Genomic DNA, 56,998 nt, shown 5'->3' with positions numbered 1-56,998 from the left:
CCCGCATCGACTGCTGCACGCGCTGTACCGGTTGACAGCGTGGCGCGCTACTTGCCGTCGTTGCATCCCTCGGTCGCGCGTGCCACGCGGGTGGGTTTTGATCGCCGTTGGCCGCGCTGGCTCGCGCAGAGCGCGGGCCTGGAGGGGACCCAGGTGTACCCCGGACGCGCAGGCAGCGACCTGTTGGCGCTGGAGCTGGCGTGTGCCCACGGCGAGGCGCAGCTGGCGATGGACCCCGCGCCCTGGCCCGCGTTGCAGTTGGCCGCCGGCTTGAACGACCGCACCCTGGCTTGCGACGTGACCCACGCGCTGCTGGCCCCGCTGCTGCATCGCCTGTCGGCGTTGTGGCCCGGGGCCCAGGTGCGCTCGCTGACGCGGTGTGCGGCACAGCACACGTCGGGCATCCACCTGCCCTGCATGGGACACCCCGACGCCGACGTGCACCTGCTCAGGCTGGACCACTCGCTGGCGAGCCACATGGGCTCCGTGTTGAGCCGCGGCGTGGAGCCCGACCTGGAGCCTCTGCGCACGCTGCGCGTGCCCATGCGCATCACGCTGTTTGAGAGGGCCTTGCCCCGCCGCCGACTGCACGCACTCTCGGTGGGTGACGTGGTGTTGAGCGGCGTGGCACACCGCTCGGACACCCACTGGCAGGCGCCATTGAAGTTTGGACTGGGAATCATCATGCAAGCCACCGCAGACATCGACCTCCACCAACCCCGCGCCAGCGTGGTCGCAGAACCCCAGATCGTCGAAGACGACATGGCACCTGCCGCCGAGCTGTCCCGCCCCGCCACGGACCTGGACCGCCTGCAGGTGCCGGTGGCGTTCGAGATCGACAGCGCCCGCGTCAGCCTGGGTGAGCTGGCCAGCCTGGGGGTGGGCTCGGTGATCGAGCTCGATGTGGGACTGCTCGACGCCTCGGTGCGGCTGGTGTGCCACGGGCAGACCCTGGGCGTCGGCCAGCTGGTGGCCGTGGGGGATCAACTCGGCGTGCGCATCGTTCAGATGGGGGTGACATCATGACGCCGCTGCCCAGCGCCGATCCGATTTCCTTGTTCCTGGTGCTGGCCGCGATGGCGGTGCTGCCTTTTGCGGCCATGGTCGTCACGTCGTACACCAAGATCGCCGTGGTGCTGGGCCTACTGCGCAACGCCATCGGCGTGCAGCAGGTGCCGCCCAACATGGTGCTCAACGGCGTGGCCATGATCGTGTCGTGTTACGTCATGGCCCCCGTGCTGATGGAAGCGTCGGAGCAGATGCGCACCGTCTCTCCCGGCACCATGCAGTCCAACGCGCAGCAGATCATCGGCGCGGCAGATGCCGCACGCGAGCCCTTGCGCCGCTTCCTCGACAAGCATGCCGACGCCGCCGAGAAGGCGTTCTTCCTGAAGTCGGCCGCCGCCATCTGGCCTCCCGAGCGTGCGGCCCAACTCAAGAAGGACGACCTGCTGGTGCTCGCCCCCGCGTTCCTGTTGACCGAGTTGACGGCGGCCTTTCGCATCGGTTTCCTGCTGTACCTGGCGTTCATCGTGATCGACCTGGTCATCGCCAACGTGCTGCTGGCCATGGGCTTGTCCCAGGTCACACCGACCAACGTGGCCATTCCGTTCAAGTTGTTGCTGTTTGTGGTGCTGGACGGTTGGTCCAAGCTCATTCACGGCCTTGTGCTCACCTACCGCTGACCGCCATGCACTACGAAAATGTGATCCGGCTCACCTCTGAGGCGCTCATGATGTGCCTCCTGCTGTCGCTGCCCGCGGTGGCGGTGTCGGCCATCGTGGGCCTGCTGATCTCGTTCGTGCAGGCGGTCACGTCCTTGCAGGACTCCAGCATTTCCCAGGGCATCAAGCTGCTGTCCGTCACGGTGGTGGTGGCTATCTGTGCGCCGTGGGCCGGTTCCACCCTGTTGCGTTTCGCCGAGAACCTGTTGGCGGCCATGTTCCTGTGAGCACCCGGATCAGTCCTACCCAGTTGGCCCAGGCCGCCGCCGAAGTTCGGCGGCACGAGGCCCACTTGCACGGTCATTCGTCCAGCGCTTCCGGCGGGACGCATCGTGGGCAGTTTCGCGGGTACGTGTTTCGCCTGGGACGCGCGCCCGCCGCCCCGCGCCTGCGGCGTCCGGTCGCGCTGCGTCGGCGGCCCCCACGCCCTCCGGCGTCCCAGCTGGCCGGCATGGATCACGATGCGGAACATGGTTCGGTGGCCAGCACGACGCAGCTTCGTGGGACGTTGGCCCTGGAGGAAGAAGAGCTTTCGGCCAGCATGGAGATCGACGCCAAAGGGGGAGATGAGAACCTGAAAGACGGCATGCACGATGGCGACCCCCACCAGAAGTACCGGGTGCTGCAGTGGCGAGTGGGGGCGTCTTCTGGTCCCGAAGCGGTCCATGCAACGGGGTTTGCGGGGGCCCAAGGTGGTGGGGGCATCGACGTGCACCCGCACTGGGCCGAGGCGGTGGCCAACGACGCCGTGCGCCCCGAAACCCTTGCCCGTGCGTTGGTCGCCGTGATGCTGGATGCGCACAAACCTGCCGCCATGCCAGCGCCCGAGACCCGCGTCACGCGTTTGCAGCTGGCCGCCGTCCACGTCTACCTGATGAAGATGCTCCAAAACAGCCTGGAGCGCGGACCGCTCTCCTCGCTGGCGCACGTCAAACAGTTGTTGCTCGACAGCGACTGGGGAAGCGTTCCGCGCCCTGGCCGCACCTTGCCCGATGAGGCGCAGCAGAACCTCCACCTGTTGTTGCCATTGAAGTTGCTCAATGCCGATCGGCCACGCACCCCGCTGCAAGTTCAGCAGGCCTGTGATCGCATCGAGCTGTCGTGCCAGTTGGCCTTGGCAAACCTTCCCAAGCCCGCCACATGAGCTTTGAGCGGTACCAGTCGCTCGTGCGGGAGCTGTGCCAGGTCATCGACCTGCCCGATGCCGACAGCGTGCTGCAGCGTGGAAACATCGAGGTCGAGGGCTTCGAGGTGCACTTGGCCAACTTCCAGAACGACCCCGGGGCGATGTACCTCAACTTCCACTACGGCATCGTGACGGCGGGGCGCACCATGCGCGTCTTTCGCCTGCTGCTGGAGGCCAACCTGAGCGTGTATGCCCAAGACCAGGCCCAACTCGGCCTGCATGCGGACACGGGCGGCATCGTCCTCATCGTGCGCGTTCCCATGGGTGATTCCATCACCGGTGCATGGCTGGCCGAGACCATGACCCACTACGTCGAACACGGCCGCTATTGGCGCGACAACATTTCCAACGCCACTGACGAGATGTTTGCGGGCATTTGCGCGGGTGACTACTTCTGGATCCGGGCCTGAGCACTCTGGCGGTGGCTTGACGTTCCTCCGCCCAATCCATCACACGCTGTAGTCCGGGAAAATCGACGTTGCTCCCGCGTATCGGGCGTCCGCCAACTCTCCGGCTTGGGTTGGGGCGAATGCGTCGTGAGAGGCGCAGGGATCCACGCCGAAGTCCGGGATGGGCCAGTCGGGCCTGCTTTCCCGGCGCAGATCGAGCCGGTAGCCGACGCTGTAGACCGCCTGGATGCGAATCTGGGAATCCAACGAGTTGATCGATAGCTTGCGGCGCAGGCGATAGATGTGTTGTTCCAGCGTGCGTTTGCACACCTCGGTCGATCGGCCCCACACCCTGGCGGCCAGGCTGGACATGCCGACCACGCGTCCCACGTTGGAAAACAAGACCCAGGCCAGCGCGAACTCGCGTGCGGTGAGGTTGATCTCCATGCCCTGGTGAAACACCGCGGATGAAGCCGGGTGCAGTTCGAACGGCCCCACCGCCATGAGCTGGTTGGCTTGTGCAGGCGGGGTCAGCCCCACGCGGGCACGCAACCGGGCCAGCAATGGGCTCACGCAGCCGCTGTGCTCGGCATAGTCGGTCGCTCCATGTGCCAGCGCCTCGACCATGCCGACGCCTTGGCCTTCGCTTTGGCCGTCACCCACCACGATCACGGGCACACGGTCTCCCGCCCGCATCTGCAGCATGGCCAGCCAGTCCAGCAGGTGCAGCGCATCGTCTTCCAGTACGACGGCCTGAGCGTCCTCGTGCTTGAGTGCTTGCAAGAGGGCGCCGATGGAAGGCATGGCGACGACGTCGATGCCTCGCGCCGTCAGGTCTCTGCAAATGGCTGCCCCTTTGGCTTGTTTTGCAAATAAAGCAATGACTTTCAACTTGGACCTCCAGATTCGCAAAAGCTGTGGGGCAAAACGCTTATTTTTTCTTGCGAATATCCCGTTTGATGTTGATGTTGCGCACCCGGTAACACCCAGTCAAGGGGAAAACCCCTATCTTTAATATATTTTTAATAATTAAACAGTCAAGAGAAAAATTCTTATGTTTGATAATGATTTTTCGGGGGTGGAAACGGGGCCTTGTGGTGCCGAGCCAGGAGCCCTGCACGGGTGATGTTGGCGCCAGAAGACACTGCGGGTGTGGCCGCCCTGCCGAGCCCGCATCGGCGCACTGGACTGCCTGGTGGACAGCGTCGGCATCAAGTTCCTGGGCGGAGGGAAGTGGAAAAGCAAGCACGGGCCGAGGACCGCCGACAGTGGCGCAAGGTGCCCTTGGGGAGGGATGCGAGCACGCCGGGGCTTCGTCCATCGCAGTGACCGGCGCAGCGTGGGCGAAGCGCACATGCTGCCCGGGCGGCTCTGGAAGATGCTGCGAAGAAATTGAATCATGGAATCAGGATGCGTCAAACTCTGATTTGCGTGATGCCTAATTCCATGAATTAAAAAATGGTTGTAATGAAGCTGTAATCTTTTGGTGGTTGGATCGAAGATTTGCCCGATTTTCATCAATGCATTGAATTCTGGATGCGCTGCAGAAATATCAAGTGCATTGAAGTTCTCGACGACGGCGACACCCCACCCACCGAACCGTGGCCGCCCGCTGGCAAGCCTCCCGTGGCAGCTTGGTGCCGCCACCTCCCTGCCACGCCTCCCGGACTCAAGCGGGGTGTGCCGATGGTTCGGCGATCTCCTGAATGACCACGCCAGAGGTTCGCGGCTGCGCCCGCTCGCCCGCTTGTCGGCCAGCGTCGGCCAGTGTGTGGCGCAGGCTTTCCTCCACCAGCCTGTCCAGTGCCGCCTGCTGGTCGCCGGGCCGCTCCTGTGCGTGAAAGGACTGAAGCTCCACCATGCGTTGCTGCAATTCCTGGAGCGAACGGGACTCCATGGTGCCCAGCTGCTGCCCATCGGGGCCGTTGAGCAAACTGCGGAGTTGCTGCATGCCCTGGCCTATCTGGCGGCCGCCCCAGTTGAGCGCCAACTCCGCGCCGCGTGCAATGGGACCGGGCATGGTCATGGCCATCATCGTCATCACCAGCGCGGCGTAGTAGGGGGCCGTGGAATCCGCTTCGATCAGGCCGCGCGGGGTCATCGTCTTGGACACCTTGTCCATCGATAGCGCCAAGGCCATGACCATGCTGGTGGCCGCCATGCCCTTGAACCGCTCCATCGCGTCCTGACGGGTGGCCTGCTTGTTGAACGCGCCCTGCAACATCACCGCGGTGACCACAGCGCTGTCGGCGGCCAGGTCCACGGTGCCGATCGGGTCGGGTTGGATCAGGTAGATGGTGGAGCCGGTGATGGCCGTGGCAAAAATCGACAGCGCCAACTTCGATGCGAAATCGGGGTTGGAACTCGGATCACGTGGCACCAGGGCGCCCGTCGCTTCCTGGGCTGCGCTGATGCCGAAGGCCTTGTCCAGCCGTTCGGTGCACAACGCAATCGACTCCAGCAGATGGGTGCACTGGGAGTTGAGCGTGCGCGTGAGTTCCCGGCCCGAGGCGGGGTCGGAAAAGTCCAGGCGGGCTTGTTGAAGGGCCAGGCGGCCCGTTTCCAGCTGTTGCCACAGGCCCGAGAGTTCGGCTTTCACCGCCTCTCCCACCTCCCCGGGCGTGATTGCGCGTCGCATGCCATCGGCACGGTCGGCAAACCCCACCCGTTCCAGCCCGTGCGCAGCAGCGCGGACACCCGCTTCCACCACCTTGTTGGCACCGCTCTTGATGTTGTTCCACACAAACGGTGCGATCAAGGCCGTCCCGGCCGCCACGGCAAAACCGGCATGGGCCAGCTTGTTGTGTTCGACCGCCAGGGCTTGATGCTGCACACCGGGCGAGCCGTACTTTTTCGACATCTCGATGGACAGGAAGATGGCATTGAGCAGGGCGGGGTAGAAGTGCACCTCGTCGGCCTGGCGGCCCAGTTCACCGCCGCCCAAGGGGAAGGGCATGCCATCGGCGGTGGGCCGCAGTGTGGCCCCGCCCACGCTCACCACGGCCTTGCTGGCCGCCGCCACCGTGTAGGCGAAGGTCTTGGCCTGGTTGGCCAGCAGCTTGCTGGGCACGAGCACCGGCCACAGGTTGACCATGTTGGCCAACGCCTTGGCCGCGCGTCCGGCGCTGGAGGTGCCGTTCTCCAGCGGATTGAGCGCCTTCTCAATGGTCTGGATGTCCTGGAGCACGGTTTTCTGGAACCGTGGTTCCATGCCGTGCCCGGCCTGCACCAGCGCACGCAGGTCTTGCAACTGCTGGCGGCACTGCGCGAAGGTGTAGTCGGCCGGGGCCTCAGGGTCGCGGCCCCGCAGTTGCAACAAAAACGCCGGGTCGTCGGCGTGGGGCTGCAGCATGGTGCGCAGGTCACTCAGCGACCACAGGTTCTGGAGCGCTGAGCTCGTCGCCGCCTGGGCCGTCTGAAGCCCGCCGGTCACCGTGGCCGTCACGCCGCTGGCTGCCCGCCAAAGGCTACCAGTGATGCCGGTGACGCCCGTTGATGGTGCAGACACCGCGGGCATGGCGCTGCGGGGCGGCAGGGAGTCTGAAACGGGCGAACCGCCCGCCGCGTCAGCACGGCGTCCGTGCAGCGGGTGCGTGTTCACCGCCGCAGGGGGGCTGGAGGGTTCACTGGTGCCGGAAGAAGCCGCCCCGCCTTCGGGATGGGGGTGCGTGGACACGGCGGGCAATGGCGTGGATGAAATCATGGGTCCCCTTGGGGTCAAGGCAGTCTGTGCTGGGTGTGACGAACCCCTCCATGGTTCACGGTTCCTTGATTTGCCACCGCAGGGGAGCGAAATGGCGTACGGCGGGCCGAACCGTGGACGCTTCGCGCCGATGGCAAGGGCTTCGTGTGGGCCTGAGCGGCTGGAGCCCCGCCGGCGCAAGATGCCCGGCCATGTCCCCCTTGCGTTCCCCGTCTTCACCGAGCCCGACAGACGCGGCGTGGGCCACCCCGTGGCGCAGCGACGCAGACGATGTGCAGCCCCCGGCGCAGCGTCGGCGGCTCACCGCAGACCCGGCGCCGGAGGGTTTGGCGCAGCGGGCTTCGCCCGCAACGGCCTTGGCCCCGCGCGCCACCTTGCCGGGTCCCGGCAGGTCGCAGGTTACGCCCTCCTTCAGGCCTGAGGTCGGTACGGGGCACCACCCGGAGTTGTTGGCCTACCTTGAAGACATGGAGCAAGCCCTGGAGGAAGGCCGAACCCCCGATACCGCCGACGCCCAGTTCCTGCCCGAGTTGCTGGCGGGCGTCAATGCGGCCCACCCGGGCCTTCAACTGGAACGCCACTTGTTTGAGCTGGGGGCGCCCAAGGACGAGCTGTTGGCCTCTTCATTGGCGCAACGTCTGCAAAACAGCCTGGGCAGTGGGCAGGCTTGGCAAGGGGTGCTCACCGACGGCGACCATGGCACGGCCATCAGCCTGCGGTTCAGCGCCCACACGAACGACGTGTCCCTGCTGCTGGTGGACAGCGTGGGTTGGGGGCCATTTGACGTGCAACGCAAGCGCCAGGCGTGGCAAGCCACACTCCACACCCTGACCGACGCGCTGCAAGCCCGCCTGCCGGATGGCGGCAAGCCCGTGCGGCTGCACCTGGGCATGACCGACACTGGCGTGCAAAAAAGTGCGGAGGGTTGCCACATCTTTGCGATCACCGCAGCAAAAAAAATGGCCACCGATCCGGCCATCCAGTCCTTGCAAGAGCGGGTGCTGTTCGGGCTGCTCACGGGGCGTGTGGACGCGGGGGTCAACCACTTGGACGCGTCACGGAACTTGCCGCCCTCGCTGTTCAAACACGCCACATCCAAAGACGAGCTGGAGCACTACATCCAGGTCAGCGGTAGTCGCCGACGTGCGGCACAGGCGAAAAAACGCGATGGCTTCACCGGTTGGCAGCGCCCACGCCCCGATGCGCTGGCCCCGGTCAACAAGAAGGGCCAATCGCTGCTGGAATGCCACGCCGCCCACCTCGTCACCCGGCCAGACCGCACGCAACCGGAGCGGCAACGAACCTACAGCAACTCGTATGAACTCAAGCGCATCGACATGCTGCGCCAGGCCCTGCTGCACCTGACGGCGGGTTTGGACTGACGCCCCCCCCAAGGCCATGTGGGGGGGCTACATCGGTCACGCAAAGCGCCTGGAGGGATCCCGCGACGGCAAATCGGCCACCTGTGACAGTCTGGCAGACCGCGTGCTGCGGCCCAGCTCGCCGGATTGCCCCGTGGGGGCCGGGTTTTCCACGTCGGGGGTGGTCGCAGTGCTGGGTCGGAAGCTGTCTCGGACGGCGGATTGTGCCTGGAAAATGCCCGTGACAGGCGAGTCCGTGAGCGCCGCCATGGCCGCGAGTCCGGCGTTGCTAATGAAAGACTGCACGGCGGGAGGCAACTCCAGCTGCGTCATGGCACGCCCGGTGGCTGCCAGGGCGGAGTTGATGCCATTGACCAAGGCGGCACGCGCAACACCTTGGTCGGCCACACGCCCCAGGTCGTCCCCCATGATGCGCGGCTCCCACTGCTGCTGCGGCGGGACGGCGTTCTGGTTCAAATGGAATTGGGTGCGTTGGAACCAGTCCGTTGCTTCGGACAGCACATTGGCGGCGGCCGTCACCGTCGCCGCTTGTGCCACGGTGCCCCAGGCCTGCGCGGTGCTCATGGGCGCGGCCCCGGCCTGAGCGGGGAGGCCCAGCAGCGTGTCGGTGGCTTGTGAGCGCCCGGGCACCAGTGAGGGCATCACGGCGTCCGAGAGCATCGACGAGCCTACGAGCACCCCTGTGTAGGTCGCGGCGGCAGCGGCGTGTGCCGCGCCGGCGATGCCATGCGTCTGGTCGCCTTCATACCCCACCATGAGGAAGCTGGCCTGGGCCGCATCGCGCATGGCGGTGTACACGCCCGTCTTGATCTCGGTGGCCAGCGGCCGCAGCGCGTCGGCCCGCGCGCCAGGCCGGTGCCCCTCTTCCTGAAAGGCCGAGGCCATCAGCGCAAAGTTGGTGATGGAGGACGCCACCTGGCTCACCGTGAACGCCCGCGACACCTTGGCGGTGTGGTCACGCATGCGGGCCTGCTGTTCGGGCGGTTGGGCCGCCCATTGCTCGGGACTCAGGGAGTGGTAAGCGCGAGCCGCTTCATCGGGGTTGCGCCGTTCCCGTTTTTCGCGGATCACTTGCAGACCCAGGTTGGCGACACCCACCGAGGCTTGCAGCCCCATCGCCACCGCGGGTGGGGCGGCATGCAGGGCTTGCATCACACCGGCGGCCAGCATCTCGCGTACCACGGTGGGAATGCCCACCGCCACCGCTTGGTGGACGGTGTGTCCGGCGATGGCCCCGAGTGTGCGCTTGGCCGATTGCATGTCCACTTGCGGCAACACCGAACGGAGCGTCAACGCAGCCTCGTTGGCCACACTGGCCCACGGCAAGTTTTTGGCGCTTTGTGCAATGGCACTGGCCACCGAGCGCCAGCTGCGCTGAGGGGCCACGGGGGGCACCACGGGAAGCTGCGCCGTTCCCGAGGTCTGCGCCCCGGTCCTGGGGAGGTCCGGAATCCAAGCGGTGATGGCTGCACTCTGCGCAGAGGACTGTGCCGCCATGTCCGTCAGCGTCAACTCGCGGGTCAACTGCGGCCTGGATGTGCTCGGGGGTTGGCGCGACAGCGACGCCAGGATGGACTCTGTTCGTCCCATGGCAATCGAGGTTTGAGAAAAGTGGTCGCTGTCCGATCGCTCGCCTGTCAGCAATGATCTTCGGTCGTCTTCTCTCAAGCCAGCGCTGGGCGCATGCGACAGCAGCACCCGTGCGCGCTGATTGGCCGAGTCGTCCACCTGCGAAAGCGACGAGGGCGTACGTGACGGCAAGCCGTCGGAACGGTCCAGGCTGGGCCTGGGGGGCGTGGCCTCGCCGTGGGTGGCTGGCGCATTGTCAATGGCCACCCGCTGGGAAGGGATGCGCTGGGAAGACACGTTGGAGATGGTCATGATTCAACGCTCCTGTTTCAGTGATGGGCCGTCGCATGGCGATGCGAAACGGTGGATTGCGCCAGACGCGCGAAATGCCCCAGCCAGGTGGCAAACACCTCGGCGCTGTGTGCCGCCAGGTCGCATCGCGCCATCAAACGGGCGCGGCCCTGCTCACGCGCCACGGCCACACCGGCGCAGGCCATCAACCCGACATTGGCCAGCAGCGCCTGCTTGCGCTCGTCCGGGGTGCTCAAGGTGTCCTCGCCCAGGTCGGCGGCGACAACCAGCGTGGGTGTGTCGCCGTCGCAGGCCAATCCGAGCGTCATGCCCTCCAGCTGCAATTCGCCCGTGCGCACGGCGGTCTGTGCCTGTGGCACCGAGAAGCCCAGATGCAGCAGGGCCGCGTGAATCAGCCCCAACACATCGTCCGGTGCCTCGAATTCCTGGGCGTCGCTGCTGGGCTCGGGGGGGCGAACCGCCTGCCCGGGTGCCCTGCCCGCGGGTGCGGTGGCCGGTGCCACCTTCGCCGATGCCCGCACCCCGTCCAGCAGGGCTTGACGCAAGCTCAGCAGGCCCGCCATCTCCGCTGCGAGCAAGTCGGCATGGTCGTACCCGGCGGGTGTGCGCAAGGTCACCACGGCATCGCCATGGTCGGTCAGGCCATAGGCGGCATGGGTGACCGTCAAACCGTGGTGGGTGGCGCGCAACAGCGCATCGCACCACGTGTCTTCGGCGACCTCGGCAGGCCGTGCCGCCTGTGTGAAGGCCATCCAGGGTCCTGCCGGATCGTCTTGGAGCGGTTGCAGCGACAGCGGTGTGTCACCGATCAAGACCATGCCGCTGGAGCCGAATTGCCGGGCCACCGAATCGTCGGCCCCCAGCAGCAGCGCGGCATCGCGTCGGTACGCCTGCACCGCGGCGGTTTGGTCGGCTCCCGATGAGCCGATGGAAGAAGTGGTCATGTGCGTTCCTTTAGGGGGTGGGGTGGGGGCCGCCGCATACGGTGTGTCGGTGCAGCCAGTTTTGAGGCGCACGCAACCCAGCGCAAAAAGAATGCGAAGCCATCTTCAGTCACCCGAAAAAACGGGGGCGCGAGGGGCTTTGGAGCGAGCGCCCGACCGCCAGCGGCGGCAACCCCCTCGGGCCAGGGGGGCGCAGGAACTTCGCATGCCCGTCGACCATTGCGCCTTCCCGCCACACCAAGGGCTTGGCGTCCCCGACGATGCCGTGCATCAGGCAAGACCATCCCGAACCAACATGATGATGTCCACTTCTCTGTCCGCTGCCCCGCATGCGTGCCGTCCATCGGTAACCAGTGCCCTGCCGGACTCTCTGACCCATGCGCAAACCGATTTCATGTCGCGGCTGGCCTTGCAGCTGGGACTCCCTGTCGAGGACGGAGACGCACTGATCGCGCCGCATCTGTTCACGGGCCCAGCGGGATTGGCGTGCCGTGTGCACCTGCAGGAAGGCGACCCGCCAGCGGTTCGGCCCGAGGCCCTGCTGCCCATGTCGGCCCAGGAGCTGGCGGGGTCGGATGTGCAACGGCTGCTGGCGGTGCAGTCGATCGTGCTGGGTGAACTGGGGTGGTTTCTCACCACCTCGCCCGAGGGCTTGTTGCAGCTGACATCGCTCGCCTGGATCAACGACCCGGTGGATGCCGCCACGGCCCTTGACCTGGTGAATGGAGTGGGCATGGCCATCCTCCACGCGCTGATGCTGGACGACCCGCGCCTTGGGCAAACGCAAGGCCTGAGCAACTGACCCCGACAGGACGCGTCATGATGCCGGTCTCTCGCACCCAATCGCTCCCGAACGCTCCGCTGACGTCCTCGGTCGGTCCGCCGCCCGCCGAGCCCCATTTGCGTTCCAGCGCCTTGGCCCACCACGTGCTGGGGCGGCTGGACCCCGGGTCTCTGTCGCTTTCCGCGTTGGACATGGCGCCGCGGGCCGGGATGGCGCTGCTCTCTCGAGATGAACGCAGCATGCCCTCGGAGCGTTTCGTCACGGCCGCCTCGTCTTTCGCGACACACGAGGTGGTGATCGATGTCGACCGACTCGCCAACGCCGCTGGGCTGCCCCCGGTCGACACGCCGCCAACCACGCCCAGGCAGCGCATGGAGGCTGTGTTGCAAGCCATGGAGTTCCAGGCCCCGGCAGGACCGCAGCGGCAAGCGCAGCTGGCGCTGGAAAACCAGTACATCGACTGGGCCGCGGGCGTGCTGGCGGCGCGTGAAAAGGTCTTTGGCAATGGGCGCTATGCCGTGGGCGACCATCGGCAAGTGCAACTGGGTGAGGCCGTGTTGCCCGCGCTGTATGACGGTGTGCGCCAGTTCTTGTCGTCCTCGTCGAGGTCGCCGGTGGCAGGGGCCATATCCACCGCCCTGGGCCCGCGACTGAGTGGCCACGACTCTCAGGGCAACCGCGTCAACCTGGGGGAACTCAACAACGCCTACGACCCCGCTGTGATCGGGGGGGCCGTGGGCGGGGCCACGGCCCTGGCCATGGATTCCACCCTGCTGACCGCCATGGACCGACGGGCGAAGCTGTCCAACGTGGCGCAATTCAAACCGGTGGATCTGAAGGCACTGGTGCCCGATCCTGCGCCCGTTCAGTTGCGCGTGGTGGATGGCAAGAAGGAATACTGGGAGCCTTTGACCGACAGTTCCCCGCCTTCCGTCAGCGCCCAACAACCCACGCTGCTGGAGCTGAAGCAAGGTGTGGAACAAAAGCGCCGCACCTTGGCCGCCGTGCAGGACATCTTGCAGGCCCGCAGCTGGGGCCTGCTGGCCCAACCCGCGGTCACCGGCGTGGCCAACGTGCTGCGTCGCTACCTGATGCCCGCACAAGCCATGCTGCAAGGAACTCCCGTGGGAGCGGCCACCGTGCTGGCCTCAGGTGCCGCCGGCGGGCTGACCAAGGTGGGGCTGGGCCTGCTCAAGGCCCCGGCCTTCGCCGATGTGGACAACCTGCTGGGCGGTCAGCAGCGGCTGAACCTGTTCACCGCCAAACTGCCACAACCGGATCTGCCCGCCGCCTCGTTGGCCGACATGGGCCAATTGCCGCGGCGAGCCGGAGAAACGCTGATGGAAGCCGGGGCGTTGGCCAAGCACTATGTGGCGGGCCCCTGGCGCGGCCAGAGCCTCATCCCCTCCGGTCGGGAACTGCGTGACCGGGTGGGCGACATCGCCCATGCGGTGATGTCCAACACGCTGGCGGCGGTGTTTTCCACGGCCACCGGTCCCCTGGTGGCGCAGTTGCTGCGCAACGGTGCGGCATCGGCCCGCCCCGGAGAACCCCACAACTCACCCGCCTACCTGCTCCATCAGTTTGCGCAAAGTGCCACCAACGACTTTGTGTGGCAGGCCTCCAAAGCGGCATTCAAGAGCACCTCCTTTGACCTGGCGGCTTCCCTCGACAACTGGCGAGCCAACCGGCAGCTGCGCCTGCTGCACACCGCCAAACAGGCCCAGGGTGCGCTGCCCGACCTGGCACGCCAAGCCGAACAGGCATTGGGCGCACCCGTGGGCGCGGACCAGCGGGCCCTTCAGGGCGCTTTGCAGACCCTGCAAGCCCTGCCTTCGGGCAACGCCATCCAGGTCCAGACCCTGACCGGGGTGCTGGCCGATTTGAAACGTCACGCCACGCACGGTGACGGGCCGGTGTCCGAGTCCATCAAACCGGTGCTGGCTTCGCTGGAAAGCGCACTGAGTGCCACACGGCAACGCGACGCCATGCTCAACTGGAGCAAACCCGTCAAGAACGATTGAGGGGGGCAGGGGCCCGTGGCCCCATGGGGTGGCGCTGAATGGCCTGAGGTCCAAACCATCGGAACCTCAGGCCATGGCCATCACTTGAACAGGCCCTTGAAGAAGTTGCCCACTTTCTTGGCACCTTCCTTGATGCCATCGCCCACCTTGTCGGCGACCTCCTTGGCCTTGTCCACCACGGTGGTGGCGACTTCCTTGGCCTTTTCGGCCACGGTCACCGCAGTGTCCTTGACCTTGTCCACCACCTTTTGAGCCACCTCCTTGGTGGTGGCCACGGCCGTTTGAACGCCATGCTTCACCGTGTCGACGGCCGTGTTGAAGGCTTGCTTGGTGCTGTTGATGGCCGTGTTCACACCCTGCTTGACGGCATGGATGGCGGTTTGCGCGCCGTGGCTCACCTTGTTCACGAACGCTCGATTGGCCTTGGCCAGGTTCGACGCGAAACGGATGAGTCCGTCCACGTTGATCTCGCCCTTGATACCGGCCCCCAGGCCCAGACCCAAGGCCAGCGCACCTTTGAGCTCGAACTTCAGCTTGGTTTTGCCGGACTCGTCCTTGGTCAGGCCCACTTTGGCTTTGCCCTCGGCACCAATGCCGTAGAGTCCCGCGACGCTGCCGCCCACGTTGCCCACGCCACCCAGACCCGCGGTGGCTTCGCCCTCGGCCTTGCCACCGGCAAAAGCAGCACCCTTGACCTCGATGCCGGCTTCGGGGGACATCTTGCCGGTGGTGGGATCGGGCACCAGCCGCCAGCCGGCCTTGAAGCCCGCACCCGCCTCGGCGCCGTTGAACACCCGGCCCGCCCAATTGACTTCAGGAGACAGGTTGATGGGGGCGCCCAGGATCTTGGGCTCGAAGGTCACCGGTCGGTAGGTCCCGCCGAATTCGCCCCCAGCGCCCACCCGTGCCTCACCCCCACCGGCTAGAGTGGTTTCGTGCGGCTTGAACTTGGCCTTTCCACCCCCGCTGCCCTCGAAGCCCGCCATGCCGTTGGCTTTCAGGGTGAGCTCGCCACTGCCGGGCAGGTCGATGACGTTGGCGATTTCCCCGCGGGCCCCTGCGCCCACCGAACCGGTGCCAGCGTTTTTGGCCTTTTCATCGAGCGTCCACACACCGGCATTGGTTTGAGAATAGCCAGCGCCGCCGTTCAGGCGATTCACGTCTTCGTGTCCCGCATGCCAGGCCTGGCGACGGATCTCTATGTCGGACAACGCACCTTCCTTCAACGTGGGGGTGTAGTTGCCATAGTGGGTGTCCGCACTCAAGCCGGTTCGTTTGACGTTGGTTTCGGTGAACGACGACTTGGTCGAGCCGTCGCCCTTTTCCGCGGCCTGCTCCCGGTTCTTGGTTTCGTAGGCCTTCTGGTTCAGCCAGTCCGTGGCCCGCCCGCCGTCCAGGTGGCCCTGGTTCTTCTCGTAGTACTTGTCCCGGTCATAGGGCTTGTCGCCGGCTTCGGCCTGCTTGCTGCTTGGTTTGTCTTCCGCCTTGAAGTGCTCTTCAAGGGAGCGCGGGGTGTCTGCAGCCTTGTCTTTCTTCAGGCGCGGGTCCTTGGGCTTGTCGGCCACGCCCGTTTGCTTGTCCCAGAACTCGAATTCCTTGCCTTTGGGCGCCTCCTCCCATTGCACGGGGTTGTCGGTGTACTGGTCGGCGTTTTCAAGCAGGTGCTTGCCCGCCATCTGCCGTTGGATGCCGCTGTCCAATGGACCGCCGTTGCGCAAGATGTCGCCCAGCTTGCCGGGCACGTTTCCCAACGGATCGTTGGGGTCCGGAGGGGGCATGGCAAAGGACGGTGAGTCCAGATCTGGACGGGTCAAAGTGGTGGACATGGACATGAAAAAAACTCCTTCAGTTGGGGTGTTCAGCAGTGTCCAGAGCCCTTCACAAGGGGATGCGGGTCAAGCGAAACCCTCGCTGGGCGTCCGAAGCAAACGCGCAGGCACACAGGACGCTTCGGGCCGGTGCCGTCGGGCCACTTCGGGCCCGCTCACATGGCTTCGCGTGGGGGTGGTGGGCGTGACGTGGCGGCACCAGGATGGCGGGCAGTTCGCTCCCGGGCCGTTGCTCGGGGGCCTCTCCCATGGGACCCGTGATGAACAACCTCCAAAGCTTGCGCATGCTCGTCAAGCTCAAGCAGCGCCGCCTTGAACAACTGGACGAGGCCCTCAACCTCAGCCGGCGGCAGTTGCGCGAACAGATGGATGGGCTGGCCAGCGTCCTCAGCGACCAGGCGCATTCACGCGCCATCGAGGAGGCGCAGCGCGCACGGTTGCTGGCCCTGGTCGTGGGCGATCAGAGCTTTCGCCCCAATGACCTGGTGACCTTGCAGCACCTGTTGGCCGAAGCCGAGCGGGCGGCCGCAGACGCCACCAAACGCGTTCGCCATGCCGAGCAGCAGGTGGACGTCGCGCAGCAGCGGTGCGACGCGGCGCTGCGTGCGTACCAACGCGCTGAGCAGCAGCTGCAAGCCTGTCAGCAGCGACTGGAGCTGGCCCTGAAAACCGCCCAGGCAGAACAAGACGACCAGCAGGACGAAGAGGCTGAAGACGCCTCCGTGGCACGGTTGCTGGCCGCACAGCGCAGTGCCGCCACCGCCGGGATGCAGGGGCAGTGAACGTGGCGATGAGCGGCGATCCTTTTTCCGGCACCCTGGCGCTGATCCACCTGGGCGAATCGGCCAAAAGCCTGTTGACGCTGCTGGCCGTGTGCAGCTTGCGGGGGTACGTGGCGATGCTGGTGCTGCCGGTGACCAACGATCAGGTGCTGCAAGGCGTGGTGCGCAATGGTGTTGCATTGACCATCGGCATCTACATCGCCGCAGGGCAACCCCTGCATCTGGTGGACGACGTGGGCTCCTTGGCGCTGCTCGCGCTGATTGCCAAGGAGGGCCTGATTGGCCTGCTGCTCGGGTACGCCATCTCCACGGTCTTCTGGGTGGCCGAAGGGGTGGGGGTGTTGATCGACAACCAGGCGGGCTACAACAACGTGCAACAGACCAACCCGCTGAGTGGCGAGCAAAGCACACCCGTGGGCAACCTGCTGTCGCAACTGGCCATCTGCGGCTTCTATCTGCTGGGCGGCATGCTCGTTCTGGTGGGGCTGTTGTTCGAATCGTTTCACTGGTGGCCCTTGGGCAAGCTGATGCCCGAGTGGTCGCAGCTGCTCGAACGGTTCCTGCAAGTCCAGGTGTCGAACTACATGCAGGCGGTGGTCAAGATCGCCAGCGCGGTGGTGGTGGTGCTGCTGCTCATCGATCTGGGCATTGGCCTCATCGCCAAGACGGCCGACAAGCTCGAACCCAACAACCTGGGCCAACCCATCAAGGGAGCCGTCGCCATGCTCATGTTGGTGATGCTGGTGGCGGTGTTCTTCGAGCAGGTCAAACCGCAGCTGGCGTTGCACTCCATGGCCCGGGATCTGTCCTCATGGTTGCAGCCGTCATCGCGTTGAACCGGATGGCGTGCATCGAACGTGAGCATGCCGTCTTCGCGAGTCCTGTCAGCGCTTCGCCTGCGAGGTGTGTTCACCCACTGTTTGCCCGGATGCTTGATGGCATCAACGTCCGTCAATGAAATGGAGACCCACGTGATGCCAGCCACTTTCCACCCGAGTCCCGAGCGCAGTTCGTTGCTGCTCAAACCACACACCATTCTGTATCCACCCGTTCCACGAGGCAGTGGCAAGGTGGCGGAAGACCTCGCGCACGAGCTCAACACGGATCTGGACACCGTGTGGAAGCCCATGCACGGCATGCTCGATTGCAGTGACTCACTGCTGACCCTGCGGTACTTCAGCGTGCAGTCGCTGCAGATGCGGTTGGGCCAGCTCATGCAAGGCCGGAGCATGCTGCTCAGTCCCGAAATCAACTTGTTCCTCAAGGGCCGGTTCGACCATGTGTACGTCACCACGGCCAGCTATCGCCGATTTGCCGCGGGCACCGGTCAAGTCCTGGGAGATCCGCGAAACCTGCCGCTGTACTTCGACGTGCCAGGCCGGCGGCTCGTGATCGATGTGTCTCGCAGCTTCGTCGCGAAATCCTCGCAGGTCACGGCGGGTGCGACGCAGGGCCTGATCGCCCTGGCCGAGTCACCCAGCCTCAAAGGGCATGTCGAGCGTCTGTGGGTCGCGCTGGATCCCGAGTGCCCGCCGGGCCTGGTGACGCTGGCGGTCGATGTTCTGCAGGAGACCGTCCGTTGCATCACACGCCATGTGCTCCGGGAGCCCAACCTTCAGCTCACCCCACCGGCACAGCGGTTGGTGGAGGATGTCGGCGCCCGTCGCATCGCTCAGGCTCTGCTCACCAGTTCCGCCGACGAAACCCATGCCACCGTGGAAGCGTTCGCAGCGCTGTGGCGGCAAGGCCTCGCCACGGTCCCCGGCTGATCTCCTCGCACATCCCATAGCCCCCCCGCAAGCCCCGTACGGGCCCCATCCCCGACTGCATTGCAGTCTTCACCTGGAGTCGATGATGAACATGAAAGTCAACATTCCCGCCGCCCCGGCACTTGTCAAACCCTCGGACCTGATGCCTCCGCTGGCCAAGCCATCGGACTTCATGCCCACTGCCGCCCCCGCCGCGCCGCAGGGCGTTCCAACCCGCGCCTCGGCATCTGCGGACATGGCGCCTCGCCAATCGCTGCTACCGCAGCCGGCGCCGCAAGGTCCTGGGGGCCCAGGCCGTCCAGGTCCGGACCTGTCAGCCGTCAACCAGCAAGGCGGCAACGACGCCGTCGGCAAGGCCAAGACCGATGCCGATCAGTCCATGAAAACCATGGCCGAAATGAACGCCATCAACATGCGCTTCCAAACCGAAATGGCTGTGATGCAGATGCAAAAGGGTATGAACGAAGCCATTGCCAAGACGGTCAAGGACATCGGCACCAAGGTCGCCCAGCTCGCCGGCTGATGGCGCTGCCCCAGCCGCGCGGGGCGTGCGCGGCAACACCCAGGCCCAAGGCCACGGACGCGACAAGCCGCGACGTGGCCGGAGCGCCCATGCGGCCTCACCGGCCGTGTCCTGTGCCGCCAGATGGCCAGCTGACCCGGGTCGGCACCCGTTCACCACGACAGATGGCGGGCATGTCATCCAGGCCTGTCCGTGTACCCACTCATCCGCTTCCCCCAACGGGACCGTCTTGCGACGGTGCCTGTGGCACGGGCATGCGCCAACAACACTCAACCTGCCTGGAGCAAATTAAGAATTTGTGAGCATTTCGCAGAGATGACGTGAATCCTAAACGAAAGATTAAAACCTAGGATGAACTCCATAGGCCAACCCCGGCCTACAGCCCCTCTGGAGACCCCCATGCTTGTACTTGCACTGACATCATTGAGAGCCAGCGTGTTGCACCGCGACCTTGCTCAGCTTGTTCTTCAAGGCGACATTCCCAGTGTGCTGCGCATGGGCAGTGAGCGTTACGAACGACTGCCGAGCACCCCCGAAGCCGCCCCCCAACGCGCTGCGTTGGGTCAGTTGTTGGGCCGGGTGATGCTGGCTTGTGGAAGAGAAGAAGAGGCCGAAGAGCTGTTTCAGCGCCAACTGAAAAGCTACGAAGCCATCTCCAGGCCCATGGTGCGCTGGTACGGCACCATGGACCAAGGTGCCATGTTGCTGCACCTCAATCGCCCCGGCCGCGCTCTCGAGTGCTTTGGGGCGGTGGCCGACGATGCACGCGCCCCGGTGGAAGCCCGCGTGGAGGCCATGGTCGCGGCATCCATCTCCATGCACCGGGCAGGCGATTGCCGCAGTGCACTGAAATCGGTGGAGGCGGCGCGTGCATTGGCAAGCACCTTGGCCAACGAGCATTTCGCGCATCTGGTGGACTGCCTTGCCCTGGAGCTTTCCGTGTTGCACAGCGAACGTGCGGGCGAATCCATGGACGACCATGCGCTGGGCACCGTGTTCCAGGATGGCGCCGCGGAACTGCTCGACCCCTCGGCCTTGCACCAGAAACTCGGGGATGCGGCGACCAACGTGCAGGCGTGGTCGCCTTGGGTGGCCATGCGGATGCGGTACCTGCGGCGCATGCTGGAAAAAGAATGTGTGGGCACCGCAGCGGCCGCGCACGTGAGCGACGCACTGGCATGGTTGCGCGAACGGCGCATGGCCGAAGTCGAAACACATGCCCGCATTGAAGGGGCCCTGATGCTGATTGGCCGGGACGCATCGCGTGCGGCCTCTGAGTTGTTGGCTCCCCTCACCTTCAATGAAGCACTGATGCGCCGCAGCCGCTATGCGCTGGAGCTGCAATACTGCCTGGCCAAGTTGCACCAACAACAGGGTCGCCACATCGACGCTTTGCGCCTGTACCGTCTGCACACCCAACAGGCTGTCCAGGCCCTGCGCAGCTATGCCGCCGTCACCCGCACACCGACGTTCCTGCAGCAAGCCAAGCAGACCGACGCGGGCGATGCCGTCAAGATGCGCCTGCCGCTGCGCTACCGTCGCGCCTACCAGTTCATTCTGGATCACCTGGCCGACGAAGGCCTCTCCGTGCGCCAGGTTGCCGCGCACATCGACGTGACGGAACGGGCCCTGCAACTGGCGTTCCGAGCCCACCTGGGCATCACGCCCGCGGAGCTGATTCGCACCCGGCGCATGGAGAACATCCACCAGGATCTTCAGGACCGGCGGGGCGGCGCTGCCGTGCTGGAGGTCGCCTCGCGTTGGGGGGTCACGAACCGGTCCACGCTGGCGCACAACTATCGCTCGCGTTTTGATCAAACGCCCACGCAAACACTGCGTGGACTGGCCGCAGGTCAGGGCGGCGCAGCCTGCGACCCCTGACTTCAACGGACCGCGAACGCCGGGCTCACAGCATCCGGCGGCGACGGCCGTGAGCCACATTTCCATGCAAGGAGTCATCATGCCAAGTTCAACCGGAGTTTCCAGGGGCCGGCGAATGGGTGGGTTGTCGCTCACCATTCCTGTGGCGGCGGCACCCGCTGAGCCGCCTCCCTCGTGGCAGAGTGCAGCCAGTGGCACCGGCCCCACGCTGTCGAGTCCGCACATCGCTCTGGAGCGTCGCCGTGCATCGCCCCAATTGGCTTCGTTGGACGCAGAGATGCAGTTGGTCCGAGCGGACATCGCTGCGCTGCGCCAACCCAGCAAGCCCACGCTGCAAGCCGATGTGTCAAACGTCCAAGCCATCGTGGAAAGCGAAAACCTGCGCAAACCCGATCTCCACCTGAGCTACCACGCCAGCGCCGCCAGTCTGGTGGAGTCACTGGCTTCCCGCGCTTTGGGACCGAGCCGTCAGAGGGCCGTTTTCCGCGTTGACAACCGTCCTGGTGGGCCGCACCACGCAGCCGTCGATATCCGACGAGAGCCGGACAAGCCACTCACGCTGATCGTTGTCGAACCGGCAACGATGGGCCACATGGCGCACCTGCTCAGCCACGATGATTTTGCCCGCTTGGTCAAGAGCACGCCGGGCCTGGAGGACACGCGCATTGCGGTGATCGACGCCGAAGCGCAGAAGTCGCCCGCCGATTGCGTCATGTTCAGCATGAGCCACGCGTCCAAAATGCACAAGGAGCAAGCCACGTTTGACCTTTGGCATCAGCGACTCGCGCAAGCGCAGCCCCTGGCCGACCCGGCACACACCAAGGCAACGCTGCCAGAAGGCGCTGGGGTCATTGACGGCTCGCACATGCTGCCAGCGTCGTTCTACAAGCATGCGCACTCCCTCTCCACGCTGCTGGATGCGCGCCCGGAACTGGGCCACGAGGTTGTCGGGCGCACCTCGGACTCCGGCGCGCCCGAGACGTTGATGGAGCGCAAGGCGCGTTTGTCGTTTCCACGGGCAACAGACGATGGGCAGCGTATCAATAACACCTCCATTGAATACAAGCGCCACGCCTTGCTGGCCCGCACCATGGAGACGTTGGCCGACCGATAGGCATCCACATGGCCAGCACGTCCGTCGTGGCCAAGCTCGCACCAATCCATCGCGCAGTGAGCTCTCGCGTGCAGGCGACGGTGTACGCCGCCGGCCACGGACTGGGTTGATCTGTATCAAGCCCGGATGATTCAGGCACGGGAGTAGTTCTTCCGGACGATGGGGCCTGTGTTCCCCTAGTCCGTCTGGCGCGGGTCGGGTGTCCCACCGGTGGATACCGGAAAACCCCTACAGCGATGACAGTCATGCCATGTCTCTGGAGAAAGAACATGGCCTCTGAACTTCGAAACGAAAGAAAAGCCTGGTCGGTGCTGATCGTCAGCACCTTGGCCTTCACCGTGTGCTTCATGGTCTGGATGATGTTCGGCGTGATCGGCATCCCGATCAAGAAAGCGCTCGACCTCAACTCCACCCAGTTCGGCCTGCTCATGGCCACGCCGGTGCTCACCGGCTCGCTGGTGCGCGTACCCCTGGGCATCTGGACCGACCGCTACGGCGGCCGCATCGTGATGGCGATCCTGATGGCGCTCACCGTGCCCGCGATCTGGATGATGGGCTACGCCACCGCCTACTGGCACTTCCTCACCATCGGCCTCTTCGTCGGCCTGGCCGGCGGCTCGTTCTCGGTCGGCACGCCCTATGTGGCGCGCTGGTTCCCCAAGAACCGCCAGGGCATGGCCATGGGCGTGTACGGCGCGGGCAACTCGGGCGCGGCGGTCAACAAGTTCGTCGCGCCGGTGCTGCTGGTGGCCTTCGGCTGGACCATGGTGCCGCAGGTCTACGCGGCCATCATGCTGGGCACGGTGATCCTGTTCTGGCTCTTCAGCCACAGCGACCCCTCGCACCTGGTGCCAAGCAACGTGAAGTTCAGCGACCAGCTCAAGGCGCTGAAAGATCCCAAGGTGCTCAAGTACTGCCAGTACTACAGCATCGTGTTCGGCGGCTACGTGGCGCTCTCGCTGTGGATGGTGCAGTACTACGTGGGCGAGTTCGGGCTGGACATCCGCGTGGCCGCGCTGCTGGCCGCCTGCTTCTCGCTGCCTGGGGGCGTGCTGCGCGCCATCGGCGGCGTGATGTCGGACAAGTTCGGCGCCCACAAGGTCACCTGGTGGGTGATGTGGGTGAGCTGGATCTGCCTGTTCCTGCTGAGCTACCCGCAGACCGACTTCACCGTGATGACGGTCAACGGCCCCAAGACCTTCCACATCGGCCTCAACGTCTACCTCTTTACCGGCCTGATGTTCATCCTGGGCATCTCCTGGGCCTTTGGCAAGGCCAGCGTCTTCAAGTACATCAGCGACGACTATCCCACCAACATCGGCGCCATCAGCGGCATCGTCGGCCTGGCCGGCGGCCTGGGCGGTTTCGTGCTGCCCATCATGTTCGGCGCCCTGATGGACCTCACCGGCATCCGCTCCAGCGCCTTCATGCTGATGTACGGCGTGGTCTGGGTCTCGCTGATCTGGATGTACTGGACCGAGGTGCGCAAGACCCAGGTCATGGGCACCGAAGCCAAATCCTTTTCCTTCCAGAACTGATCCCCCACGGTCAGGAGCCCCACCATGAACACCAAAACAAACCCCCTGCCTGCCTCGGGTGCTGTAGCCAGCAGCCAGGGTGCCGACATCGCCGACTGGCGCCCCGAAGACGAGCGCTTCTGGGAATCCACCGGCAAGAAAATCGCCTACCGCAACCTCTGGATCTCGGTGCCCGCGCTGCTGTGCGGCTTCGCGGTCTGGGGCATGTGGGGCATCATCACCGTGCAGATGCTCAACCTGGGCTTCCCCTTCACCCAGGCCGAGCTGTTCACGCTCACCGCCATCTCCGGCATCTCCGGCGCCACCATGCGCATCCCGGCCTCCTTCCTGGTGCGCCTGGCCGGTGGCCGCAACACCATCTTCCTCACCACCGCCATGTTGCTGGCCCCGGCCATCGGCACCGGCGTGGCGCTGCAGCACCCCGAGTGGCCGCTGTGGGTGTTCCAGCTGCTGGCGCTGTGGTCCGGCGTGGGCGGCGGCAATTTCGCATCGTCCATGTCCAACATCAGCACCTTCTTTCCGAAGCGGCTGCAGGGCACGGCGCTGGGCCTGAACGCGGGCCTGGGCAACTTCGGTGTCACCACCATGCAGGTCGTCATCCCGCTGGTGATGACGCTGCCGCTGCTGGGCGCCTTCGGCGGTGAGCCCATGACGCTGGTGAAAGACAGCGGCTGGATCTTCGGCAAGATCGTCGCCGGCACGCCCACCTGGATCCAGAACGCCGGCTTTGCCTGGGTGATCTCGCTCGTGCCGCTGTCGATCCTGGCCTGGTTCGGCATGAACAACCTCAAGACCGTCTCGCCCGAGGCCGGTAGCCCGATCGGCGCGTTCACCAAGGTCACCTACCTCTACACCCTGGCCTTCGTGCCGGCCATCTTCATCCTCTGGCTCTACCTGCCGGCGCCCACCGGCCTGGGCCTGCTCAACATGTGGGTGGCCATTCCGCTGGACATCATCCTGGCGGTGGCGGTCATGCGCCTGGCCGCGTTCGGCCCGATGAAGGAGAACGTGGCCAAGCAGTTCGCGATCTTCCGCAACAAGCACACCTGGTCGCTCACGGCGCTCTACATCGTCACCTTCGGCTCCTTCATCGGCTTCTCGATGGTGCTGCCCCTGGCCATCACCGTGATCTTTGGCTTCCAGCACGTGGCCGACGCGGCCGGCGTGATGACGCACACGCTGAAGAACCCCAACGCCCCCTCGGCCCTCACCTACGCTTGGATCGGCCCCTTCGTCGGCGCCGCCGTGCGCCCGGTGGGCGGCTGGATCTCTGACAAGGTGGGCGGATCCATCGTCACGCAGATCATCTCCGCCGTGATGGTGTTCGCCTCGGGTGCGGTGGGCTACGTGATGATGATGGCCTACGGTTCGGCCGCGCCCGAGCAGTACTTCCCCGCCTTCCTCGGCCTGTTCATTGTGCTGTTCGTTGCCAGCGGCATCGGCAACGGCTCGACCTTCCGCACCATCGGCGTCATCTTCGACCGCCAGCAGGCCGGCCCCGTGCTGGGCTGGACCTCGGCCGTCGCCGCCTACGGCGCCTTCATCGCCCCGGTGGTGATCGGCGCCCAGATCAAGGCCGGCACGCCGCAGTTCGCGATGTACGGCTTCGCCATCTTCTACGCCGTCTGCCTGGTGTTGAACTGGTGGTTCTACCTGCGCGCTGGCGCGGAAATCAAGAACCCCTGATCGCGCGCACAGCCCCCATTTTCCGGAGACACACATGAGCCATTTTCTCGACCGCCTGAGCCATTTTTCCGCCCCGAAGGAAGCCTTCTCGGGCGACCATGGCGTCACCACCGGCGAAGACCGCACCTGGGAAGACGCCTACCGCGACCGCTGGGCGCACGACAAGATCGTGCGCTCCACCCACGGCGTGAACTGCACGGGCTCCTGCTCGTGGAAGATCTACGTGAAGGGCGGTATCGTCACCTGGGAAACCCAGCAGACCGACTACCCGCGCACCCGCGCCGACCTGCCCAACCACGAGCCACGCGGCTGCGCCCGCGGTGCTTCGTACAGCTGGTACCTGTATTCGGCCAACCGGGTGAAATACCCCATGGTCCGCGCGCGCCTGCTCAAGCACTGGCGCGCCGCGCTGGCCGTGGCCAAGAGCCCGGTGGACGCCTGGGCCGCCATCGTGGAGAACGACGAAGCCCGCCGTGAATGGCAGCAGCAGCGCGGCCTGGGCGGCTTCGTGCGCAGCACCTGGGACGAGGTGAACCAGCTCATCGCCAGCGCCAACGTCTACACCGCCAAGAAGTACGGCCCCGACCGCGTGCTCGGCTTCTCGCCGATTCCCGCCATGTCCATGGTGAGCTACGCCGCGGGCTCGCGCTACCTGTCGCTGATCGGCGGCGTGTGTATGAGCTTCTACGACTGGTACTGCGATCTGCCCCCGTCCAGCCCGCAGGTCTGGGGTGAGCAGACCGACGTGCCCGAGTCGGCCGACTGGTACAACTCCACCTTCATCATCGCCTGGGGCTCCAACGTGCCCCAGACCCGCACGCCCGACGCCCACTTCTTCACCGAGGTGCGCTACAAGGGCGCCAAGACGGTGGCGATCACGCCCGACTACGCCGAGATCAGCAAGCTCTGCGACCTCTGGATGCATCCCAAGCAGGGCACCGACGCAGCCGTGGCCATGGCCATGGGCCACGTGATCCTCAAGGAGTTCTATTTCGAGAAGCGCAGCGCGTATTTCGACGACTACGTGCGCCGCTACACCGACATGCCCAACCTGGTGCAGCTCGAAGAGCGCACCCTGCCCGACGGCCGCACGGTGCTGGTGCCGGGGCGCTACCTGCGCGCCAGCGACTTCAACGGCAAGCTCGGGCAGGACCACAACCCCGAGTGGAAGACGGTCGCCCTCGACGAACACGACAAGATCGTGCTGCCCAACGGCTCCATCGGTTTCCGCTGGGGCGCCGAGGGCACCGAAGACGCCGGCCAGTGGAACCTGGAGAACCGCGAAGCGCGCAACGGCGAGACCGTGCAGCTCAAGCTCAGCCTGATGGAGGGCGCACAGCCCGACTACCAGGTGGGCGAGGTCGGCTTCCCGTATTTCGGCGGCATCGACACCCCCAACTTCAGCGCCAACAAGCAGGCCGGCGCGGTGGACGACGTGCTGGTTCGCAAGGTGCCGGTGCGCCGCGTCAAGCTCGGCAAGGCCGGTGAAGAGCGCTACGCACTGGTCGCCACCGTGTTCGACCTCACGGTGGCCAACTACGGCGTCGCGCGCGGCATCGCGGGTGAAAACGCCGCCACCAGCTACGACGACGACACCCCCTACACGCCCGCCTGGCAGGAAAAGATCACCGGCGTGAAGCGCGACCAGGTGATCGCCGTGGCGCGCCAGTTCGCCGACAACGCCGACAAGACCCGGGGCAAGTCCATGGTCATCATCGGCGCGGCCATGAACCACTGGTACCACAGCGACATGAACTACCGCGGCATCATCAACATGCTGATGATGTGCGGCTGCATCGGCCAGAGCGGCGGCGGCTGGGCGCACTACGTGGGCCAGGAAAAACTGCGCCCGCAGACCGGCTGGACCGCGCTGGCCTTCGCGCTGGACTGGGTGCGCCCGCCGCGCCAGATGAACAGCACCAGCTTCTTCTACGCCCACACCGACCAGTGGCGCTACGAGAAGCTGGGCGTGGAAGAAATCCTCTCACCGCTGGCCGACAAGGCCAAGTTCGGCGGCAGCCTGATCGACTACAACGTGCGCGCCGAGCGCATGGGCTGGCTGCCCAGCGCGCCGCAACTGCAGACCAACCCGATGCAGGTGGTGCGTGACGCCACCGCCGCCGGCATGGACCCCAAGGACTACGCCGTCCAGGGCCTGAAGGACGGCACGCTCAAGATGAGCTGCGAAGACCCGGACAACCCGCTGAACTGGCCGCGCAACCTGTTCGTCTGGCGTTCCAACCTGCTGGGCTCCAGCGGCAAGGGCCACGAGTATTTCCTGAAGCACCTGCTGGGCACCACCCACGGTGTGCAGGGCAAGGACCTGGGCGCCGACGAGGCCAAACCCAAAGAGGTGAAGTGGCACGACAAGGCGCCCGAAGGCAAGCTGGACCTGCTGGTCACGCTGGACTTCCGCATGAGCACCACCTGTCTGTATTCCGACATCGTGCTGCCCACGGCCACCTGGTACGAGAAGAACGACCTCAACACCAGCGACATGCACCCCTTCATCCACCCGTTGTCCACCGCGGTGGACCCGGCCTGGCAGAGCAAGAGCGACTGGGAGATCTACAAGGGTTTCGCCAAGGCCTACAGCGAGGTTTGCGTCGGCCACCTGGGCGTGGAGCGCGAGGTGGTGCTCACGCCGTTGATGCACGACACCCCCGCCGAACTGGCCCAGCCGTTTGACGTGAAAGAGTGGAGCAAGGGCGAGTGCGAGCTGATCCCCGGCAAGACCGCGCCGCAGATCCAGGTGGTGGTGCGCGACTACCCCAACACCTACAAGCGTTTCACGGCCCTGGGCCCGCTGATGGAAAAAGTGGGCAACGGCGGCAAGGGCATCGGCTGGAACACCGACACCGAGGTGGCCCAGCTCAAGGAACTCAACGGCACCGTGAAGGCCGAGGGTGTGACCCAGGGCATGGCCCGCATCGAGAGCGACATCGACGCCTGCGAGGTGGTGCTGCAGCTCGCGCCCGAGACCAACGGCCACGTGGCGGTGAAGGCCTGGGAAGCGCTCAGCAAGATCACCGGCCGCGAGCACGCCCACCTGGCGCTGCACCGCGAAGACGAGAAGATCCGCTTCCGCGACATCCAGGCCCAGCCGCGCAAGATCATCTCCAGCCCGACCTGGTCCGGCCTCGAATCCGAGAAGGTGTCCTACAACGCCGGCTACACCAACGTGCACGAACTGATCCCATGGCGCACCCTCACCGGCCGCCAGCACTTCTACCTGGACCACCCCTGGATGATCGCCTTCGGTGAAGGCCTCACCAGCTACCGCCCGCCGGTGGACCTGAAGACGGTGGGCGACATGATCGACCGCAAGCCCAACGGCAACAAGGAGATCTCGCTCAACTTCATCACGCCGCACCAGAAGTGGGGCATCCACTCGACCTACACCGACAACCTGATGATGCTTACGCTGAACCGGGGCGGCCCGGTGATCTGGCTGAGCGAAGACGACGCCAAGGGCGCCGGCATCGAGGACAACGACTGGGTGGAACTCTTCAACGCCAACGGCGCCATCGCGGCGCGCGCGGTGGTGAGCCAGCGTGTGAACCCCGGCATGGTGCTCATGTACCACGCCCAGGAAAAGATCATCAACACCCCCGGCTCGGAGATCACCGGCACGCGCGGCGGCATCCACAACTCGGTCACCCGCATCGTCACCAAGCCCACCCACATGATCGGCGGCTACGCGCAGTTCAGCTACGGCTTCAACTACTACGGAACCATCGGCACCAACCGCGACGAGTTCGTCATCGTGCGCAAGATGCGCAAGATCGACTGGCTCGACGGCCAGGGCACCGACACCGTTCAGGCTTGATCAGCACAGGAGAAAACAACATGAAAGTTCGTGCCCAAATCGCCATGGTGCTGAACCTGGACAAGTGCATTGGTTGCCACACCTGTTCGGTCACCTGCAAGAACGTGTGGACCAGCCGCCCCGGCATGGAATACGCCTGGTTCAACAACGTCGAGACCAAGCCCGGCATCGGTTACCCCAAGGAGTGGGAGAACCAGGACAAGTGGAACGGGGGCTGGGTCCGCAAAGCCGACGGCTCCATCGAGCCCAAGCAGGGCGGCAAGTGGAAGCTGCTCATGCGCATCTTCTCCAACCCCAACCTGCCGCAGATCGACGACTACTACGAGCCCTACACCTTCGACTACGACCACCTGCAGTCGGCCGCCGAGACCAAGGCGCCGCCGACCGCGCGCCCGCGCAGCCTGATCACCGGCCAGCGCATGGAGAAGATCGAATGGGGCCCGAACTGGGAAGAGATCCTGGGCGGTGAGTTCAGCAAGCGCAGCAAGGACGCCAACCTGGCGAACTTCGAGCAGGTCCAGAAAGACATGGTGGGCCAGTTCGAGAACACCTTCATGATGTACCTGCCGCGCCTGTGCGAGCACTGCCTGAACCCGGCCTGCGTGGCGTCCTGCCCCTCGGGTTCGATCTACAAGCGCGAGGACGACGGCATCGTGCTGATCGACCAGGACAAGTGCCGCGGCTGGCGCATGTGCGTGAGCGGCTGCCCCTACAAGAAGATCTATTACAACTGGCAGACCGGCAAGGCCGAGAAGTGCATCTTCTGCTACCCGCGCATCGAAGCGGGCCAGCCCACGGTGTGTTCCGAAACCTGCGTGGGCCGCATCCGCTACCTGGGCGTGGTGCTGTACGACGCCGACCGCATCCAGGAAGCCGCCAGCGTGCCCGACGAGAAGGACTTGTACCAGGCCCAGCTCGACATCTTCCTCAACCCGCACGATCCCAAGGTGATCGAGCAGGCCCGGCTCGACGGCATTCCGGAGAACTGGATCACCGGCGCGCAGAACAGTCCGGTCTACAAGATGGCGATCGACTGGAAGGTCGCGCTGCCGCTGCACCCCGAGTACCGCACCCTGCCCATGGTCTGGTACGTGCCGCCGCTCTCGCCCATCTCCTCGGCGGTCAACGCCGGCCAGATCGGCGTCAACGGCGAGCTGCCCGACTTCACACAGATGCGCATCCCCGTGCAGTACCTGGCCAACCTGCTGACCGCCGGCGACACCGGTCCCGTGGTGCGCTCGCTCGAACGCATGCTGGCCATGCGCTCCTACCAGCGCGGCAAGCACGTCGACGGTGTGCAGAACCTCGCGGTGCTGGAGCAGACCGGCCTCACGGTGGCCCAAGTCGAAGAGATGTACCACGTGATGGCGATCGCCAACTACGAAGACCGCTTCGTGATCCCGACCTCGCACCGCGAGTACGCCGAAAACGCTTTCGATCTGCGCGGTGGCTGTGGCTTCTCGTTCGGCAATGGCTGCTCGGACGGCGCCAGCGAAACCAGCCTGTTCGGCGGCGACAAGCGCCGCACGATCCCGATCCAGTCGGTTGTATGAAAGAGCGCAAGACCATGAAAAACACCCGCTATTCCCTGCGCGCCCTGGCCCGCCTGCTGGCCTACCCGGACGCCTCCTGGCGTGCCGAGCTGCCGGCCCTGCTCGACGTGCTCGACGAGGAGCAGGCCGTGCCGGTCGCGCGCCGCACCGAGCTGCGCGCCCTGGCCGCCGAGCTGCTGCGGCTCGATCCGTTCGAGGTCGAGGCGCGCTACGTCGATACCTTCGACCGGGGCCGCGCCACCTCGCTGCACCTGTTCGAGCACGTGCACGGCGACTCGCGCGACCGCGGCCCGGCCATGATCGATCTGGTGCAGACCTACGAGAAGGCCGGCCTGTTCCTCGGCCCCGAGGAACTGCCCGACCACCTCTGCGTGGTGCTGGAGTTCGCCTCCACGCAGCCGCCGCAGCTGGCGCGCGCTTTCCTCGCCGAGATGGCCCACATCCTCAACGCCATCTTCAGTGCCCTGCTCAAACGCGAAAGCCCCTACGCCGCCGTGCTGGCCGCGGTGCTCGAACTCGCCGGGCAGAAGGCGCAGGCCGTGCCGTTCGCGGCCGACGAGGCCATGGACGAGGCCTGGGCCGAGCCACAGGCCTTCGACGGCTGCAGCACGCGCGGCCAGTCGCGCCCCGGCGAGCCGCAGCCGATCCACATCGTGCGCCAGTCGCCCGCGGCCCGCGCGGCCGCTTGAGACCCCCTGGAGACGCTCATGAACCCCCTTGACCAATTCCTCTTCGGCTACTACCCCTACATCGCCCTCACCGTGTTCCTGCTGGGCAGCCTGATCCGTTTCGACCGCGACCAGTACACCTGGAAAAGCGATTCCTCGCAGCTGCTGCGCGCCGGGCAGCTGCGCTGGGGCAGCAACCTGTTCCACGTCGGCATCCTGTTCCTGTTCTTCGGCCACAGCGTGGGCATGCTCACGCCGCACTTCGTGTACGAGCCCTTCATGACGGCCGGCGCCAAGCAGCTCATGGCCATGATCTCGGGCGGCCTGTTCGGCCTGCTGGGCTTCATCGGCGTGAGCATCCTGCTGCACCGCCGCCTCTCCGACGTGCGCATCCGCGTCAACTCCAAGACCAGCGACATCGTGCTGCTGGTCCTGCTGTGGCTGCAGTTCGCGCTGGGTCTGGCCACCATCCCGCTGTCGGCCCAGCACCTGGACGGCGGCATGATGATGAAGCTGGCCGAGTGGGCGCAGCGCATCGTGACCTTCCGCGCCGGCGCGCCCGAGCTGCTGGTCGAGGCCGGCTGGGTGTTCAAGGCCCACATGTTCCTGGGCATGAGCATCTTCCTGATCTTCCCCTTCACCCGCCTGGTGCACGTGTGGAGCGGCTTTGGCACGCTGGCCTACGTGGTGCGCCCTTACCAACTGGTGCGCAGCCGTCGTCTGGGTATGGCGCCGCGCGCGCCACTGAGCCAGCGCGACCGCGCCGCCTGAAGCTTTCCGGAGACTTTCCATGAACGCAACATCCACTACCGGCTGCGGCAGCAGCACCTGCGCCTGTTCCGAACTGGCGCAGCCCTCGGTTGCCCACGTCAACGGCATCGCCCTGCACGAGCCGGGCGAGGCCCTGGACGCCCAGACCCTGCGCGAACGCGCCTGCACCGAGCTGCTGCGCCAGCAGGCCGTGCGGGCCGGGCTGCTGCCGCGCTACGGTGGGCTGATCGCACGCGCGCCCGACGAGACGCAGCGCCAGATCATCGAGGCCATGGTGGACCAGGTGGTGAGCGTGCCCGAGCCCACCGAGGACGAATGCCGCCGCCACTACGCGGCCCAGAAGAGCCGCTTCATCGTGGGCCAGGCGCTGCACGTGCGCCACATCCTGTTCGCCGTGACGCCGGGGGTGAACGTGCACGCGCTCACGCTGCGCGCCGAAGCCGCGTTGCTGGAACTGACCCGCAAGGACGTCTCACCCGGGCGCTTCGATCAACTGGCCGGTGAGCTGTCCAACTGCCCGTCGAGCGCCCAGGGCGGCGACCTGGGCTGGCTCACGCCGGACGACTGCGCGCCCGAGCTGGCCAATGAGCTGTTTTTCCAGAGCGATTCGCGCTGGGGCATGGGCGTGCACCCGCGCCTGGTCAACACCCGCTTCGGCCTGCACATCATCGAGGTGCTGGGCCGCAAGAAAGGCCGCCTGCCCGAGTTCGAGGAACTGCGCCAGCAGATCGCCTCGCGCCTGCTGCTGCAGTCGCGCACCACGGCGCTGCGCCAGTACATGCAGCTGCTGGTGGGGGAGGCGCAGATCGAAGGCGTGGACCTGATCGGCGCCGATTCCCCGCTGGTGCAGTGATGGCCCGCCATGCCTGACGACCTGCTGCTGCGCCTGCGCGATTTCCATTCGGACTATTTCCCGCGGCACCAGCAACGTTTTCAGGATCTGGTGGCGCAGGGGCAGCATCCCAAGACGCTGTTCATCGGTTGTTCGGACTCGCGCCTGGTGCCGTACCTGCTGACGGGTGCCGCACCGGGCGAGCTGTTCCTGGTGCGCAACGTGGGGGCGTTCATCCCGCCGTATGACCAGTCGCACGGCCTGCACGGCACCATGGCCGCGATCGAGTTCGCCGTGCTCAACCTGAAGGTGGAGCGCATCATCGTCTGCGGCCACAGCCATTGCGGCGCCATCCGCGCCGCCTACGAAGGCGCGCCCGAGGAAGCGGTGGCGCTCAAGGCCTGGCTCAAGCTGGCCGACGAGGCCCTGTTGCCGGTACAGGCCAGTACCGAGGCGCTGCGCCGCACCGAGCAGCGCGCCGTGGTGCTGCAGCTGGAGCGGCTGATGGACTACCCCATGGTGCGCCGCGCCGTGGAGGCCGGCCACCTCTCGCTGCACGGCTGGCATTACGTGATCGAGGACGGAGAAGTCCACGTGTTTGACGCAGAGCAAGGAGCGTTCGTGCCCGCATCGTTAGCCTCCCACAGCGGCACCGGGCCCTACCAACCTTATGTGGAACACGATGGACAAATCCTCGCGGACTGATGAAAAAGTGCATATGGATTCTGGGGAAGGCGGAATTTATTCACGAATTGGGCCCAACCGGAAAGCGGTTGCCCATGTCAAGGCAAAATGCGGCATGGCTTTCGACCGCCTCGCCCATCGCGGCCTGAGGGGCGGAAAGCCCGACATGGGCCAGTTCTGTATCGACCAGCAACTGGGCCACGCCTTCGATGGCGACCAGTGCAAGGGTCTTTTTTTCCGGGGAGCCGGGTTGTTGCCATGGGGCAGCGACATGCTCTCCGTTCGTGATCTGTTGCGGTGGTCGTTCGTGGGCATTCGACCCCAGGCCCTCGCCTGAGCCTTACACCGGAAAACAGACATGAAACGCGACAACACCATGCGTCCCCAGGACCTGACCGCCACCCAACCCATCAGCCAGGACGTGCTGGCCGAGAAATATTTGAAACCGGGTGAAACCGGTCTTGAAGACCTGTACCGCCGCGTGGCGCGTGCGCTCGCTTCGGTGGAAAAAGAAGCCGACCGGGCCGAGTGGGAACAGCGCTTCCTGGACAACCTGCACGTGGGCGCCATCGGCGCGGGCCGCATCATGAGCGCGGCCGGCACCGACATCCAGGCCACTTTGATCAACTGTTTCGTGCAACCCGTGGGCGACGCCATCCAGGGCGTGGACGCCGAGGGTTACCCCGGCATCTACGAAGCCCTGCGCGAAGCCGCCGAGACCATGCGCCGCGGCGGCGGCGTGGGGTATGACTTTTCCCGCATCCGCCCCAAGGGCGCCGAGGTCAAGGGCACGCATTCCATGGCGTCGGGCCCCTGCAGCTACATCAACGTGTTCGACCAGAGCTGCTCCACCGTGGAGAGCGCGGGCGCACGCCGTGGCGCGCAGATGGGCGTGCTGCGCATCGACCACCCGGACGTGATGGAGTTCATCACCGCCAAGCGCACCCCCGGCCGCTGGAACAATTTCAACGTCTCCGTCGGCGTGAGCGACGCCTTCATGGAAGCCGTGGGCAACGACCAGCCCTGGGAGCTGGTGCACAAGGCCAAGCCCGGCAAGACCCTGATGGACAAGGGCGCCTACCAGCGCAGCGACGGCATGTGGGTCTACCAGACCCTGTCGGCCACCGAGCTGTGGGACACCATCATGAAGTCGGCCTACGACTTCGCCGAACCCGGCATCCTGTTCCTGGACAAGATCGGCACCGACAACAACCTGCACTACTGCGAGACCATCGCCGCGACCAACCCCTGCGGTGAGCAACCTTTGCCGCCCTACGGCTGCTGCGACCTCGGTCCCATCATCCTCACCCGCTTCGTCAAGAACCCGTTCGGGTTTGGCGGTGTGCCGGTGTTCGATTTCGAGGCCTTCGAGCAGGCGGTGGCGACCCAGGTGCGCGCGCTGGACAACGTGCTCGACGTGACCTTCTGGCCGCTGGAGCAGCAGCGCGCCGAAAGCGCCGCCAAGCGCCGCATCGGCGTGGGCTTCACCGGCATGGGCAATGCCCTGGCCATGCTCTGCGTGCGCTACGACCGCGAAGACGGCCGGGCCATGGCGGCCCAGATCGCCGAGCGCATGCGCAACGCCGCCTACCTCGCGTCCGTCGAACTCGGCAAGGAAAAGGGCGTGTTCCCCAAATTCGACGCCGAGGGCTACCTGGCCCCCGGCACCTTCGCCAGCCGCCTGCCCGAGGCGATCAAGAAGGCCATCCGCAAACACGGCATCCGCAACAGCCACTTGCTGTCCATCGCGCCCACCGGCACGGTGAGCCTGGCCTTTGCCGACAACGCCTCCAACGGCATCGAGCCGCCGTTCTCCTGGATGTACCGCCGCAAGAAGCGCGAGGCCGACGGCTCCACCAGCGAGTACGCGGTGGAAGACCACGCCTGGCGCCTGTACCGCGAACTCGGCGGTGACGTGGACCAACTGCCCGACTATTTCGTCAACGCACTGGCCATGAGCGCGGGCGAACACATCGCCATGATGGAAGCGGTGCAGCCCTTCGTGGACACCGCCATTTCCAAGACGGTGAACGTCGCGGCCGACTACCCATTCGAAGACTTCAAGAGCCTGTACCAGAAAGCCTGGCGCGCCAACCTCAAGGGCATGGCCACCTACCGGCCCAACAGCATCCTCGGCTCGGTCCTCGACACCGGCAGCGCCGCGACCGACGCCAAGGCCTCCGCCGCGCCCGCCCCCGCGCCGGTGGACCCGATGCGCACCGTGATCGAGAGCCGCCCCAAGGGCGCCCTCTCGGCCGTGGCCGACAAGATCGAGTACTGGACGCAGGAAGGCCACAAGACGCTGTACATCGTGGTCTCCTTCCTGCCGGTGCCGGCCGCTGATGGCGTGGGCACGGTCGAACGCGCCATCGAGTTCTTTATGCCCGTGGGGCAGAGCGGCGAGTCGCAGCAGTGGATCACCTCCACCATGCGCATGCTCTCGCTGGCCGCGCGCGGCGGCTTCCTGGGCCGTGCGCTGTCCGACATGCGCAAGGTCGCCTGGGACCGTGGCCCGGTGCGCCTGGGCACGTATCAAAAGGCCGATGGCACGCACGTGCCGATGTGGCACGACTCCGAGGTCGCGGCCATCGCCTTCGCGCTGCAGAACATCATCGCGCGCCGGGCCCAGCCGGGCGTGGTGGCGGCCAGCGCCCCGGCGGCGCCGGCCATGCCCGAACTCGTCGGCATGCCCTCGGGCGTGATGGCGGGCAAAAAATGCCCCGAGTGTGGTGCGCACGCCATGATCCGCAAGGACGGCTGCGACTACTGCACCTCGTGCGGCCACCTCGGCAGCTGCGGATGAACACGCCCGCGCGCCCGGTGCTGCCGATCCGGCCCGTGCGCGCGCAGGCGACCACCCCCGCTCCCCGGGCCGAGCCGCCCGGGCGGCGGCCCTGGCGGCCGCGGCACCTGCTGCTGGCGCCGCACCGGCTGGGGTTCGCGCTGGCCGTGCTGCTGCTGCTGGCCTCGGGCGCCTGGTGGGCGCTGGTGCAGGTGGACCGCGTGAGCGGCCTGGTGGGCCTGTCCTACGCGGTCTCGCCCACGCTGGGCCACGCCTCGGTCATGACCTTCGGGTTCATCCCGCTCTTCTTCGCCGGCTTTCTCTTCACCGCCGGGCCGAAGTGGCTGGGCGTGTCGCCGCCCGCCGTGACGGCGCTGGTGGCGCCGCTGCTGCTGCAGGCCGGGGGTTGGCTGGTCTGGCTGCTCGGGCTGCACAGCGCCGCCGGGCTGGCCATGGCCGGTGCGGGCGCCGCGCTGCTGGGCCTGGGCTGGATGGTCGCCCTGTTCTGGCAACTGGTGCTGCGCAGCACCCAGCCGGACCGCCTGCACGCCAAGACCGTGGGCCTGGCCGGGGCGGTGGGCGTGGCGAGCCTGGCGCTCATGCTGGCGGCCTTGTCGCTGGACGCGTTCGACGTGGCCCGCGCCGCCGTGCTCACCGGGCTCTGGGGCTTCGTCGTCGTGACCTACCTGGTGGTGGCGCACCGCATGATCCCGTTCTTCACCTCCAGCGCCGTGCCCATGCTCGACGCCTGGCGGCCGTTTTGGGTGCTGTGGGTGCTGCTCGGCGCCGTGGCGCTCGAAGTGCTGGCGGTGTGGGCCCCCCTGATCGGCTGGCCCCTGGGCCGGGGCTGGATGCTCAGCCTGGGCCTGATGGAGCTGGCCGCGGGCAGCGTGATTCTGTGGCTGGCCTTTGTCTGGGGGCTGGTGCAGAGCCTGAGCATCCGGCTGCTGGCCATGCTGCACCTGGGCTTTCTCTGGCTGGGCCTGTCCTTCGTGCTCGCGGGCACCTCGCAATTGTTTGGCCTGCGGCTGGGCACGCCGGTGCTCGGCCTGGGCGCGCTGCACGCGCTCACCATGGGCTGCCTGGGCTCGCTGATGCTGGCCATGGTCACGCGCGTGTCTTGCGGCCACAGCGGGCGCACCCTGGTGGCCGACAACCTGGTCTGGACGCTGTTCTGGCTGCTGCAGCTGGCGGTGGTGCTGCGCATCACCGCGGCGCTGGAGCAGGCGCCGGTGGGCCTGCTCATGGTCGCGGCCCTGCTGTGGGCCGGCGTGATGGCGGTCTGGGGCCTGCGCATGGCCAGCTGGTACGGCCGCGTGCGCGTGGATGGTCGCCCGGGCTGATCCTCATGCCTCCCATGCGCGCCACCCCCTCCCCGGAGACCGACGCCCCCGACTGGGCCGCCATCGCCGGCGAGCTGATCCAGGCGCGCCAGACCGTGCTGCCCAAGCGCCTGGTGGCGCCCGGCCCCGACGCCGCGCAGCAGCAGGCGATCCTGGCCGCGGCCACCGCCGCGCCCGACCACCGCCAGCTCCTGCCCTGGCGCTTCATTGCCGTGCCGGCCGAGCGGCGCGGCGCGCTCGCCGACGCGTTCGCCCAGGCCCTGCTCGAACGCGACCCCACCGCTGCCCCCGAGCAGGTGGCGCAGGCGGGCGACAAAGCGTACCGCGCGCCCTGGCTGATGCTGGTGGTGGTGGACGGCCTGTGCGGCGACGCCCGGGTCGATCTGCACGAGCGCATCCTGTCCACCGGTTGCGCGGTTCAGAACGTGCTGCTCATGGCCACGGCGCTGGGTTTCGGCTCGGCGCTCACCAGCGGCCAGGCCCTCGGCTCGGACAGCCTGCGCCAGCTCTTCGACCTGCGCGAGGGGCAGCACGCGCTGTGCTTCATCAGCATCGGCACCGCGCTGTCGCACGGCGGGTCGCGCGTGCGGCCGGCGGTGGCCGACTTCTTTCGCACGCTGGGCGAAGACCCGCCCGGCGCATGACGACCCTTGACCCCCAGGACCCCCCATGAACATCGCCAGTTTTGACGACCTGCTGAGCGCCGCGCGCGCCCAGCCCCTGCCGCAGCGCCTGCTGTTCGTGTTCGCCGGCATCGAGCTGCCGGACGACGCCACGCCCGAAGAGCGTGCCGCTTTTGAACAAGGCCAGGGCGGCGCCCTGGTGCCGCAGATGTGCGTGGACAAAAGCCCGGACGAGCTGGCCTCGTTCGATCAGCTCAAGCAGGAAGCGGCCACTTTCGGCCAGCCCTGGGGCATGGTCTTCGCCGCCGCCATGTCGGGCGCGCCGGGCAAGGCGCTCACCAGCGCCGACGCCGACGAGCCGCTGCAGAAGATGGTGGAGGCGATCCGCCAGGGCCGCATCCAGGCCTACATCCCGTTCGACCCGCAGGGCCGGCCGGTGCAGATCGGGTGATGGCCATGGCCGGCATCCGCTTGCACGACATCAGCCTGCCCGGCCATGCCTCACCTGGCGTGGGCTTCGAGGCCCCGTTCGAGATGCTCGACGCCTGCCACGAGCGGGTCGAGCGCATGCTGGGCCTGCTGGGCAAGCTGCGCGCACACGTCAGGACCCATGGCGCCGACCCGCAGGCCCGCGACGCCGCGCGCGACGTGATGCGCTACTTCGACCAGGCCGGCCCGCACCACCATGAAGACGAAGAACGCCACGTGTTCCCACCGCTGCTCGCCCAACGCGACCCCGCCGTGGTGGCCGTGGTGATCCGGCTCAAGCAAGACCACCAGGAGATGGCGGTGATGTGGGCGCAGGTGCGGGCGGCGCTGATGGCGCTGGTTGAGTCCGTTGAAGGTTGGCCTGGTTTTTCTGCGGAGGATCAGCAGTGCTTCGATGCTTACGACGCGCTGTACCGGCGGCACTTGGTGGATGAGAACGGGGTGGTCTATCCGGCGGCGCGGTCGCTCATCCGGGGTGAGACCTTGCAGGCGATGAGCGCGGACATGATGGCGCGGCGGGGTGTGGTGGGTTGACGCACTGGAAAAACTGCCATTGTGGGCATCTTGCGTGTTGATATTTAGACCAAGGTTGGGCGGTCAATGAACCCGTTGCACGAATACGAAGCGTGGCTGGATGAACTCGATCAACGGTTGCGGGTCGATGGTGGCAACATCGTTTGCGATTTGGGTAGTGGACTGATTGCGCCACTTTCCGAACTGACGGAAGTTGACGACGTTGCCCATTGGGCGGGCAAGCTCGAAGAGTCCTTAGTTGCGCATGAAGGGCATCTACCTCACGAGTACCTCATCAAGCGGTTTGCAAGACTGGTAAAGGAACGCACGGGGCTTCCAGTAAACGTAGATGAGATCGCTTGGGAAGCGACCGTCGGCTACCGCCGCAAGTAGCCTACCCATATAAATGGACTCCCTCGCAACGTCCAGGGACTGACTGATTCGGGAATTTGGGCCGCGAGGCGTTTACTCCGCCGGGCCAACATTCAACGTTACCTCGGCCACCCCTTCCACCCGCCCAGTGATCCGGTCCCCGCTGACCACCGCACCCACGCCCTCGGGCGTACCGGTGTAGATCAGGTCGCCGGGTTGCAGGTGGTAGAACTGGGACAGGTCGGCGATGATTTCGCGGATGTTCCAGATCAGTTTATCCACGTTGGACGACTGTTTGGTGGCGCCGTTGACTTCGAGCGCGATGGCACCGCTCTCGACCACCACGCCGGGCATCGGCACGATCTCGGAGCAGACCGAACCTTCTTCGATGTCCTTGCCCAGGTCCCAGGGGCGGCCCTTGTCGCGCGCGACCAGCTGCAGGTCGCGGCGCGTCATGTCCAGTCCTGCCGCGTAGCCGTAGATCACTTCATGCGCCTGGTCGGCGCTGACGCGGAAACCGGCCTTGCCCACGGCCAGCACCAGTTCCATTTCAAAGTGGTAGTTGTTCGTGCCGGGCGGGTAGGCCACGGTCGCGCCGCTCTGCACCAGGGTCTGCGGCGACTTGGTGAAGTAGAACGGCCGCTCGGCGCTCTTGTCGACCGGCTTGCCCATCTCGACGGCGTGCGCGTGGTAGTTGCGGCCGACGCAGAAGATGCGGTTGATCGGGAAGCGTTCGGTCTTGCCGCGGATGGGCAGGGACTGGACGGCGGGTGGGGTGAAGAGGTATTGGGTCATGTTGTTCGATCAGAAAAGTTATCGGGTCTCATAGACCCCAAGTTTTCGGTGGAGAGGGGACTCGTCCGCGATGAAGACGAAAGACGGCTGGCCGATCAAACGGTTCTTCAGCGTCACGGGTTCGTAGCCGGGCGCGCAGCAGGTGTCGGCCTCAACCAGACCGAAGGTCTTGCCGCAGGTGGACACGTCCACACCGCCTTCGATCAGGTGGAACACCTGCGAGGGTGAGCGGGCCGGCAGCGTGAGCGTCTGGCCGGGCCTGAGCATGAGCGCGTAGAAACCCAGGATGTTCTGCGCGTCGCCACCGGTCTCGGGGTTCACGTAGGTCGCCTGCACGCAGTCCAGACCGGGCTGGTCGGCGGCCATGGCCACGAGCGCGGCGCGTGTGTCGACCCAGGGGTAGCGCAGCATGGGGTAACGCTTGTCGCTGCGCGCGAACACCTGCGTAGGCACCACACCGGCGCGGGTCCAGGCGCGGTCACCGCTGCCTTCTTTGACCTGCTGGCGCGCTCCGTTGATGTGGTAACTGGCCTCCATGTAATAGACCAGCGGCAGGTCCAGCACGTCGAGCCAGACCACGGGTTCGGTGCCGTCGTGGCCGTGTTCGTGCCACAGGCCGGTGGGCGTGAGGATCAGGTCGCCGCGACTCATCGGGCACTTTTCGCCATCGACCGTGGTGTAGGCGCCTTCGCCTTCCACGATCATGCGCACCGCGTTGGGTGTGTGGCGGTGGCTGGGCGCCCACTCGCCGGGCAGCAGCAGCTGCATGCCCAGGTACATGGCGGGGCTGGCCTTCATGTTCTCCAGCCCGTGGCCGGGGTTGGCCAGCACCAGCACGCGGCGCTCGGCCTTCTCGATGGGCGTGAGCTCGCCCGCCTTCAGCAGCAGCGGCTTGAGCGTGGCGTAGGGCCAGTGGATGGCCTGGGTGGCGCGCGTGGGCACCTGGGGCGGCAGCACCGCGCGAAGGCTGGGCCACAGCGGCACCAGGTTCAGCGCTTTCAGGTCGTCGCGGTAGTCCTGCGGCAGGTCTTCGAGTCGTCCGAGTTCGTGGCTCATGTTTGTCTCCTGAAGTGATGTGGGCCCGAGATGTCTTGTTCAGTGAACGCCGCGGAACCGGCTTTGCCGGGCCGCCAGCGTTGCCCCCTTGTAGGGGGTGACGGCCGTCAGGCCGGCGCGGGGGTCGAGTCGAGACAGTTCTCGACTCGCCACGAATACAGCCACTCCATGGCGTCATAAAAACGTTCCTGGCTGCGCCCCCTCCACAGGCTGTTGCGCACCAGCCGCTCCACCCCGACGGCGTGGTACAGCCGGCCCATCTCGCGGCCGCTGAGCACGATGCGCGCGGTGCGGGTCACGCGGCTCTTCTGGTACAGCGCCAATGCCGCGTCCCAGTCCTTGTTCGTCACGCGCAGGGCTTCGCCCAGCGTGACGGCGTCTTCCATCGCCATGCAGGCGCCCTGCGCCATGTACTGCGTGGTCGGGTGGGCGGCGTCGCCCAGAAGGGTGGCGCGGCCGAAGACCCAGGTGGCGATCGGTTCGCGATCGGCCGTGGCCCAGCGCTTCCAGGTCTTGGGCAGTTCGATCAGCTGGCGCGCTTTGGGGCTGATGCCCTGGAAGTAGCTTTCCACCTCTTCCTTGCTGCCGTCCGTCACGCCCCACTGCTCTTGCTGGCGGCTGTGAAAGGTCACGACCACGTTGTACTGCTCGCCGCCGCGCAGCGGGTAGTGCACGAGGTGGCATTTCGGGCCGGCCCAGAGGCTGGCGGCGTTCCATTTCAGGTCGTCCGGGAAATCGGCCTTGTCGACCACGGCGCGGTAGACCACGTGGCCGGTCACGCGCGGCGGGTCGTTCACGTACTGCGCGCGCACCACCGACTTGCCGCCGTCGGCGCCGATCAGCGCCTGGCCGGTCCAGCGTTGGCCGTTCTGGTCGATGGCGGTCACGGTCTTGCCCGCGTCGTCCTGCTCGACCTTCACGATGCGGGTGCTGGTGAAGAACGCGACGCGCCCGGTTTCGACCGCGCCTTCGAGCAATGACTTGTGGATGTCCACACGGTGGATCACGGCGTAGGGGTTGCCGAAACGCTGCCTGAACGCTTCGCCGGTCTCGATGCGACCGATCAGCGATTCGTCGATGGCGTCGTGCATGACCATTTCGTCGGTGTAGACGGCGCGGCCGCGCGCCTTGTCGCCCACGCCCAGCGCGTCGAACGCGTGAAAGGCGTTGGGCCCGAGCTGGATGCCGGCGCCGATTTCGCCGATCTCGGGCGACTGCTCGAACACCTGCACGGTGAAGCCCTGGCGCACCAGCGCCAGCGCCACGGCCAGGCCACCGATGCCACCGCCGGTCACCAGCACCGGCAGATCGGAAGAGGGTGTGTTCATGGTTGCGATTCCTGTGAAAAGACGATGGCTTCCAAAGATTGCATGCATATCATCAGTATGCTTATCATAAGTGTAGTGCTAATATGACCGGGCACCAAATCCGGGTTAACCCTGGACGCCGATCACCATGACAAGCACCGTAGAACCTTCCGCCATCAACATCGACCTGCAGCCCGGGCACGCGATCCGGCGCCTGCACCAGATCTCCGTGGGCATCTTTCTGCAGGAAACGGGCGAGCTGGGCATCACCCCTGTTCAGTACGCGGCCTTGCAGACCGTGGGCAACCAGCCCGGCATCGACCAGCGCACGCTGGCGCGCACCATCGCGCTGGACGCCTCCACCACCGGCGGCGTGGTGGACCGGCTCGAAGCGAGGGGCTGGCTGGTGCGCCGCACGGCGCCCGAAGACCGGCGCGCGCGCCAACTGGCCTTGACGCCCGCCGGGCAGGCCCTGCTGGCCGAGGCCGTGCCCGCCATGCTGCGCGCGCAGGACCAGATCCTCGCGCCCCTCACCGAGCGCCAGCGCAGCGAGTTCATGCGCCTGCTGAACCTGCTGGTGACGCAGAACAACGAGATGAGCCGCGCGCCCAGCGACGCCACGCGGTAGGGCGGCCCGGCGTCTGTTCGACGTCGCACAGACAGCCCGGCCGGTCGCGCAAAATCATGGGTTCCCACGGCGGTGCTTTCCGAGAGATCGGGCGCGGCGCCCGTGCCCGACCCCTCCAACAAGGAAAACCCTCATGAATCTGCACCTGAGCATCGGACCCCTGGTGTCCCTCATCGCCGGCATCCTCATCCTGGTGATGCCCCGCCTGCTGAACACCATCGTCGCCGTCTACCTGATCATCATCGGCTTGCTGGGGCTGTTTGGCCGCTGAACCTCTTCGGGCCGGACGGAATGCCCGCGCCTCTGCACGAGGCGCGCGGGTAAACTGGGCCGATGAGCCCGACACCTGAAGCCTTCCCCGAGACAGGGAAAACCCTCGCCATAGCCGCAGCTGCGGCCGCGCCTCCAGTCGCGGGCCGCCGCGCACGCTGTGCCCGAACGCTATCGTTGGCCTGAGCGTTCCATGCACGCCTGGTCGCGTTCGTCCCCCGCCCTGCAGGACATCACCCAGTCCCTGGCCTACAGCCGCGCGATCGCTTTCATGGCCATGAGCGATCTGCGGGCGCGCTACAAGCGCAGCGTGCTCGGGCCGCTGTGGATGACGCTGGGCACGGCCATCGGCGCCGTGGGCCTGAGCTTGCTCTGGGCCGAGCTCATGCACAAGGATGTGCGCGAGTTCATGCCGACGGTGACCGCCGGCCTGATCCTCTGGCAGTTCATCGCCGGGGTGCTGGGCGATGCCTCGGCCCTGTTCAGCCGCCAGTCGGCGCTGATCCGCAACATCAACCTGCCGCTGTCGATCTACCCGACGCAGCTGTTGTTGCGCCACCTGATCAACCTGCTGCACAGCGTGCCGGTCTTTGCCGCCGTGGCCTGGGGCGTCGGCCTGCAGCCCAGCCTGTACCTGCTGCTGGTGCTGCCCGGCGTGGTCCTGGTCACGCTCAACCTGCTCTGGCTGGCCTTGCTCGTGGGCATTCTGGGTGCGCGCTTCCGCGATCTGGAATACCTCATCGGGTCGGCGCTGCCCCTGCTGATGCTGCTCAGCCCGGTGTTCTACCGGCCCGAGTTCCTGCCCTTCAGCCAGGTCTATCTGTGGGCCAATCCCATCTCCCATTTCATCGAAGTCATCCGCTACCCGCTCATGGGCTCGGCGCCGCCGGACTTCGTGATCTGGACCAACCTGGGCCTGCTGCTGGTGGGCGGCAGCCTGAGCCTGTGGCTGTTCAACCGCAAGCACCACCGCATCGCGTTCTGGGTCTGACCATGGCCTCACTCAAATTCAATGCAGTGACCGTGCGCTACCCGGTCTACAACAGCCGGGGCATGTCGCTGCGCAACCACCTCGTGCGCATCAGCACCGGGGGCAGCATCGAGCGCGAGTCCGGGCGGGTGCAGATGGTGACCGCTCTGCAGGACGTCAGTTTCGAGCTGCGCCGGGGCGACGCGGTGGGCCTGGTCGGGCACAACGGCGCGGGCAAGAGCACGCTGCTGCGCACCATGGCGGGCATCTACTCGCCGACACATGGGACGATCGAGCGGCAGGGGCGCGTGGCCACCATGCTCGAACTCGGCGCGGGCATGGACAGCGAACTCTCGGGCTACGAGAACATCACGCGCATGAGCCTGCTGATGGGCGAGAAAGTCGCCGACGTGCGCCAGCACATCGAGGAGATCGAGCGCTTCACCCAGCTCGGCAACTTTCTGCAGATGCCGGTGCGCACCTACTCGTCTGGCATGGTCGCGCGCCTGATCTTCGCCGTCGCCACCTCGACCCGCCCCGACATCCTGCTGGTGGACGAGATCTTCGGCCTGGGCGACGCCGAGTTCCGCCAGCATGCCCAGGAGCGCATGGAAGCGCTGGTGAAGTCCGTGGGCATTTTCGTGTTCGCGTCGCATTCCAGCGACATGGTGCGGCTGTACTGCAACCGGTTTTTCCGGCTTGAGCATGGGCATCTTCGGGAGTGCGATGCCAGCGAGGTCTGATAGGCGCGCCCAAGCTTCTCGGCATTGACTGCCGGGGTTTGATCTGAGATGTCCGACATGCCGTGCGTCACGACCGGACTTTGCTGTCCCCCGATGGAGCCGCCGTCTCCCAGCCACCCCCGATGGCCCGGATCAGCAGCACCGTGGCCTGCTGCTGCGCCGCTTCCACGCGCTGCGCCTGCCGGCGGTTGAGCAGCTCGTTGCGGCGCGCGTCCAGCAGTTCGAGCTGGCTCACCAGGCCGTTGCGGTAGCGCGTTTCCGAGATCGCGCTGGCGCGCTGCGCGGCACTCACCGCGCGGCCCTGGGCCTGCGACTGGTCCTGCAGCAGGCGCAGGGCGGAGAGCTGGTCTTCGACCTCGCGGAAGGCGTTCAACACCTGGCCCCGGTAGCTCGCGGCGGCGGTGTCCAGCTGCGCCTGCGCGCCCTGCACGCCGGCTTCGCGCCGACCGCCGTCGAACAGCGGCACGGACATCAGCGCGCCGATGCCCCAGGCGCGGGCCGACCACTTGAACAGGTCGCCGATGTCGGGCGAGGCATAGCCCGCCGCGCCCGTGAGCGACACGCTGGGGAACCACGCGGCCTGGGCCACGCCCACGCGGGCCTGCGCGGCCAGCAGCGAAGCCTGGGCCGCGGCCACGTCGGGCCGGCGCGCGAGCACCGTGCCCGGCACGCCGGCCGGGATCACCGGCAGGGTGCGGGCGCCTTGGGTAGAAGCAAGCGCAAAGCTTGAAGCCGGCTCGCCCACGAGCACGGCCAGCGCGTGTTCCAGCTCGGCGCGGCTTCGGCTGAGCGCGAACACCTCGGCCTCGGTGGCGGCGAGTTCGGTCTGGATGCGGATCACGTCGAGCTCGGCCACGTCGCCAGCGTCGAAACGGCGCTGCGTGAGGCGCAGGGTGTCGGCATACGCGGTGGCGGTGTCCTGCACCAGGGTGCGCTCGGTGTCGACCGCGCGCAGCGCCAGGTAAGTCTGGGCCACCTCGGCCTGCACCAGCAGGCGTGTGCTCTGCAGCAGGGCTTCGCGCGATTGCGCGTCCAGCGTGGCGGCGTCGCGCACGCGCGCCAGCCGCCCGAACAGGTCCACCTCGTATGAGAGGTTCACGCCGGCCTGCAGCAGCGTGGCCGGTGCAGCACCGTTGGCGGTGTTGGCACCGGCGCCACGCGATGCGTTGGCCCCCACGCCAATCTGCGGCGCGCGGTCGGCCTGCGCACCGCGCACCAGGGAGCGCGCCTGTGCCAGGCGGGCCGCGGCTTCCTGGATGCTGGTGTTGTTCGCACCGGCGCGCTCGGCCAGGTCGTCAAGTACCGGGTCGTTGAACGCCTTCCACCAACTGCCGCGGCTCTGGGCCTCGGCGGGCTGGGCGATGGTCCAGTGCTCGTTCTGGCGCTGCTGTTCCCTGAACTGGGGTGGCGTGGGAATGGACGACGGCAGCGGCGGCAGGGCGGTGGCGCAGCCGGCCAGCAAGAGGGCGGCGGCCAGTGGCAACAGGGTGTTGAGCTTTTTCATGTCGGGCTCCTTCAATGGGTCAGGGGGGCGGCGGGCACCGCACGCGCGGAGCCTCCACCGCCAGAGGCGAATCCCTCGAAGTGAGGGATCTCGCCGTGCTGGCGCAGCGTGCGGTTGCCCGCCAGGCGGCGCAGCAGCACGTAGAACACGGGGGTGAGGAACAGGCCGAAGGCGGTCACGCCGATCATTCCGGCGAACACGGCCACGCCCATGGCCGAGCGCATTTCGGCGCCCGCGCCGGTGGCCAGCACCAGCGGCAGCACCCCCATCACGAAAGCCAGCGAGGTCATGAGGATGGGGCGCAGCCGCAGGCGGCTGGCTTCTATGGCGGCCTGCACCGGCGAGCGGCCGGCAAACTCCAGTTCGCGCGCGAACTCCACGATCAGGATCGCGTTCTTCGCCGAGAGCCCGACCAGCACGATCAGCCCGATCTGCGTGAACACGTTGTTGTCACCCCCGTCCAGCCACACCCCGGTCATGGCCGCGAGCAGGCCCATGGGCACGATCAGGATGATGGACAGCGGCAGCGTGAGGCTTTCGTACTGCGCGGCCAGCACCAGGAACACCAGCAGGATGGCGAGCGGGAACACCCACAGCGCGGAGTTGCCGGCCAGGATCTCCTGGTAGGTGAGTTCGGTCCATTCGAAGCCAATGCCGGGCGGCAGCGTCTCGGCGGCGATGCGTTCGATCGCGTCTTGCGCCTGGCCCGACGAGAAGCCGGGCGCGGGGCCGCCGTTGATGTCGGCCGAGAGGTAGCCGTTGTAGCGCATGGCGCGCTCCGGGCCGAAACTGGAGTTCACCTTCATCAGCGCCGACAGCGGCACCATCTCGCCCGAGTTCGAGCGCACCTTGAGCAGGCCCACGTCTTCGGCGCGCGCGCGGTAGGGCGCGTCGGCCTGGGCGCGCACGCTGTAGGTGCGGCCGAACTGGTTGAAGTCGTTCACGTACAGGCTGCCGAGGTAGATCTGCATGGTGTCGAAGATGTCCGTCACCGGCACGCCGAGCTGGCGCGCCTTGGTGCGGTCGATGTCGGCGTAGAGCTGCGGCACGTTGACCTGCCAGCTCGTGAACATGCCGGCGAGCTCGGGCGTCTGCCAGGCCTTGGCCATGAAGGCTTTCACGGCCGCGTCCATCGCCTCGTAACCCAGCGAGCCCTTGTCTTCCAGCTGCAGCTTGAAGCCACCCGTGGTGCCCAGGCCCGCCACCGGGGGCGGCGGGAACATCACGATGAAAGCGTCCTGGATGCTGCCGTAGGCCTGGTTCAGCTGGCCCGCGACGGCGCCACCGCTCTGGTCGGCGCGCTGGCGCTCGGCAAAGGGCTTGAGTGTGGCGAACACGATGCCCGAGTTCGAGCTGTTGGTGAAGCCGTTGATCGACAGGCCAGGGAAGGCGATCGCGTCTTCCACGTTCGGGTTCTGCTTGGTGATCTCGCCCATGCGCTGGATCACTTCTTCCGTGCGGTCCAGCGTGGCGCCGTCGGGCAGCTGCGCGAAGCCGATCAGGTACTGCTTGTCCTGCGCGGGCACGAAGCCGCTGGGCACCGCCTTGAACAGGCCGAAGGTCACGCCCACCAGCGCGAGGTAGATCCCCATCATCAGCGCCTTGCGCGAGATGACGCGCCGCACGCCGCCGCTGTAGGCCTCCGCGCCGCGGTGGAAGAAGCGGTTGAAGCCGCGGAACAGCCAGCCGAAAATCCGGTTCATGCCGCGCGTGAGCGCGTCCTTCGGGGCATCGTGGCCACGCAGCAGCAGAGCCGCGAGCGCGGGCGAGAGCGTGAGCGAGTTGATGGCCGAGATCACGGTGGAGATCGCGATGGTCACCGCGAACTGCTTGTAGAACTGGCCCGTGAGGCCGCTGATGAAGGCCAGCGGCACGAACACCGCGACCAGCACCAGCGCGATGGCGATGATCGGGCCGGACACTTCCTTCATCGCGCGGTAGGTGGCGTCGCGCGGCGACAGGCCGGCCTCGATGTTGCGTTCCACGTTCTCCACCACCACGATGGCGTCATCCACCACGATGCCGATCGCCAGCACCAGGCCGAACAGCGAGAGCGCGTTGATCGAAAAGCCCAGCAAGTGCAGCACCGCAAACGTGCCCACCACCGACACCGGCACCGCCAGCAGCGGAATGATGGAGGCGCGCCAGGTCTGCAGGAACAGGATCACCACCAGCACCACGAGCGCGATGGCCTCTAGCAGGGTGGTGATCACCGACTGGATCGAGGCGCGCACGAACTGCGTGGGGTCGTAGGCGATGCGGTATTCCACGCCCTCGGGCATGGCCTTCTGCAGTTCGGCCATGGTGGCGCGCACGTTGGCCGAGATGTCGAGTGCGTTGGAGCCCGGCGCCTGGAACACGCCCATGCCGACGGCGGGCTTGTTGTTCAGCAGCGAGCGCAGCGAGTAGTCGGCCGCGCCCATCTCCAACCGCGCGATGTCGCGCAGCCGGGTCACGGCGCCGTCGGCACCGGTCTTCACGATGATGTCGCCGAACTCTTCTTCGGTCTGCAAGCGGCCCTGGGCGTTGATGGACAGCTGCAGGTCCACGCCCGGCAGGCCTGGCGAAGCGCCGACCACGCCCGCCGCGGCCTGCACGTTCTGGCCGCGGATCGCGGCCACCACGTCGCTGGCCGAGAGGCCGCGCTGCGCCACCTTCTGCGGGTCGAGCCAGACGCGCATGGAGTAGTCGCCCCCACCGAAGACCTGCACCTGGCCCACGCCCTCGATGCGCGCGAGCCGGTCCTTGACGTTGAGCACCGCGTAGTTGCGCAGGTAGTTGATGTCGTAGCGGTCGTTGGGCGACACCAGGTGCACCACCATCGTGATGTCGGGCGAGCTCTTGACCGTGGTCACGCCCAGGCGACGCACCTCTTCTGGCAGGCGCGGCTCGGCCTGCGAGACGCGGTTCTGCACCAGCTGCTGGGCCTTGTCGGGGTCGGTGCCGAGCTTGAAGGTCACGGTGAGCGTCATCACGCCATCGGTCGTGGCCTGGCTGCCCATGTAGAGCATGCCTTCGACGCCGTTGATGGATTCCTCCAGCGGCGTGGCCACGGTTTCGGCGATCACCTTGGGGTTGGCGCCCGGGTACTGGGCGCGCACCACCACCGAGGGCGGGGCGACCTCGGGGTACTCGGAGATCGGCAGGCCGCGCAGCGCGACCAGGCCGGCGATCAGGATCAGCAGCGAGAGCACGCCCGCGAAGATCGGCCGATCGATGAAGAATTTGGAGAGGTTCATGGTGTTCTTCTCACTGGCGGGGCTCAGGACTTGGCCACGGCGGGATCAGGGGCCTCGGCGCGGGCCTTGGATTCGGTGGCGTCCCTGCTGCGCGCTGCGGCGTTCATGGGCACGTCCTGCGGCTGCACCACGTCACCGGGGCGCACGCGCTGCAGGCCGTTGACGACGATGCGTTCGCCGGGTTTCAGGCCGCTGAGCACGGTGCGCAGGCCGTCGACGGACGCGCCCAGCGTGACGGCGCGGTATTCGGTCTTGTCGCCCTCGCCCACCACCAGCACGTACTTCTTGTCCTGGTCGGTGCCGACGGCGCGTTCGCTCACCAGCAGGGTGCGCGCGCTTTGCGCCTGGCCCATGCGGATGCGCGCGAACTGCCCGGGCATCAGCTGGCCGTCCTGGTTGTCGAACACGGCGCGCACGCGCACCGTGCCGCTGCGCGGGTCCACCTGGTTGTCGATCAGCTGCAACTGGCCGGCGTAGGGCGTGTCGGCGCTGTCCGAGGTGCCCATCTGCACGGGAATGCGTGCGAGCAGCTGGCGTGCGCTGCTGCCAGCGCCGGCCAGGCCCTTGAGCGCGCGGGCCACGGTTTTTTCGTCGGCGTCGAAGCTGGCGTAGATCGGGCTCACGGAAACCAGGGTGGTCAGCACGGGCGCGCCCGGGCCGGCGGCGACCAGGTTGCCCACCGTCACTTCCAGCCGGCCGATGCGCCCGGCCACCGGGGCCCGCACCTGGGTGTAGCCCAGGCTCAGGCGCGTGGTCTGCAACTGGGCCTGCGCGGCCTTGAGGTTGGCCTCGGCCTCGCGCAGCGCGCTCTCCCGGTCGTCGAGCTCGCGCTGGGCGATCGCCTTGTCGTCCCACAGGCGGCGGGCCCGGGCATGTTCGTTGCTGGCGTGGGTCACGCGGGCCTGCGCAGCGACGGTCTGCGCCTCGGCGCGCGCCACCTCGGCCTCATACGGCGCGGGGTCGATCGAGATCAGCAGGTCGCCCTTGGCCACCAGCGCACCTTCGCGGAAATGCGTGGCCTGGACGACGCCTGCGACGCGCGAGCGGATGTCCACCCGCTCCACCGCTTCCAGGCGACCCGAGAACTCGTCCCAGGCGGCGATGTCGCTCTCGGTCACGGTGGCCACGGACACCGGCATGGGCGGCGGCGCGCTCGGCGCCGCGCTGGCCTGCGCGGGGTTGGACTTCTGGGTGAGCACGATCACGGCGAGGGTGACGGCGGCCAGGGCGGCGGCGGTCGGCCACCAGATGCGGCGCTTGGAAGAGGGCAGGTCGGACATGGTTTTTCCTTTTTGAGGGCGAGCGGGACCGCCCCCGGTGGATGACCGGGGTGGCGTTTCAGGGTGGTGGGAAAGGGGGGCGGGTCCGTCAGGACGGCGGCGGCGTCGCGGCCTGGAAGAAGGCGCGGACGTGTTCGCGCACCTCGATGGCGCACGGACATTCTTCGGCGGGCTGCTCGCTCAGCGAGTCGGGCCAGCCGGTGGTGGGCGGCAGCATGCCGCTGTGCACGGTGATGCCCGCCTCGCGCAGACGCTCGGCGTAGGCCAGGGCCTCGTCGCGCATCGGGTCGTCGCCGCCGGTCAGGACCAGCGTGGGCGGCAGGCCGGCCAGGCGCTGCGCGCGGCTGGGCACGGCGTACGGATGTTCGGCGTCCATCGGGCCGCGCAGGTACTGCTGCCAGCCATCGATCCACTTGCAGCCGGTGGCTTCGCCCATGGTCTGGCGCAGCGAGGCGGTGGCGTTGCACGGGTCCAGCATGGGAGCGACCAGCATCTGGCCGGCCAGCGGCGGGTGGCCGCGGTCGCGCACCATGAGCGCCACCGCGGCGGCGAGGTTGCCGCCGGCTTCTTCACCGGCCACGAACAGCGGCGCGTCCTTGCCGGCCAGGCGGCTGCGCTGCTTGTGCAGCCACGCCAGGGTCGCGTAGCCGGCTTCCACGGCCTCGGGGAAACGGTGGGCGGGCGCCAGCGGGTAGGCCAGCGAGGCCACCACCGCGCCCGCGCTCGCCAGCAGCTCGGCCAGGCAGGCGCCGCTGTCCAGATCGCCCGAGACGAAGGCGCCGCCGTGGAAATGCAGCACGAGTGGCACCGCGCCGCCGCGCGGCTTCTTGCCCCAGACGCGCAGCTCCAGCGGCGGTGTGCCCGGCACCCACAGGGTCTGTGCGGGGGCCGACGGGGCGAAGGAAGAGGACGGTGAAGCCATGGGCTGGACTATAGACACACCACTTCTGCGGATAAAGCCAACTTCAACCAGATGTCTGTTTCCATTGCGTGAACAATCCGGCCATAAAACAGACATGAAGGACCGAGGGCATGGATCAGATCCAATCGATACGCGTGTTTGCGCGGGTGGTGGAGGCGGGCACCTTCACGAAAGCGGCGCAATCGCTGGATCTTCCCAAGGGTACGGTCACCAAGCTCGTGCAGCACCTGGAGGCGCGCCTGAAGGTCAAGCTGCTCAACCGCACCACGCGGCGCGTGACCGTCACGCCCGACGGCGCGGCCTACTACGAGCGCACGGTGCGCGTGCTCAACGACCTCGACGACATCGAGGCCAGCATGACCAACGCCCAGGCCAAGCCCAGCGGGCGCCTGCGCGTGGACGTGGGCAGTTCGGTGGCGCGCGAAATCATCATCCCGGCGCTGGCCGACTTCTACCGCCGCTTTCCCGACATCCAGCTCGACCTGGGCGTGTCCGATCGGTCCGTGGACCTGCTGGCCGACAACGTGGACTGCGTGCTGCGCGGCGGCGAGCTGCTGGACCAGTCGCTCGTGGCGCGGCGCGTGGCCAACGTGTCGCTGATCACGGTGGCCTCGCCGGCCTACCTGCAGGCGCATGGCACGCCCACGCACCCGGAACAGCTGGAGAGCGGGCACACCATGGTGAACCACTTCTCCACCCGCAATGGGCGGCACTACGTGAACGAGTTCGAGAAGGACGGCCAGATGCTGGAGATTTCAGGCCGCTACAAGCTCTCGGTGAACGAGAGCAACGCGATCACGGCGGCGGTGCTGGCGGGTCTGGGGGTCGCCCAGATGGCCGCCTTCACGGCCCGGCCCTTGATCGAGCGTGGCGAGCTGGTGCAGGTGCTGAGCGACTGGACCTGCATGACGATTCCGCTGTACGTGGTGTACCCCCCCAACCGGCACCTGAGCGCGAAGGTGCGGGCCTTCGTGGAGTGGGTGGCGGAGCTGCTGGCGCGACACCCCCATATGTCGGGTTGACGCCGCTTGCCGGCAGGCTGACGGTCAGCGCCGGGGCACCCGAGGTGCCGGGCGGTGCGGCCTTGCGGCCACCACCCGCCGCATCGTGGCGAGCACGGTGCCGATCAGCCAGGCGGCCAGCCGCTCGGGCCAGGGGCCGGCCGAGTGATTGGGTGCGGTCCCCGATCGATGCTCCGTCACCTGCTCGAATCCGAGGGCGTGAAGCCGCTGGCGCTCGGCGGCGCTGAGCGCCGAGCCATCGGCCAGCAACACCTCCAGCGTGCGCACACCCCGCTCGCGCAGCGCTGCGGCCAAGGGCAAGAGCTCGGCGCGCGACGGGCGCCAGAACACCGCTTCGCGTGTGCGCCGCAGTGCCCCGAGCTGGACCACCGCGTGGTCCGCGGGCGGCAGCGACGCGGCCCACGCGGCGCCCGGCGCCACCAGGGCACAGCGCGCCCGGTGCGGAGCGCCCCGGAACGGGCGCGTCGTGAGCACCGTGAACTCGGCGTGTGGTCCGCCGGTGCGCAGCGCATGCAGCAGGGCGCCACCCGCGCCCGCCACCAGCACGCGCCGTGGCGGCGTGCCGGGCAGGGGTCTCATCCAGCGAACGGCGCGGCCAGGGCGAACCACACGCCCAGCGCCACCGAGATGATGAAGGCCCCGTCCAGCAGACCCGCGAGCAGGAAGACCTTGGGTTGCATGGCCTCCATCATTTCGGGCTGCCGCGCCGAGGCCTCCAGGTACTTGCTGGCCATGATGCCGATGCCGACACAGGAACCGAGGGCGCCCAGGCCGATCATGTGACCGACGGCGAGGGGAAGGCTGCTGAGGTCTGCCATGTGAAGCTCCTTTCTGTTGCGATGGCTTCACTGTGGCGGCGCAGCGACGGGAAATCCATTACCTGGCAGGTCAGATGGCTGACTCAATTTGTTACGAGCTTAGAATGCTGTAACAAATTGGGAGGGTCATTGTGATGGTCACGTGTCGGTTACACGCACGCTTGAATCCTGGGAGGGGTTTCAGCAAAGCGGTTTCTCTGGGTCCTGAAGGCGTTTTGTCTTCTGCGACCTGCGGTGTTCGGGCTTTTCGCTCGGCCCCACCTGCCCCCAGTGGCACCCGTTTCACAGATCGCGTCGCATTCGCGCGGCGGTTGCATCTGTATTCCTCACCGCTCTTCTCCGTTTGACGGTCGGTGACGCCCGACGGCGTGTCGGGTGTCCTCATTCATCCCCCTTGTTTTCGCTGGCGCGTGGCATTTGGCCGGCTGAAGACTGCAGAAGTACGTCGCATAGAACATGGCTGCCCATCGATTCCCCCAAGTCCCTGCTGCCGGATCGCTTCGCCAATGGGTCAAGACGTGCATCACGTCTCTGTGCAAGTCGGGTGCTGTCGCGTTGGTGGGGGCCTGGTTGCTCTCGGGTGCGGTCGTTCATGCCCAAACCAGCGTCTCGGGGCCAGTGCCATCCGACGCGCGTTGGACACTGGAACAGAGCCCCTACCTCGTTGAGGGCAACGTCGTCGTGCAAAACGGCGCCACCTTGACCATCGACGCGGGCGTCGCCGTGTACATGGCGCCCAACACCGGCCTCACGGTCCAGACGGGCTCGCTCCGGGCCATGGGCCACCCGGAAAACCCCATCCGTGTGCTGTCCAATGCCACCCGTTTGGGCCAGGCGGCCGCGCCCGGCGATTGGGCGCAGTGGGTGTTTTCGCCCGGGGCCAGCAGCACCCAGCTCGAGCACGTGGTGTTTGAACACGGCCGAGGCCTGGTGGTCCAGGGATCGGCACCGGTGTTCAACAACGTGACCGTGCGCCATCAGCAGGGGCCTGCCATCTCGATGGACCTGGCGGCTTCGCCCCGTGGCGTGGGCAACAAAGCCGAGGGCAACACGATCAACGGCATTGTGGTGCCCGCGGGTGACATCCTGGGCAATGTGAGGTGGGGGCTCAGAGGCATCCCCTACATCGTTCAAAGTGGGGCTGTCTCGGTCGGTGCAACGCCCACCTTGCAGTCGGTCAGCCCCCAAGAGATTCAGGCCGGAGACAGCAATACTTTCAACCTGACGGGAACCCGGTTGACGGGGTTGACGAACGTTTCGTTTGATCGTTCGGGCTTGTCCGTGCAGGTCCAGCCGGGCGGTACGGACACCAGCGTCCAGCTCACCGTTGCCGCTGACGGGGCCGCTGCGGCGGGTCCAGCTGCGCTGGAGGCATGGACCGACGCCGGCCCTGTGCGCTTGAGCAACGCGATTTCCGTCCAGGAGTCGCGGCCTCTGATCAAGTCCTTGGTGCCGGCCAACCTGTACACCGGTCAGGGCAATGTCTCGCTGACCGTGAACGGTCTGGCGCTGCGAAGCGATACCCAGGTCCTGGTTGACGGGGCGGCGGCGTCCACGCAGTTTGTCTCGGCCACCCAGCTGAGCGCATCGGTCAGCGCGCCGCTGACCCCGACCACCTTGCGCGTGTCACTGCGCAGCCCTGATGCGGCCAACGCCGGGCAGTTCATCACCTCGCCCGTTGTGGACCTTCCCGTGTTGTCCGCCGTGCTGTCGGTGGCACCTGCGGCATCCAGCGTCTTCAACGGGTCGAGCACCACCCTCACGGTCCAGCTCCCCTACCCGGCGCCCAGCGGAGGGCTTGACCTCAACGTGGTGTCCTCCGTGCCTTCGGTGGCCACCGCTCCCGCGGCTGTGCATGTGGCCGAGGGGCAGGCCAGTGCCGCCCTGTCCATCAATGCCCTTGGTGTGGGCAGTTCCGTGGTCACGGTCAGCCGGGTAGGCTTTGCCAGTGGGCAGGCCACCGTCAACGTGATGTCCCCGCCCCGCCTGACGCTGTCGCCCAGTGCATTGACCCTGGGTGTGGGCCGATCGGCCGAACTGTCGGTGCAGTCGTCCGCGCCGGCGTCCGCGTCCGGGTTGTTGGTGTCGCTGAGCAGCAGCCATGTCGCAGTGGCCACCGTGCCCACCAGCGTCACGATCCCAGCGGGCGCCACCACAGCGACGGTCCTGGTCGGTACGGTGTCCGAGGGCAGCGCCACGGTCACCGCCACGGCCGAGAACCACGTCTCGGCGCAGACCGCCGTCAACGTCCGGCCGCTCTCCATCGTCCTGCCCGCCGGATCGCTGGTTGCGCCCGGTCTGAGCCGGTCGATTCCGCTGACCCTGTCGGACCCGGCTCCTGCCGGCGGCCTGGAGGTCGCGCTCAGCAGTGGCGACCCAGCGGTGGCGTCCGTCCCCGTTAGCGTGGTGGTGCCGGCGGGCCAGACCAGCATCAACTTCACGCTCACCGGTGTCGCAGCGGGCACCACCTCTGTGGCCGCCACGGCCGCGGGGCATCAGGCCGCCAGCCTGCCTGTCACGGTCGAGACCGTGGCCATCGGCCTGGGTTCGCCCAGCGTGTCGAGCGTGTCGATTCCACAGGGGATGTCCCGCAAATACGCGGTGACGCTTTCCCGGCCCGCTCCGGCAGGTGGGGTGACGGTGAGCCTGGGCGTGAGCAACACGGCGGTTGCCACCATTTCCCCCACCACCGTCACCATCGCCCAGGGCGAGACCTCCGGTGGTGTGGTGCAGGTGGAGTTGCTGGGTGTCGAAAAAGGCAGCACCACCTTGACCGCATCGGGTGAGGGATTGTCCAGCCGGACGGTTCCGGTTTCTGTTACGGACCCTGTGGAACTGACGTTCGG

49 protein-coding genes and 1 pseudogene (1 of these 50 cut by a window edge) are annotated in these 56,998 nt (G+C 66.7%); 36 read left to right on the top strand and 14 right to left on the bottom strand.

Annotation, left to right across the window (positions count from 1 at the left end; all coding sequences use genetic code 11):
* From sctQ to HTA01S_RS21560, 5 genes are all read left to right on the top strand, one after another.
* Positions 1-1,026, top strand: the 3' portion of a protein-coding gene (sctQ, locus tag HTA01S_RS21580) for a type III secretion system cytoplasmic ring protein SctQ (protein WP_084236436.1). The gene continues 12 nt to the left of window position 1, outside the view; 1,026 of the gene's 1,038 nt are visible here — the last part of the coding sequence; its start codon lies off the left edge, out of view; its stop codon occupies positions 1,024-1,026.
* Entirely contained in the window at positions 1,023-1,685 is a 663-nt protein-coding gene (gene sctR, locus HTA01S_RS21575; protein WP_068175127.1) for a type III secretion system export apparatus subunit SctR, read from the top strand. Before sctQ ends, sctR begins: the two co-directional genes overlap by 4 nt.
* A gap of 5 nt (positions 1,686-1,690) precedes the next feature.
* A complete protein-coding gene (gene sctS / locus HTA01S_RS21570) occupies positions 1,691-1,951 on the top strand; it encodes a type III secretion system export apparatus subunit SctS (protein ID WP_068175125.1) in 261 nt (86 codons plus the stop codon).
* Between the two features lie 224 nt (positions 1,952-2,175).
* Positions 2,176-2,868: a hypothetical protein gene (locus HTA01S_RS21565; protein WP_068175122.1), complete on the top strand. Its 693-nt coding sequence runs from the start codon at positions 2,176-2,178 to the stop codon at positions 2,866-2,868.
* Positions 2,865-3,320, top strand: coding sequence for a type III secretion system chaperone family protein (locus tag HTA01S_RS21560; RefSeq protein WP_068175120.1), 456 nt, complete (start codon positions 2,865-2,867; stop codon positions 3,318-3,320). Before HTA01S_RS21565 ends, HTA01S_RS21560 begins: the two co-directional genes overlap by 4 nt.
* Positions 3,321-3,359: 39 nt before the next feature.
* On the opposite strand, the gene HTA01S_RS21555 is transcribed toward HTA01S_RS21560, so the two are convergent.
* Complete coding sequence (locus HTA01S_RS21555) at positions 3,360-4,190, bottom strand: winged helix-turn-helix transcriptional regulator (protein ID WP_157572222.1); 831 nt, start codon at positions 4,188-4,190, stop codon at positions 3,360-3,362.
* 241 nt (positions 4,191-4,431) lie between these two features.
* Here HTA01S_RS21555 and HTA01S_RS26295 point away from each other — a divergent pair.
* A pseudogene (locus HTA01S_RS26295) lies at positions 4,432-4,671 on the top strand (IS5/IS1182 family transposase); the annotation flags it as partial.
* A gap of 297 nt (positions 4,672-4,968) precedes the next feature.
* Here the strand turns inward: HTA01S_RS26295 and xopX are convergent.
* On the bottom strand, positions 4,969-7,002 hold the full coding sequence (gene xopX, locus HTA01S_RS21550; protein WP_169804800.1) for a XopX family type III secretion system effector: 2,034 nt from the start codon (positions 7,000-7,002) through the stop codon (positions 4,969-4,971).
* On the opposite strand from xopX, the gene HTA01S_RS25590 reads away from it, so the two are divergent.
* Positions 6,984-8,384 (top strand): YopJ family acetyltransferase, encoded by a 1,401-nt coding sequence (locus tag HTA01S_RS25590; protein ID WP_322788370.1) that lies wholly within the window; start codon positions 6,984-6,986, stop codon positions 8,382-8,384. The genes xopX and HTA01S_RS25590 overlap by 19 nt on opposite strands.
* 36 nt (positions 8,385-8,420) lie before the next feature.
* Here the strand turns inward: HTA01S_RS25590 and HTA01S_RS21540 are convergent, their stop codons facing one another.
* A complete protein-coding gene (locus tag HTA01S_RS21540) occupies positions 8,421-10,265 on the bottom strand; it encodes a hypothetical protein (RefSeq protein WP_157572220.1) in 1,845 nt (614 codons plus the stop codon).
* A gap of 17 nt (positions 10,266-10,282) precedes the next feature.
* Positions 10,283-11,209: a type III secretion system chaperone gene (locus HTA01S_RS21535; protein ID WP_068175112.1), complete on the bottom strand. Its 927-nt coding sequence runs from the start codon at positions 11,207-11,209 to the stop codon at positions 10,283-10,285.
* 205 nt (positions 11,210-11,414) lie between these two features.
* Here HTA01S_RS21535 and HTA01S_RS21530 point away from each other — a divergent pair, with 205 nt between their 5' ends.
* Both HTA01S_RS21530 and xopF2 read left to right on the top strand, forming a co-directional pair.
* Positions 11,415-12,011, top strand: a complete 597-nt coding sequence (locus HTA01S_RS21530) for a hypothetical protein (RefSeq protein ID WP_157572219.1) — start codon at positions 11,415-11,417, stop codon at positions 12,009-12,011.
* Positions 12,012-12,232: 221 nt separating this feature from the next.
* Positions 12,233-14,017: a type III secretion system effector XopF2 gene (gene xopF2, locus HTA01S_RS21525; protein ID WP_068175108.1), complete on the top strand. Its 1,785-nt coding sequence runs from the start codon at positions 12,233-12,235 to the stop codon at positions 14,015-14,017.
* Positions 14,018-14,097: 80 nt separating this feature from the next.
* Here xopF2 and HTA01S_RS21520 read toward each other — a convergent pair whose 3' ends face one another.
* Entirely contained in the window at positions 14,098-15,843 is a 1,746-nt protein-coding gene (locus HTA01S_RS21520; protein ID WP_157572218.1) for a hypothetical protein, read from the bottom strand.
* Between the two features lie 263 nt (positions 15,844-16,106).
* Here HTA01S_RS21520 and HTA01S_RS21515 point away from each other — a divergent pair, with 263 nt between their 5' ends.
* The 21 genes from HTA01S_RS21515 to HTA01S_RS25435 all read left to right on the top strand — a co-directional run bounded on the left by HTA01S_RS21515 (position 16,107) and on the right by HTA01S_RS25435 (position 39,619).
* Entirely contained in the window at positions 16,107-16,628 is a 522-nt protein-coding gene (locus HTA01S_RS21515) for a hypothetical protein (protein WP_068175105.1), read from the top strand.
* An 8-nt stretch (positions 16,629-16,636) separates the two neighbouring features.
* The gene (sctT, locus tag HTA01S_RS21510; RefSeq protein ID WP_084236458.1) at positions 16,637-17,464 is read left to right on the top strand and encodes a type III secretion system export apparatus subunit SctT; all 828 of its coding nucleotides are present in this window, start codon (positions 16,637-16,639) and stop codon (positions 17,462-17,464) included.
* Between the two features lie 138 nt (positions 17,465-17,602).
* Entirely contained in the window at positions 17,603-18,397 is a 795-nt protein-coding gene (locus tag HTA01S_RS21505) for a hypothetical protein (RefSeq protein ID WP_157572217.1), read from the top strand.
* A gap of 85 nt (positions 18,398-18,482) precedes the next feature.
* The gene (locus tag HTA01S_RS21500) at positions 18,483-18,920 is read left to right on the top strand and encodes a hypothetical protein (protein ID WP_068175100.1); all 438 of its coding nucleotides are present in this window, start codon (positions 18,483-18,485) and stop codon (positions 18,918-18,920) included.
* A 435-nt stretch (positions 18,921-19,355) separates the two neighbouring features.
* Positions 19,356-20,801 (top strand): helix-turn-helix transcriptional regulator, encoded by a 1,446-nt coding sequence (locus HTA01S_RS21495; RefSeq protein WP_169804799.1) that lies wholly within the window; start codon positions 19,356-19,358, stop codon positions 20,799-20,801.
* A gap of 277 nt (positions 20,802-21,078) precedes the next feature.
* On the top strand, positions 21,079-21,915 hold the full coding sequence (locus HTA01S_RS21490) for a YopJ family acetyltransferase (RefSeq protein ID WP_169804798.1): 837 nt from the start codon (positions 21,079-21,081) through the stop codon (positions 21,913-21,915).
* A 269-nt stretch (positions 21,916-22,184) separates the two neighbouring features.
* Complete coding sequence (locus HTA01S_RS21485; protein WP_068175094.1) at positions 22,185-23,453, top strand: MFS transporter; 1,269 nt, start codon at positions 22,185-22,187, stop codon at positions 23,451-23,453.
* A 24-nt stretch (positions 23,454-23,477) separates the two neighbouring features.
* Complete coding sequence (locus HTA01S_RS21480; RefSeq protein WP_068175092.1) at positions 23,478-25,139, top strand: MFS transporter; 1,662 nt, start codon at positions 23,478-23,480, stop codon at positions 25,137-25,139.
* 34 nt (positions 25,140-25,173) lie between these two features.
* A complete protein-coding gene (locus HTA01S_RS21475; RefSeq protein WP_068175089.1) occupies positions 25,174-28,968 on the top strand; it encodes a nitrate reductase subunit alpha in 3,795 nt (1,264 codons plus the stop codon).
* A 20-nt stretch (positions 28,969-28,988) separates the two neighbouring features.
* Positions 28,989-30,521, top strand: a complete 1,533-nt coding sequence (narH, locus tag HTA01S_RS21470; RefSeq protein WP_068175087.1) for a nitrate reductase subunit beta — start codon at positions 28,989-28,991, stop codon at positions 30,519-30,521.
* On the top strand, positions 30,518-31,210 hold the full coding sequence (gene narJ, locus HTA01S_RS21465; protein WP_068175085.1) for a nitrate reductase molybdenum cofactor assembly chaperone: 693 nt from the start codon (positions 30,518-30,520) through the stop codon (positions 31,208-31,210). Before narH ends, narJ begins: the two co-directional genes overlap by 4 nt.
* Positions 31,211-31,228: 18 nt before the next feature.
* Complete coding sequence (gene narI / locus HTA01S_RS21460) at positions 31,229-31,960, top strand: respiratory nitrate reductase subunit gamma (RefSeq protein WP_068175083.1); 732 nt, start codon at positions 31,229-31,231, stop codon at positions 31,958-31,960.
* Positions 31,961-31,979: 19 nt separating this feature from the next.
* Positions 31,980-32,813 carry a peptidylprolyl isomerase gene (locus tag HTA01S_RS21455; protein ID WP_068175081.1) on the top strand — a complete coding sequence of 278 codons (834 nt, stop codon included), beginning with the start codon at positions 31,980-31,982 and terminating at the stop codon, positions 32,811-32,813.
* A gap of 9 nt (positions 32,814-32,822) precedes the next feature.
* Positions 32,823-33,497: a carbonic anhydrase gene (locus tag HTA01S_RS21450; protein WP_068175079.1), complete on the top strand. Its 675-nt coding sequence runs from the start codon at positions 32,823-32,825 to the stop codon at positions 33,495-33,497.
* Between the two features lie 94 nt (positions 33,498-33,591).
* Entirely contained in the window at positions 33,592-33,813 is a 222-nt protein-coding gene (locus tag HTA01S_RS21445; RefSeq protein ID WP_068175076.1) for a hypothetical protein, read from the top strand.
* A 21-nt stretch (positions 33,814-33,834) separates the two neighbouring features.
* Positions 33,835-36,279, top strand: a complete 2,445-nt coding sequence (locus tag HTA01S_RS21440; protein ID WP_068175074.1) for an adenosylcobalamin-dependent ribonucleoside-diphosphate reductase — start codon at positions 33,835-33,837, stop codon at positions 36,277-36,279.
* Entirely contained in the window at positions 36,276-37,601 is a 1,326-nt protein-coding gene (locus HTA01S_RS21435) for an NnrS family protein (protein ID WP_084236425.1), read from the top strand. Before HTA01S_RS21440 ends, HTA01S_RS21435 begins: the two co-directional genes overlap by 4 nt.
* A 14-nt stretch (positions 37,602-37,615) precedes the next feature.
* Complete coding sequence (locus tag HTA01S_RS21430; RefSeq protein WP_068175072.1) at positions 37,616-38,245, top strand: nitroreductase family protein; 630 nt, start codon at positions 37,616-37,618, stop codon at positions 38,243-38,245.
* Positions 38,246-38,270: 25 nt separating this feature from the next.
* Positions 38,271-38,675, top strand: a complete 405-nt coding sequence (locus HTA01S_RS21425) for a ribonucleotide reductase subunit alpha (protein WP_068175071.1) — start codon at positions 38,271-38,273, stop codon at positions 38,673-38,675.
* Between the two features lie 5 nt (positions 38,676-38,680).
* Positions 38,681-39,247, top strand: a complete 567-nt coding sequence (locus tag HTA01S_RS21420; protein ID WP_068175261.1) for a hemerythrin domain-containing protein — start codon at positions 38,681-38,683, stop codon at positions 39,245-39,247.
* A 66-nt stretch (positions 39,248-39,313) separates the two neighbouring features.
* A complete protein-coding gene (locus HTA01S_RS25435) occupies positions 39,314-39,619 on the top strand; it encodes a hypothetical protein (RefSeq protein ID WP_157572214.1) in 306 nt (101 codons plus the stop codon).
* A 72-nt stretch (positions 39,620-39,691) separates the two neighbouring features.
* On the opposite strand, the gene HTA01S_RS21415 is transcribed toward HTA01S_RS25435, so the two are convergent.
* The 3 genes from HTA01S_RS21415 to HTA01S_RS21405 form a co-directional block, all read right to left on the bottom strand.
* Complete coding sequence (locus HTA01S_RS21415) at positions 39,692-40,393, bottom strand: fumarylacetoacetate hydrolase family protein (protein WP_068175069.1); 702 nt, start codon at positions 40,391-40,393, stop codon at positions 39,692-39,694.
* An 18-nt stretch (positions 40,394-40,411) separates the two neighbouring features.
* Complete coding sequence (locus HTA01S_RS21410) at positions 40,412-41,449, bottom strand: cupin domain-containing protein (RefSeq protein WP_068175067.1); 1,038 nt, start codon at positions 41,447-41,449, stop codon at positions 40,412-40,414.
* Between the two features lie 107 nt (positions 41,450-41,556).
* Positions 41,557-42,777, bottom strand: coding sequence for a 3-hydroxybenzoate 6-monooxygenase (locus tag HTA01S_RS21405; protein WP_068175066.1), 1,221 nt, complete (start codon positions 42,775-42,777; stop codon positions 41,557-41,559).
* Between the two features lie 127 nt (positions 42,778-42,904).
* Here HTA01S_RS21405 and HTA01S_RS21400 point away from each other — a divergent pair, with 127 nt between their 5' ends.
* The 4 genes from HTA01S_RS21400 (at position 42,905) to HTA01S_RS21390 (ending at position 45,367) form a co-directional block, all read left to right on the top strand.
* On the top strand, positions 42,905-43,384 hold the full coding sequence (locus tag HTA01S_RS21400) for a MarR family winged helix-turn-helix transcriptional regulator (RefSeq protein WP_068175063.1): 480 nt from the start codon (positions 42,905-42,907) through the stop codon (positions 43,382-43,384).
* Positions 43,385-43,517: 133 nt separating this feature from the next.
* Positions 43,518-43,655 (top strand): DUF3096 domain-containing protein, encoded by a 138-nt coding sequence (locus HTA01S_RS24890; RefSeq protein WP_084236423.1) that lies wholly within the window; start codon positions 43,518-43,520, stop codon positions 43,653-43,655.
* Positions 43,656-43,847: 192 nt separating this feature from the next.
* Positions 43,848-44,645: an ABC transporter permease gene (locus HTA01S_RS21395; RefSeq protein WP_068175061.1), complete on the top strand. Its 798-nt coding sequence runs from the start codon at positions 43,848-43,850 to the stop codon at positions 44,643-44,645.
* A gap of 2 nt (positions 44,646-44,647) precedes the next feature.
* Positions 44,648-45,367 (top strand): ABC transporter ATP-binding protein, encoded by a 720-nt coding sequence (locus tag HTA01S_RS21390; RefSeq protein WP_068175058.1) that lies wholly within the window; start codon positions 44,648-44,650, stop codon positions 45,365-45,367.
* A 67-nt stretch (positions 45,368-45,434) separates the two neighbouring features.
* Here HTA01S_RS21390 and HTA01S_RS21385 read toward each other — a convergent pair whose 3' ends face one another.
* From HTA01S_RS21385 to HTA01S_RS21370, 4 genes are all read right to left on the bottom strand, one after another.
* On the bottom strand, positions 45,435-46,871 hold the full coding sequence (locus HTA01S_RS21385) for an efflux transporter outer membrane subunit (protein ID WP_174545213.1): 1,437 nt from the start codon (positions 46,869-46,871) through the stop codon (positions 45,435-45,437).
* An 11-nt stretch (positions 46,872-46,882) separates the two neighbouring features.
* Entirely contained in the window at positions 46,883-50,110 is a 3,228-nt protein-coding gene (locus tag HTA01S_RS21380) for an efflux RND transporter permease subunit (protein WP_068175054.1), read from the bottom strand.
* A 23-nt stretch (positions 50,111-50,133) separates the two neighbouring features.
* On the bottom strand, positions 50,134-51,390 hold the full coding sequence (locus HTA01S_RS21375; RefSeq protein ID WP_068175052.1) for an efflux RND transporter periplasmic adaptor subunit: 1,257 nt from the start codon (positions 51,388-51,390) through the stop codon (positions 50,134-50,136).
* A gap of 88 nt (positions 51,391-51,478) precedes the next feature.
* A complete protein-coding gene (locus HTA01S_RS21370; protein WP_068175051.1) occupies positions 51,479-52,312 on the bottom strand; it encodes an alpha/beta hydrolase in 834 nt (277 codons plus the stop codon).
* 110 nt (positions 52,313-52,422) lie between these two features.
* Here HTA01S_RS21370 and HTA01S_RS21365 point away from each other — a divergent pair, with 110 nt between their 5' ends.
* Positions 52,423-53,334 carry a LysR family transcriptional regulator gene (locus HTA01S_RS21365; RefSeq protein ID WP_068175050.1) on the top strand — a complete coding sequence of 304 codons (912 nt, stop codon included), beginning with the start codon at positions 52,423-52,425 and terminating at the stop codon, positions 53,332-53,334.
* 24 nt (positions 53,335-53,358) lie between these two features.
* Here HTA01S_RS21365 and HTA01S_RS25430 read toward each other — a convergent pair whose 3' ends face one another.
* Both HTA01S_RS25430 and atpE read right to left on the bottom strand, forming a co-directional pair.
* Positions 53,359-53,913: a hypothetical protein gene (locus HTA01S_RS25430; RefSeq protein ID WP_157572213.1), complete on the bottom strand. Its 555-nt coding sequence runs from the start codon at positions 53,911-53,913 to the stop codon at positions 53,359-53,361.
* The gene (gene atpE, locus HTA01S_RS21355) at positions 53,910-54,152 is read right to left on the bottom strand and encodes a F0F1 ATP synthase subunit C (RefSeq protein ID WP_068175045.1); all 243 of its coding nucleotides are present in this window, start codon (positions 54,150-54,152) and stop codon (positions 53,910-53,912) included. The genes HTA01S_RS25430 and atpE overlap by 4 nt, the downstream gene beginning before the upstream one ends.
* Positions 54,153-54,833: 681 nt before the next feature.
* Here atpE and HTA01S_RS21350 point away from each other — a divergent pair.
* Positions 54,834-56,998 (top strand): hypothetical protein (locus tag HTA01S_RS21350; protein ID WP_218017376.1); only part of this gene is annotated, 2,165 nt, incomplete at its 3' end.

The organism is Hydrogenophaga taeniospiralis CCUG 15921 (assembly GCF_001592305.1).
Taxonomy (GTDB): domain Bacteria; phylum Pseudomonadota; class Gammaproteobacteria; order Burkholderiales; family Burkholderiaceae_C; genus Hydrogenophaga; species Hydrogenophaga taeniospiralis.
This window is presented reverse-complemented; position numbering and strand designations above follow the sequence as displayed.

Excerpts from the sequence above, each read along its gene's own strand:
- HTA01S_RS21540 (WP_157572220.1), bottom strand. The coding sequence starts at position 10,265 with ATGACCATCTCCAACGTGTCTTCCCAGCGCATCCCTTCCCAGCGGGTG.
- HTA01S_RS21410 (WP_068175067.1), bottom strand. The coding sequence starts at position 41,449 with ATGAGCCACGAACTCGGACGACTCGAAGACCTGCCGCAGGACTACCGC.
- HTA01S_RS21395 (WP_068175061.1), top strand. The coding sequence starts at position 43,848 with ATGCACGCCTGGTCGCGTTCGTCCCCCGCCCTGCAGGACATCACCCAG.
- HTA01S_RS25435 (WP_157572214.1), top strand. The coding sequence starts at position 39,314 with ATGAACCCGTTGCACGAATACGAAGCGTGGCTGGATGAACTCGATCAA.
- sctS (WP_068175125.1), top strand. The coding sequence starts at position 1,691 with ATGCACTACGAAAATGTGATCCGGCTCACCTCTGAGGCGCTCATGATG.
- atpE (WP_068175045.1), bottom strand. The coding sequence starts at position 54,152 with ATGGCAGACCTCAGCAGCCTTCCCCTCGCCGTCGGTCACATGATCGGC.
- narJ (WP_068175085.1), top strand. The coding sequence starts at position 30,518 with ATGAAAGAGCGCAAGACCATGAAAAACACCCGCTATTCCCTGCGCGCC.
- HTA01S_RS21400 (WP_068175063.1), top strand. The coding sequence starts at position 42,905 with ATGACAAGCACCGTAGAACCTTCCGCCATCAACATCGACCTGCAGCCC.
- HTA01S_RS21390 (WP_068175058.1), top strand. The coding sequence starts at position 44,648 with ATGGCCTCACTCAAATTCAATGCAGTGACCGTGCGCTACCCGGTCTAC.
- HTA01S_RS21560 (WP_068175120.1), top strand. The coding sequence starts at position 2,865 with ATGAGCTTTGAGCGGTACCAGTCGCTCGTGCGGGAGCTGTGCCAGGTC.
- HTA01S_RS21530 (WP_157572219.1), top strand. The coding sequence starts at position 11,415 with ATGCCCGTCGACCATTGCGCCTTCCCGCCACACCAAGGGCTTGGCGTC.
- HTA01S_RS21415 (WP_068175069.1), bottom strand. The coding sequence starts at position 40,393 with ATGACCCAATACCTCTTCACCCCACCCGCCGTCCAGTCCCTGCCCATC.
- HTA01S_RS21375 (WP_068175052.1), bottom strand. The coding sequence starts at position 51,390 with ATGTCCGACCTGCCCTCTTCCAAGCGCCGCATCTGGTGGCCGACCGCC.
- HTA01S_RS21455 (WP_068175081.1), top strand. The coding sequence starts at position 31,980 with ATGAACGCAACATCCACTACCGGCTGCGGCAGCAGCACCTGCGCCTGT.
- HTA01S_RS21490 (WP_169804798.1), top strand. The coding sequence starts at position 21,079 with ATGCAGTTGGTCCGAGCGGACATCGCTGCGCTGCGCCAACCCAGCAAG.
- HTA01S_RS21425 (WP_068175071.1), top strand. The coding sequence starts at position 38,271 with ATGAACATCGCCAGTTTTGACGACCTGCTGAGCGCCGCGCGCGCCCAG.
- HTA01S_RS21440 (WP_068175074.1), top strand. The coding sequence starts at position 33,835 with ATGAAACGCGACAACACCATGCGTCCCCAGGACCTGACCGCCACCCAA.
- xopX (WP_169804800.1), bottom strand. The coding sequence starts at position 7,002 with ATGATTTCATCCACGCCATTGCCCGCCGTGTCCACGCACCCCCATCCC.
- HTA01S_RS21500 (WP_068175100.1), top strand. The coding sequence starts at position 18,483 with ATGAACATGAAAGTCAACATTCCCGCCGCCCCGGCACTTGTCAAACCC.
- HTA01S_RS21515 (WP_068175105.1), top strand. The coding sequence starts at position 16,107 with ATGAACAACCTCCAAAGCTTGCGCATGCTCGTCAAGCTCAAGCAGCGC.
- HTA01S_RS25430 (WP_157572213.1), bottom strand. The coding sequence starts at position 53,913 with ATGAGACCCCTGCCCGGCACGCCGCCACGGCGCGTGCTGGTGGCGGGC.
- HTA01S_RS21435 (WP_084236425.1), top strand. The coding sequence starts at position 36,276 with ATGAACACGCCCGCGCGCCCGGTGCTGCCGATCCGGCCCGTGCGCGCG.
- HTA01S_RS21380 (WP_068175054.1), bottom strand. The coding sequence starts at position 50,110 with ATGAACCTCTCCAAATTCTTCATCGATCGGCCGATCTTCGCGGGCGTG.
- HTA01S_RS21430 (WP_068175072.1), top strand. The coding sequence starts at position 37,616 with ATGCGCGCCACCCCCTCCCCGGAGACCGACGCCCCCGACTGGGCCGCC.
- HTA01S_RS25590 (WP_322788370.1), top strand. The coding sequence starts at position 6,984 with ATGGCGTGGATGAAATCATGGGTCCCCTTGGGGTCAAGGCAGTCTGTG.
- HTA01S_RS21445 (WP_068175076.1), top strand. The coding sequence starts at position 33,592 with ATGGCTTTCGACCGCCTCGCCCATCGCGGCCTGAGGGGCGGAAAGCCC.
- HTA01S_RS21365 (WP_068175050.1), top strand. The coding sequence starts at position 52,423 with ATGGATCAGATCCAATCGATACGCGTGTTTGCGCGGGTGGTGGAGGCG.
- HTA01S_RS21485 (WP_068175094.1), top strand. The coding sequence starts at position 22,185 with ATGGCCTCTGAACTTCGAAACGAAAGAAAAGCCTGGTCGGTGCTGATC.
- HTA01S_RS21475 (WP_068175089.1), top strand. The coding sequence starts at position 25,174 with ATGAGCCATTTTCTCGACCGCCTGAGCCATTTTTCCGCCCCGAAGGAA.
- HTA01S_RS21450 (WP_068175079.1), top strand. The coding sequence starts at position 32,823 with ATGCCTGACGACCTGCTGCTGCGCCTGCGCGATTTCCATTCGGACTAT.
- HTA01S_RS21505 (WP_157572217.1), top strand. The coding sequence starts at position 17,603 with ATGCCAGCCACTTTCCACCCGAGTCCCGAGCGCAGTTCGTTGCTGCTC.
- HTA01S_RS21480 (WP_068175092.1), top strand. The coding sequence starts at position 23,478 with ATGAACACCAAAACAAACCCCCTGCCTGCCTCGGGTGCTGTAGCCAGC.
- HTA01S_RS21565 (WP_068175122.1), top strand. The coding sequence starts at position 2,176 with ATGGATCACGATGCGGAACATGGTTCGGTGGCCAGCACGACGCAGCTT.
- HTA01S_RS21370 (WP_068175051.1), bottom strand. The coding sequence starts at position 52,312 with ATGGCTTCACCGTCCTCTTCCTTCGCCCCGTCGGCCCCCGCACAGACC.
- HTA01S_RS21405 (WP_068175066.1), bottom strand. The coding sequence starts at position 42,777 with ATGAACACACCCTCTTCCGATCTGCCGGTGCTGGTGACCGGCGGTGGC.
- sctT (WP_084236458.1), top strand. The coding sequence starts at position 16,637 with ATGAGCGGCGATCCTTTTTCCGGCACCCTGGCGCTGATCCACCTGGGC.
- HTA01S_RS21535 (WP_068175112.1), bottom strand. The coding sequence starts at position 11,209 with ATGACCACTTCTTCCATCGGCTCATCGGGAGCCGACCAAACCGCCGCG.
- xopF2 (WP_068175108.1), top strand. The coding sequence starts at position 12,233 with ATGCCCTCGGAGCGTTTCGTCACGGCCGCCTCGTCTTTCGCGACACAC.
- HTA01S_RS21420 (WP_068175261.1), top strand. The coding sequence starts at position 38,681 with ATGGCCGGCATCCGCTTGCACGACATCAGCCTGCCCGGCCATGCCTCA.
- HTA01S_RS21385 (WP_174545213.1), bottom strand. The coding sequence starts at position 46,871 with ATGAAAAAGCTCAACACCCTGTTGCCACTGGCCGCCGCCCTCTTGCTG.
- sctR (WP_068175127.1), top strand. The coding sequence starts at position 1,023 with ATGACGCCGCTGCCCAGCGCCGATCCGATTTCCTTGTTCCTGGTGCTG.
- narH (WP_068175087.1), top strand. The coding sequence starts at position 28,989 with ATGAAAGTTCGTGCCCAAATCGCCATGGTGCTGAACCTGGACAAGTGC.
- narI (WP_068175083.1), top strand. The coding sequence starts at position 31,229 with ATGAACCCCCTTGACCAATTCCTCTTCGGCTACTACCCCTACATCGCC.
- HTA01S_RS21520 (WP_157572218.1), bottom strand. The coding sequence starts at position 15,843 with ATGTCCACCACTTTGACCCGTCCAGATCTGGACTCACCGTCCTTTGCC.
- HTA01S_RS24890 (WP_084236423.1), top strand. The coding sequence starts at position 43,518 with ATGAATCTGCACCTGAGCATCGGACCCCTGGTGTCCCTCATCGCCGGC.